Consider the following 53,019-nt stretch of genomic DNA (forward strand, 5'->3'; position numbering starts at 1 on the left):
ACCAGGTCGAGGATGCGCTGGTATTCGTCGGGCTTCAGCCCATGCGAGGCAATGAGTTCCGGGGTGATCGGCACGGAATTGGAAATGGTCATGGGCGGCGATTTGTGTCCATGGGAGCGGGGATTTTGAGTCCCCTCTTATCGCAAGCTTCCGCGCGATACACCCCATCGATTGACGAAAAACGCCGGAAAACCACAGGGCGGCGCGCATGCTTGCCCGACTTTATGGGTCGAAATCAGGAAAAGCTGTCATAGCCGGCGCGGCCTTCATCCAGCAGCCGCCGGATGACCGCGACGCCGCCGGCGACATCCTTGCTTTGCCGCGGCTGCGAAACGCCGAAACGGACGCCGTGAAAGACCTGTTCGGAGCGGCCGGCCTTGAATTCGTCCTCGTCGTCGATGAGCACGCCATGTTCGAGGCAGGCATTCTTGAAGGTGCCGGAGAGCCAGGGATCGGGCAAGGTAAGCCAGACGAAAGGCACGCTGTCCTTGGCCTTGAATTCGAAACCGGAGAGCGTCTCGCGCACGATGGCGATGCGCTCGCCGATTTCGGCGATGCAGCGCTTGCGGATCTCGCCGGCCTGGCCTGACAGCACCAGCCGCGAGCCGACCTCGGCCAGCAGGAAGGGGAGGCCGCCGGTCATCATCTTGTGGGCGACGCGGATGCGATGGCGGTAGGCGGGCGGACAGGCGAGCCAGCCGCCGCGAACGCCAGCCGCGACCGATTTAGAAAGGCCACCGGCCACGATGGTTCTTTCGGGCGCATATTCCGCCAGCAGCGGCGTCGGGTCGTCGGTGAGGTCGCCATAGAGATCGTCCTCGATCAGCACGACATTGTACTGGCGGGCGATGCGCGCGATCGCCTGCCGGCGATCTGCCGACAACGTCACCAGCGTCGGGTTCTTGGCCGTCGGCATCAAGAACATCATCTTCGGGTGCTTTTGCGCGCAGACGCGCTCAAAATCGTCGGGATCGATGCCGCCCTCGTCGGATGACACCAGCGCGGTCCTGCGGCCGATCAGGCCGGCGCTGCGCGAGATCTGCGAATAGGTGAGGTGCTCGAAGGCGACATAGTCGCCGGGCGTGGTGAGTGCTGCAATCGCGGCCATCACCGCCGCATGCGTGCCGAGTGTCGGCACGATGGCGTCGGCGGTCGGCCGGAACGAATTCCGCGACAGCCAGCGGGCGCCGGCCTCGTACCAGCGCGCCGGGAAATCCCGCGTGTAGCTCGAAATGTCGTGCGGGTGTTCCTGCGCTGTGCGCGCCAGCACCTCGGCGATGATGGCGCCCTGGCCGATGTCGGGCGCGGCCGTACTGTCGAAGCGCAGCTTGCCGCTCGGCGCGTCGATAAAGCGCGTGCCTTGCGCATCGGGTGGCGGGAAATCGGGCTTCGCTTCAGACTGTTGGGCAAGCACATAGGTGCCGCGGCCGACCTCGCCGCTGACCAGCCCGCGCTCGCGCAGCAGCTGATAGGCCCTGCCGACCGTGCCGACGGTGGTGCCAATGTCATAGGCAAGATCGCGCTGCGGCGGCAGTTTTGCGCCGGCGTCGATGACGCCGCGGTCGATATCTGACTCAATGCTGTCAGCGAGGCGCTGGTACAGAGGGCCGGAGCCGGCAGTGAGATCGGGAAGCCAATTTGTCATGGTGACAATTTTCTATATTGCACCGAACAATGAGTCAATCCATATCGACGGTGCGTAGAAATAGGTACAATTGCAACACTTGGTAGAATGACAATGAATACAATCGAGACAATCCGCACTGAATGGATCGGGCAGGCGCAACGCCCGTCGGCACGGCCGACCCATGGCCGCCGTCTCATGCATATGGTCCGCTCGCTCACCACGTGGATCGCCGGGTTGCTGGAGCGCCGGCGCAGCCGGCTGGCCTTGCTGGAAATGACCGACGAGCAGCTCAAGGACATCGGCGTCTCGCGCTGCGATGCCCATCGCGAAGGTCTGAGGCCGTTCTGGGATTGAGCCCAGCAGGGCTCGCACCGTCCGCGCAAGTCTAGCGGGTCTTTGAACCCCTGGCGTGCGCGACGGCGTGGTCGGCAAGGACGGCGATGATGCACAGCACCAGAAAAAGTCCGGTAACGGCCAGCGCCGAAACAGTGACGCTGGCCGCGCCATTCTTGGCGACGTCGAGGAACGGGTAGGGCACTTCGCCTGCAATCGGCGCCCGCGCCAGCGCATAGATCAGGTAGGCGATCGGATAAACCATCCACCAGGAAATGTCGCTCCAGCGTGTCGTGCCGTCGGCGCCGGCGATCAGCCACCACAGCACAAACAGCACCGGCGTCACATAATGCAGCAGGACGTCGCAGAGCAGGAACAGCCCCTGCGGCTGCCAGAGCTGCGCCAGAACCGTTGCGTAGATGATGAAGACCAGTGCGATGGCGACCGCCACGCCTGCCCGTACCCGCGGCCCGGCAAAGGCCGGCAGCCAGGCGTAGCCGGTCGACGACAGCAGGGAGGTGTGGACGAGCACGGCGCCGATATTGGTCAGGATGGTGAAGAAGCTGAACAGGAAGACGACGGAGCCGAGCAGGCTGCGGCCGGCTTGCATCGACGCCGGGATGGTGATGCAGAACTGCAGGACAAGCCCGACCAGACCTATGACCAGCCCCGCGATCTGCAGGAAGCGGCCCATTGGCCTATGCGGCCGCCGCACAGGAGGAATTACCCGTCTGCCAACGGGCGATGTCGGAGCCGATGCGGGCGCCGAGCGGGTCGGCCATCAGCGGACCGAACACATCGATGCGGCTGGAATTGCCTTGCGCCTGCACCACCAGCAGCGGCTTGCCGCCATAGTGCTTGGCCGGGACCAGCAGGAAACGCGGCGTGCCGCTGAACGAGTTCAACTCGTTGGCCATCTGATAGGGTTTGAAGGCCGGATCCTTGCTGGCGATCCAGCATTTGTGGGCGGCGATCGCCACCTGTTCCATGGCAAGCAGCGACGCGCTCTTGCCTGACGGGACCGGCGCGCTCTTCGGGCTCGACTGGCAGGAGGCCAGCGCAAGACCAGTGGCGGCCAAGAGAGCAAGGCGAGCAATCGTCAGTCTCATGGTCAGGCCGCCCTGTCTCACGTTCAGAAGGGATTCTTCAGGTGGAAAAAAATCAGGCGGCGATGCCGAGGGCGCCTTCGAACAGCGCACGGCCGTCGCTGCCGCCATGCGCCGCCTCGATCAGGTTTTCGGGATGCGGCATCAGGCCGAGCACATTGCCCTTGTCGTTGATGATGCCGGCAATGTCGTTGATCGAGCCGTTGGGATTGGTGCCTTCGGCGTAGCGGAACACCACCTGTCCTTCGCCTTCGACGCGGGCCAGCGTTTCGGCATCGGCGAAGTAATTGCCGTCATGATGCGCCACCGGCGAACGGATGATCTGGCCCGGCTGGTAGCGGCGGGTGAACATGGTGTTGGCGTTGTCGATCTTGAGTTTCACCTGCCGGCAGACGAATTTCAGCGACGAATTGCGCATCAGCGCGCCCGGCAGCATTCCGGCCTCGACCAGGATCTGGAAGCCGTTGCAAACGCCGATGACCATGACGCCCTTGGCCGCCTTTTCGGCCACCGCCCGCATGACCGGCATGCGCGCGGCAATCGCGCCGCAGCGTAGATAGTCGCCGAAGGAAAAGCCGCCCGGAATGGCAATCAGGTCGACATCGGGAATGTCGGTGTCGGTCTGCCAGACGGTGGCCGGCGCTTTGCCGGAAATCTTGGTCAGCGCCGCGATCATGTCGCGGTCGCGGTTGAGGCCAGGCAGGAGGACGACGGCTGATTTCATTTCGGTTCGTAGGGCCTTTGGGCTTCGGCGAGTTCGCGCAGGTCTAAACGGCGTTCGATATGTTCGAGGCGGTCATCCTGGCGAGCCAGTACGCCGTAGATGTTTTTCACGTCGCCTTCGGTGGCAATCAGGTGGCCGCGTATGGAGCCGAGCTCGGACTTAACCTCGCCGAGTGTCAAATCCATTCTGTCCAACCGTGTTTGAATGGCCTTAAGGACTTCAAATATCAGGCTTCCGTCAATTTCCGGCATAATGCCTCCGGCACAACCTCAGGTAAGCGTCACACTATAGTTCTCAATCACAGTGTTCGCCAGAAGCTTGTCGCACATGGCCTTGAGATCGGCCTCGGCCTTGGCCGTGTCGGTCTCGGTAAGCTCGACGTCGAAGACCTTGCCCTGGCGCACCTGGCCAACGCCGTCAAAACCCAGCCCGGACAGCGCATGTTCGATCGCCTTGCCTTGCGGGTCGAGCACGCCGTTCTTGAGGGTGACGGTGATACGCGCTTTCATCGATGCTCCTGAGAAATCAATACGATCTGCGCCGGGCTCGCCGTCACCGGCAAGCCCGGTTTGGTAATTAGTGCTTCATGCCTTTGGGCGGCTCGCTGGACGCGACCAACACCGGCCCGGTCGGGCGCGGCGGCTCGTTCTCGTTCATGATACCGAGGCGGCGGGCGACTTCCTGATAGGCTTCGACCAGACCGCCCATGTCGCGGCGGAAGCGGTCCTTGTCGAGCTTGTCCTGGGTTGCGACGTCCCACAGCCGGCAGGAATCCGGCGAGATCTCGTCGGCGACGACGATGCGCATCATGTCGCCCTCGAACAGGCGGCCGCACTCGATCTTGAAGTCGACGAGCTGGATGCCGACGCCCATGAACAGGCCGGAAAGGAAGTCGTTGACGCGGATGGCCAGCGCCATGACGTCGTCGATCTCCTGCGGGCTTGCCCAGCCGAAGGCGGTGATGTGCTCTTCCGACACCATCGGGTCGTCGAGCGCATCGGCTTTGTAATAGAATTCGATGATCGAGCGCGGCAGCACGGTGCCTTCCTCGATGCCGAGGCGCTTGGCCAGCGACCCGGCGGCGACGTTGCGCACGACCACTTCGAGCGGAATGATCTCGACTTCCTTGATCAGCTGCTCGCGCATGTTGAGCCGGCGGATGAAGTGGGTCGGGATGCCCATCCGGTTGAGGTGGTTGAAGATGTGCTCGGAAATGCGGTTGTTGAGCACGCCCTTGCCGTCGACGACCTCGTGTTTCTTCTTGTTGAAGGCGGTGGCATCGTCCTTGAAGAACTGGATCAGCGTCCCCGGCTCAGGGCCCTCATAGAGGATCTTGGCCTTGCCTTCATAAATGCGGCGGCGATTTTTCATCTGATTTTTTCTCTGGATTTCCGGGCAGGCGGCAAGCGACCAGTTCCTCTCCGTCTGCCTAAATTAGTGTACAGACGGCGGTGTTCAATGCCGGTGTCTATCCCAATCGCACTGTTTGCTCAATCGGCAAATCCTTTCAATCAACCAGTTTCGGGATCGAAATGCCGCAGCGCAGCAAATGATGTAGCATATTGACCGGCCCGCGGCCTTTTGGTTTGTGCTTCGGCAACACACATATTCACCGCCAACGAATCGGATTTGACCCGGAGGGACGCCATGAGCAGCATGAAAGACCGCGAAGAGGGCTTCGAGCGCAAATTCGCCTTCGATGAGGAACTCCGCTTCAAGGCTTCGGCCCGCCGCAACAAAGCACTTGGCCTGTGGGCAGCCGAGAAGCTCGGCAAGTCGGGCGCCGATGCCGAAACCTATGCCAAGGAGGTGGTCGTGGCCGACATCGAGGAAGCCGGCGATCACGACGTTTTCCGCAAGATCCGTGCGGATTTCGATGCGGCCGGCGTCGCCCAGTCCGATCATCAGATCCGCCGCACAATGGATGAGCTGATGGCGCAGGCGATCGAGCAGATCAAGAACACCTAGAGCATTATCCCGAAAAGTGGAGGCCGGTTTTCGGAAAAGATCATGCTCCGATAGAGCCTTATCTGGACCAATCGACCGCCCGGCCCAGCCGGGCGGTTTTTCTTTGCCTTTGCCGCCGTTTCGGGCTGAAACTGCGATTGTTAACAAGGAAAGATTAGATGTCCCTGAAGTCACGCCTCGCGGCCGATGAAACGCTGTTCACCGCATGGTCCGGAGTGCCGGATGCGCTCACGGTGGAAATCGTCGCCAAACAGGGCTTTGACGCCGTCACGCTCGACATGCAGCATGGCGGCCATCACGAGGACAGCGTCCTGCGCGGCCTGGTGCCGGTGCTCGCCGCCAACAAGCCGGCGCTGGTGCGCATTCCGGTCGGCCGTTTCGACATGGCGAGCCGCGCGCTTGATTTCGGCGCCGAGGCAGTGATCGCGCCGATGGTGAATTCTGTCGCCGACGCCAGGCTTTTTGCTGCCGCCATGAAATATCCGCCAATGGGCGAGCGCTCCTGGGGGCCGACCTACGCCTTTCCGCGCCACGGCAAGGGCGATCATGCCGAATGGCTGCGCGACACCAACCAGCGCACGATGGCCTTTGCGATGGTCGAAACGCGCGCCGCCTTCGAGGCGCTCGATGGCATCCTCGACACACCAGGCATCGACGGCATCTTCGTCGGTCCGTCGGATTTCTCGATCGCCTGGTCGAACGGCGCCACCGTCAATTCGACGCTGGAAAGCATGATGGAGACGGTCGCCTCGATCGCCGAGCGCACGCGCAAGGCCGGCAAGCATGCGGCGATCTACGTCATCGAGCCGGCTGTCGCCGGCCGTGTCGTAGCGATGGGCTACCGGCTGCTGGCCATGGGCTCGGACCACGCGCTGATCGCGCTCGGCGCCAAGACCCTGCTGAAGAGCATGCGGGATTCGATCGGCAACTGACAGCGCGGCGCGATCCCGCTGTTTGGCTCAAGGCTCTTTGAGGTCCGTCAGGAATTTGGCGAACGTCATCGAGCCCTCCGGCCAAGGGCCGAAGCCGGAATCCGCGTTGAGATGGCCGGCATCGCCGGCGTCGATGAACAATGAGCCCCAGGCTCCGGCAATGTCCTCGGCGACGTCGAAGGCGCAGAACGGGTCGTTGCGGCTGGCGATCACCACCGAAGGAAAGGTCAGCGGCTCGCGCGGGTAGGGGCCGAAGGTCATCAGGTGCCTCGGCCTGATATCGGGGTTGGCGACGTCGGGCGGCGCCACGAAGAAAGCGCCGGCCACCGGCCTTTGGAACCGCGGAATGGCCTGCACCGCCGTCGCGACGCCCAGCGAATGCGCGACGATGACGACAGGCCGCTCGGCCTCGTTGACCGCCTTGGCGACATTCGTCGTCCAGTCCTCGCGCACCGGCTTCGACCATTCCGCCTGCTCGACCCGGCGCGCCGTCGATAGTTTCGACTGCCAGCGGCTCTGCCAATGGTCGGGGCCGGAATTGGTGTAACCCGGCACGATGAGAATATCTGCGTCCTTGACTTTCATGGCGCGCATGTAGCGAGCGCGGTTGCTTCGTGCAACCGTGTCGGGCGGGCTCTTTGATCACAATAGTGAACACCTTGTTCGCTTCTTGCCATCTTGTGTGAACGATCGCGATCGACGATCTGACACGGGACAACAAACAGCCGTGAAGGACCGGTATTTTGGCACTGACACGACGTACAATCATCGGTGGCGCCGGACTCCTGGCTTTGGGAGCTTCGTCGAGCGCCGCCCGAACGGAGACAATGATGAGCGAACTGCCTTTTGCCGCCACCACTCCGGTGAGCGTTTCCCGTGTCGGGTTGAGGGGGCGCGACGCCGAAAGCCTGGCTGCCTACTATCGCCAGGTCGTCGGCCTGCAGGAGTTGAGCCGCGCCGATGGTGCGATCACGCTCGGTGCCGCCAATCGCCCATTGCTCGTCATCGAGCCGGACGCAGCGGCAAAGCCCGACGATCCGCGCAGCGCCGGTCTTTTCCACACTGCCTTCCTGCTGCCCAGCCGCGCGGACCTTGGCCGCTGGATCAACCATGCCATCGCCAACAAGATCGCCATCGAGGGCGCGTCCGACCATCTGGTCAGTGAGGCGCTGTACCTGACCGACCCCGAGGGCAACGGCATCGAGATCTATGCCGACCGCCGGCCGCAGGATTGGAAGTGGAATGGCGACAAGATCGCCATGGCGACCGAGCGGCTGAACATTCCGTCGGTTGTCGCAGACGTTCCGGCCGGCGACGCCGGCTGGCAGGGCGCGCCGGAAAACAGCATTGTCGGCCATGTGCATCTGCGCGTCGGCAGGCCGGAGGAGGCCGAGGCCTGGTGGAACCAGGAGTTCGGCTTCGATACCGTCGCCAAATATGGCGGCCAGGCAGTGTTCCTGTCGTCAGGTGGCTATCACCACCATATCGGCGCCAATGCCTGGCAAAGTTCCGGCGCCGGCCGTCGCGATCCCGCCCGCTCGGGCTTGGCCTGGGTCGAGATGCGCTCGGACAATGTGCCCGGCGAAACGACCCGCGAAGATCCGTGGGGCACGGTGATCCGGACCGTTCCCGGCAAAGCCTGACCATCGCCTCATCGACGATCGAACAAAAAGGCCCGCCCGACAGAGTCAGGCGGGCCTTTTTGTTGGATATCCGCTCGAACGCTCAGGCCGTGCCGAACACGCGCTTGAAGATCGTGTCGACATGCTTGGTGTGGTAGCCAAGGTCGAACTTTTCGCGGATCTCGGCTTCGGGGAGTGCTGCGGTCACCTCCTTGTCGGCCAGGAGTTCCTCAAGGAAATCAGCGCCTTGTTCCCACACCTTCATGGCGTTGCGCTGCACCAGCCGGTAGGCGTCCTCGCGGCTGATGCCGGCCTGGGTCAGCGCCAGCAGCACGCGCTGCGAATGCACCAGGCCGCGGAACTTGTTCATGTTCTTCAGCATGTTGTCGGGGTAGACGAGCAGCTTTTCGACGACGCCGGTCAGCCGCGACAGCGCGAAATCGAGCGTCACTGTCGCGTCCGGCCCGATCATGCGCTCGACCGAGGAATGCGAAATGTCACGCTCGTGCCAGAGCGCCACGTTCTCCATCGCCGGCAGCGCAAAGGCGCGGACCATGCGGGCCAGGCCGGTGAGGTTTTCGGTCAGCACCGGGTTGCGCTTGTGCGGCATCGCCGACGAGCCCTTCTGTCCCGGCGAGAAATACTCCTCCGCCTCCAGCACCTCGGTGCGCTGCAGATGGCGGATCTCGATCGCCAGCCGCTCGATCGACGAGGCGATGACGCCGAGCGTGGCGAAGAACATGGCGTGGCGGTCGCGCGGGATGACCTGCGTCGACACCGGCTCCGGCTTCAGCCCGAGCTTTTTCGCCACATGCTCTTCGACATAGGGGTCGATGTTGGCGAAGGTGCCGACCGCGCCGGAGATGGCACAGGTGGCGATGTCTTCGCGCGCGTGCACCAGCCGTTCGCGGCAGCGTGAGAATTCGGCATAGGCCTGCGCCAGCTTGACGCCGAAGGTGGTCGGCTCGGCATGGATGCCGTGGCTGCGGCCGATGGTGACCGTGTCCTTGTGTTCGAAGGCACGGCGCTTGAGCGCGGCAAGCAGCCCGTCGATGTCGGCGAGCAGGATGTCGCTGGCGCGGGTCAGCTGCACGGCAAAGCAGGTGTCGAGCACGTCCGACGAGGTCATGCCCTGGTGGATGAAGCGGGCGTCCGGTCCGACGAATTCGCCGAGATGGGTGAGGAAGGCGATGACGTCATGCTTGGTGACGCGTTCGATCTCGTCGATCGCCTCGACGTCGAATTTTGCGGCACTGCCCTTTTCCCAGATGGTTTTCGCGGCTTCCTTCGGAATGACGCCGAGCTCGGCCAGCGCGTCGCAGGCATAGGCCTCGATCTCGAACCAGATGCGGAAGCGGGTTTCGGGCGACCAGATGGCGACCATTTCCGGCCGGGAATAGCGAGGGATCATCGGTCAGTCCTGACATGCGAGGGATTCGCCCGCGTCCTAACAGAGGCTGGCCAAATGCTCAACGCCGCTGGCGCGCAAACCAGACGCTGGCGACGGCGAGTGCCGCGAAACCGAGCGGAAAATAGAGCCGGATGCCAAGGACAACGAACTGGTAAAGCGCGGTCAACCCCGTGAACACGAGCTCGAATGCCCAGGTGATGGTGAAGGCCGGCGCATGCCATTCGGCATAGTAGGAACGGTACTGCAGGGCAAACAGCCCACCGGTGAAAGCGATCGTCGCGGCGAGCAGGCAAACGAAGGCAGCGGCAAAGGCGACCTCCCAGTGCCGGCCGCGTGAGACGAGCCGCGCCAGGAACAGGCCAACGGGAAACGCCAGCGCACCGCCGGCGGCGTAAAGCAGTGACACGAAACGGATCTTCTCAGGCGTCTCCCAATCGTCCATGAGGAGATTGATCAATGCGCTGGCGCCCATCGTCGCGCCCCACAATAAGGCGCCGAAAACGGCGGCGCGCGCCGATGGCAAGGCGCTTCGCAGACGGCCCGGTGTGCGAGTGCGCATGGCGGGTTGAGGAAGCGGTGTCACAGGCGGCCGGTTACCGCGATCCAGCGGAAGTCCGGCCCTTCGAAGCCGTATTGCCGCACGGCGATCAGCACGGCATAGGCGCTGATACTGTCGAGCGAGAATGTCTGTACCGCACCGATCTGGTAGCCGTTCGGGCAGCCGCGGCTTTGGGGAATCGATTTGTCCTCATGCAACAGATGTGTCTGGCCACCATCTTTCGCCTCGATGCGCAGCAGGCGAAAGCCGTTGATCTCGCCCAGGCTCTGGCAGCGCTCGGTGTCGTTCATGCCGATCTCGTCGAGCCGGAATTCGAGCGCAGGTCGACCGGCGAAAAGATCGGCCGTGGATTGACCACCATGCGGAACGGATCGGCCGAGAGTTCGGTCACCGGGTTGAAGCCGGCGGTGATGCCGCGATTGGCGGTGAGCTCCGCTTGGCTGACGATCGCTTCGCTTTTCTGGCGGGCCTGCAGGCGCGCCGCCTCGAGCGTGGCGTTCTCGTCGTCGAGCCGAACCTTGATCGGCGTGCCCTTCAGGAAAGTGTCGTCATTGATGTCGATGTAGTAGCGATTGGCATAGGGGAAACCCGATCCGTCCTGGACGCCATATTCCTCGAAGGCGAAGACGTCGCCATCCTTGGTGAAGCCGAGGATTTCAAGCTCGGCGACGTCACCTGCCTGCACGGCGACCAGGGTCGCAAGCTGGGCCAGCAGGCAAACGGCAAACAGGACAAGGGCTCGCATTGGCTCTCCATTCGCACAGCCGGGCACGTTTTCTTCCCTATCACGAGACAATCAAAACGTCGTGCTACCTGAAGGCCATGCATCCAATCTCGACGTCGATTGTCGTTGTCGGCAGTTTCAAGGGAGAACCATCATGACCGACGCCAGCAAAATTCGCGGCGTTTCTACCAAAGGTTGAGGCACTCTAACGCGACGACCAGACCGGAAACAGATCGCCCTCGGCCGGCGTCGCTGCATGCACACCGCGGCTGATGGCGCGCGCCATGGCGGCGCCGGCCGCCGCGTAGAGGTCGATGGCGTCGTTGGCTGAAAGGGTTATGCCGCTCCTGCCAGTCGCCAGCGCGAACACCAGATCGCCATCGGCCGGGGTGTGCGTCGGCCAGATGGCGCGGACGAACCCGTCATGCGCCGATATCGCCAGACGCTTGGCGGCGGCCTTTGTGAGGACGGCGTCGGTGGCGATCACTGCGATGGTGGTGTTGCCGCCGATGTCCTCTTGCGTGTCCGTACCCTTGCCGGTGAACTTCCGGTCGCGGAACTTCAGCAGGATCTTTCTTGCGTCCTCCGGCATCGGCGAGGGATAGCCAAGCCCGCCGAACTCGTCGCCGATCTCGAAAGGTGCGGCCCAGAAGTGGCGGCTTTGCCCGACCGTCACCGAGCCGGTCGGGTTGACGGCGGCAAGCGCGCCGATGGTGACGCCGCTTTCCAGCACCAGTGAAGCCGAACCGAGTCCGCCCTTGAGGCCCGACGTCAGCGCGCCGGTGCCGGCGCCCGCAGTGCCGAGGGCAAAGTCGGCCGCAGCGGCCTGGGCGGCTTCGTAGCCAAGGTCGCGATAGGGCGGATAGCGGCCCCAGTCCTTGTCGCCGCCATTGCGCAGGTCGAACAGGATCGCCGCCGGCACGATCGGCACGCGAAAGCCGCCGACCTCGACGCCGATGTTCCTTTCTCGCAAGACCGCCTGTACGCCTGAGGCGGCATCGAGGCCGAAGGCCGAACCGCCCGAGAGCACGACGGCATGGATCGCCTCGATGGAGTTCTGCGGCTCGAGCAAGTCGGTCTCGCGCGTGCCGGGTGCGCCGCCCAGCACCTGCACGCCGGCCACCGCCGGTTCGTCGCAGAGGATCGCCGTCACGCCCGACTTCAGCCTGGCGTCGGCGGCGTTGCCGACGCTGAGGCCGGCGACATCGGTGATCAGATTGCGCGGTCCGGTGCGAAACATCACTGCGTCTCGAAAGGCACGAAACGCGTTCCGTCGAAACGGAAGGCGCGGTAGGGGTTCTGGCTGAGGTCGCCCTTTTCGTCGAAACGGACCGGCCCGATCGCAGTGGTGAAGTCATGCGCGGTGAGCAGATCCGGCAACGGCTTGCCGGAGGTCTCGGCCGCCGCCGCGGCCGCCCTGGCGATCTCGACCGCCGCATAGGCGGGCAGCGTGTAGCCCTCCGGAATGATGCTCTTGGCGGCAAATGCCGCGAGCACCTTGGGGTCGGCGACATCGGCCCATTCGGGCGGTGCGATCATCAGCGTACCCGCTGTATAGGGCACGTCGCCCGGCGGCGTGCGCATATTCTCGCCCCCAGCAAAGGTCATGCCGGCATCGAGCTGGCCGGCATCGCGGCCCATGATGGCGATGTCGTCGCCGTCGCCGCCGGCGAAGACATGCGTCGCGCCGGATTTCTTCAGCCGGCCGATCAGCCCGATCTGGTTGTCGAGCTGCGGCCGGAAGGTGTCGACGAACACCGGTTTCAGCCTCGCCTGCTCGGCTGCTGCCCTTAGCGTCTCGGCGATCTCGCGGCCGTAGATGGTCCCGTCGTCGACGATGGCGAAAAGCTCTTTCTGCCACAGACGGGTGAGGATCGTGGCGACGGCATTGCGCTCGTCGTCGCCGCGCGGCCCGAGCCGATAGACCGGCCAGCCGGTCTTGACGCGCCGATCGGTCAGGCTTTCGGTGCGCACGCCGACGGTGATGACTGGTATGCCGGCGTCCTTCAGGATCGGCAGCGCCGCCTCGATCGCTTCGGTGCAGAGAAAACCGACGACCACGCTGACTTTCGCGGCGGCGAAGTCGCGTGCGGCGGCAGCGCCGCCATCGGCCGTGCAAGCTTCGTCGACCGTCTTGACTTCGACGCCGTTTGCCTCGGCCGCCAGGCTGGCTCCGGCCTCGATCTGCTTGCCGAGGATCGCCGACGGCCCGGACAGCGGCGCAGCAATGCCGACTAGCAGTGTCTGGGCGCTGACGCCTGCAGGGAGCAGCCAGAGCAGTGCCGCTATTGTCGCTGTCCGGGGTCGCATTCTGACGAAGAATTCCTCCGTGCCGGATGCATGCTCCCGGCGCCTCTTCCCGCCAAGACCTAAAGGCTGCTCGTCCCGGGTGCAACACGCGAATTTCAGGATGTGGGTCAAGCACTTCGCTTGTGGCATGCCGTATGCCGCCATATATAACGATCGGGTTTCGACTTGTGGAAAATCATCAGTGCTGAAGAAGAACGACATCGGGCCGCAGGCCTATCGCGACGCGATGGCCCATTTTGCCGGCCACGTCCATGTGGTGACCACCGACGGCCCTGCTGGCAGGCGCGGCGCGACGGTCATCGCGGCCTGTTCGGTGTCGGACACGCCGCCAACGGTCCTGGTGTGCCTCAACAGCGAAAATCCCAAGAATGAGCCATTCGTGATCAACGGCAAATTCGCCCTGAACACGCTGGCTTCGCACCAGGAGCCGCTGTCGATCGGTTTCTCGGGCATCACCGGCCTGCCGGTCGAGGAGCGGTTCGCGCTCGGCGAGTGGGATGTCATCTCGACCGGCGCGCCGACCTTGAAGGGTGCGCTCGCCGTGTTCGACTGCGAGCTGTTCGACACCAAGGATCTGGCCACCCACCGTGTGCTTTTTGGCAAGGTGACAGGCCTGCGCATCGGCGATAATTTGCGGCCGCTGATCTATCACGACCGCGGCTACCACGCGCTCTAGGGGCTCTGGATGGCCGCACCCACGGAGACAGGATGACCGAGCTGAAACCGCGCCCGGCGCCGCGGACGATCGACGAGACGCTCGATCTCCTGACCGGTGCGGACTATGTCGCGGATCGCTCGCTGGCGACGGTGCTGTTTTTATCGCTGCGCATGAAGCGGCCGCTGTTCCTCGAAGGCGAGGCCGGTGTCGGCAAGACCGAAATCGCCAAGGTGCTGGCGCAGGCGCTCGGCCGCCGGCTGATCCGCCTGCAATGCTATGAAGGGCTCGATGTCTCCTCCGCCGTCTACGAGTGGAACTATGCCGCTCAGATGATCGAGATCCGCATGGAGGAGGCGGCCGGCAAGGTCGTGCGCTCCGACATGGAGCGCAATGTATTCTCCGAAAAATACCTGATCCGCCGCCCGGTGCTCGACGCGCTGACCGGCAAGGCGGGTGCGGCCCCTGTATTCCTGATCGACGAACTCGACCGCACCGACGAGGCCTTCGAGGCGTTCCTGCTCGAGATCCTCTCCGATTTCCAGGTGACGGTGCCCGAACTCGGCACGATCAAGGCGGAAGAGCCGCCGATCGTCATCATCACCACCAACCGCACCCGCGAAATCCACGACGCGCTGAAGCGGCGCTGCCTCTACCACTGGGTCGACTACCCCAACGCCGAGCGCGAGCTCGAGATCGTGCACAGGAAGGTGCCGCAGGCCAACAGCCGGCTCTCGGCCGAGGTGGTGTCCTTCATCCAGAAGCTGCGCCAGGTCGAGCTGTTCAAGGCGCCGGGCGTTGCCGAGACCATCGACTGGGCCGGCGCGCTGACCGAGCTCGACAAGGTGGCGCTTGATCCTGAAACCGTGTCCGACACGATCGGCGTGCTGTTGAAATACCAGGACGACATTGCCCGCATCGGCGCGGGCGAGGGCCGGCGCATCCTCGACGAGGTCAGGGCCGAGCTCGCGGCGGCGGAGTAAGGCAATGAAGGCGCCGCGTCCCGACCCCGGAGAGGCAGAGGTGGACGGGCGCATCGCCGACAACATCGTCTATTTCGCCCGCACCTTGCGCAAGGCCGGCATGCGGGTCGGACCGGCCTCGGTCAAGGATGCGATCGAGGCGGTGCTCGCCGCCGGCATCGGGTCGCGCGACGATTTCTACTGGACGCTGCATGCCGTTCTGGTCTCCAGGCACGAGGATCATCCGACCTTCGATGAAGCCTTCCGGCTGTTCTGGAAATCGCGCGACCTGATCGAAAAGATGCTGGCGATGTTTTCGCCCGTAGCGCCCGACAACAAAGAGAAGCAAAAGCCCCGCGCGGCGGAAAACCGCGTCAGCCAGGCGATGTTCGAGGGCCATCAGAAGAACCAGCCCGTGCAGGAAATACCGGAGGTCGAGGTCGACGCCCGTTTCACCTTCTCCGGCAACGAGGTGCTGCGCGGCAAGGACTTCGCCCAGATGGATGCCGCCGAGATGGCCGACGCCAAGAAGGCGATCGCTCAGTTGCGGTTGCCCTTCGACATGGTCAGGACACGGCGCTTCAAGGCCGATGCGCATGGCCGCCGTGTCGATCCGCGCGCCATGATGCGTTCGGCCGCGCGCACCGGCGGCGAACTGATCCTGCCGAAATTCCGCTCCGCCCGCGAGGTCCATCCGCCGCTGGTGGTTCTGGCCGATATTTCCGGCTCGATGAGCCAATACACGCGCATCTTCCTGCACTTCCTGCATGCGCTGACGGAAAAGCGCCGGCGCGTGCATGCCTTCGTGTTCGGCACCAGGCTGACCAACCTGACGCGGCAGATGCGCCATCGCGATCCGGATGCCGCCCTGGCCGACTGTTCGGCGGCGGTGAAGGACTGGTCGGGCGGCACTCGCATCGGCGACACGCTGGCCGAGTTCAACCGTCTGTGGTCACGCCGCGTGCTGGGGCAGGGCGCGGTGGTGCTTTTGATCACCGACGGGCTGGAACGGGACGATGTCGCCGGCCTGTCGGAGGAGATGGAGCGCCTACACAAATCCTGCCGGCGGCTGATCTGGCTGAACCCGCTGCTGCGCTTCGACGGCTTCGAGGCGCGGGCCCGCGGCGTCAAGGCGATGTTGCCGCATGTCGACGAGTTCCGTTCGGTGCACAATCTCGACGCGCTGGCCGATCTCTGCGCCTCGCTGGACAAGAAGTCGGCCGGCTCGGTCGATCCGCGCCGCTGGATCGTCGATGGCGCGCGGCGAGCCGCATGACCATATGTTTGTGAAAACAGACTCCCGGAAAAACAGACTCCCAGAGAAAAACAGATTTCAAGAGAAGCGATCATGGAAAACAGCATCTATCTCGATGAGGCCCGCGACCCGCTGATCATCGCGGAAGGCTGGATGAAGGACGGCAAGGATGTTGCCATTGCTACCGTGGTCGAGACCTGGGGTTCGGCGCCGCGCCCGGTGGGCAGCCATCTGGTCATCGACGCGGATGGCAATTTCCATGGCTCGGTCTCGGGCGGCTGTGTGGAGGGCGCGGTGGTGACCGAGGCGATCGACGTCATCGGCTCTGGCAAGGCCAAGATGCTCGAGTTCGGCGTCGCCGACGAAACCGCCTGGCAGGTTGGCCTGTCCTGTGGCGGCCGCATCAAGGTCTATGTCGAGCGGCTTGGCTAGGACACACAATGGATCCGTACGCGCTCAAGACGCTCAACGCTGAACGCCGCGCCCGACGCGCGGCAATCCTGGTCACCGACCTTGGTGACGGCCGCGATCGCATCGTGCGCGAAGGCGACCAAGTCGCAGGTGACCTGGGAGCGGCGATCGCCAGGGCGTTTCGCACCGGCAATTCCGGCTCGGTCGAGGCGGAAGGGCGGACCTTCTTTCTCAATGCGCATCTGCCGCGTCCGCGCCTGGTGGTGATCGGCGCCGTACATATCAGCCAGGCCCTGGCGCCGATGGCGAAGATCGCCGGCTATCCGGTCGAGATCGTCGATCCGCGCACGGCCTTTGCCACGCCGGACCGCTTTCCCGACGTCGCGCTCTACGCCGAGTGGCCTGAGGATGTGCTGACGCGCCAGCCGCTCGACAGCTACACGGCGCTCGCCGCCGTCACCCATGATCCCAAGATCGACGATTTCGCGCTAAAGGCAGCACTTGACGCCAATTGCTTCTATGTCGGAGCGCTTGGTAGCCGCAAGACGCACGCCAAGCGCGTCGAGCGCTTGCTGGCACTGGGTGCGAGTGCCGACCAGATCGCCCGCATCCACGCGCCGATCGGTCTCGACATCGGGGCTGCGAGCCCGGCCGAGATCGCCGTCGCCGTGCTGGCGCAAGCGATCCACGCCTTTCGCTCGCGCGGCCTCGAAAGCAAAGGCGCGGTGGCGTGAAATTTGGTCCGGTTCCGATCGATCAGGCCGAAGGTGCGGTGCTGGCGCACGCCACCACGGCCGGCGAGCGGCGTTTTCGCAAGGCGCACCGGCTGAGCGCCGACGATGTGTCAGCGCTCAAGGCCGCCGGGATAAACGAGGTCGTTGCGGCCGTACTGGCCGCCGATGATCTCGGCGAAGATGCGGCGGCCGAGAAGATCGCCGCCAGCATGAGCCATCGCAACATCGAAGCGAAGCCCGCCGCGACCGGCCGGGTCAACCTCCACGCCGAGACGGCCGGTGTCTTCACGGTCGATGCCGCGATGATCAATGCCATCAACGCAGTCGACCCGACCATCACCATCGCCACGCTGGCGCAGCACGCGCCGGTCGAGAAGGACCAGATGGTGGCGACGGTGAAGATCATTCCCTTCGCCGTTGCCGCCGCCCTTGTCGATAGGGTGGCAAAAATCTGTGCCGGCGGCGAGATCTTCGCCGTCAACGCCTACCAGCCGGTGCGCGTCGGCGTCATCCAGACGGTGCTGCCCGGCGTCAAGCCGAGCGTGCTGGACAAGACGCTCCGCGTCACCGAGGCGCGGCTGGCGCGCTCCGGCGGTCGTCTGACGGCGGAACGCCGCACGCCGCATGAGATTGCGCCGGTGGCGGAGGCCGCGGCCTCGCTGGCGCGCGACAACGATATCGTGGTGATCTTCGGTGCTTCGGCGATGAGCGATTTCGCCGATGTGGTTCCGGCGGCGATCGAACGCGCAGGGGGGGCCGTCATCCGCGCGGGCATGCCGGTCGATCCCGGCAATCTGCTGGTGCTCGGCACGCTTGATGGCAAGCGCGTCATTGGCGCGCCCGGCTGTGCCCGCAGCCCCAAGGAAAACGGCTTCGACTGGGTTCTCGACCGGCTGATCGCCGGGCTCGACGTGACGGCCGGCGACATCGCCGGCATGGGAGTCGGCGGGCTGCTGATGGAAATCCCGACCAGGCCGCAGCCGCGCGAGCCGCTGCCGGCAAGATCCGAGTTGAAGGTCGATATCGTGCTTCTGGCCGCCGGCCGCTCCAGCCGTATGGGTGGACCCAACAAGCTCCTGGCGCTGTTCGACGGCAAGCCGCTGGTGCGCCGCGCCGCTGAGCGTGCGCTGGGCTCGAGGGCCGCGAACACAATCGTCGTCACCGGCCACCAGCATGAGCGGGTGCGCGCGACCTTGTCCGGCCTCGATGTCACGCTGGCCGACAATCCGGATTTCGCCGATGGCCTGTCTTCTTCGTTGAAGGCCGGTATCGCGCGGGTTGCGGCCGATGCCGCCGGCGCCATGATCGTTCTCGGCGACATGCCCGGCGTCTCGTCGGCCGACCTCGACAGGCTGATCGATGCCTTCCGCAAATCCGGCGGCCGCTCGGTGGTGCGCGCCGCACATGATGGCAGGCGCGGCAATCCCGTGCTGCTGCCGCGTTCACTGTTTCCGGCCATCGCGCATCTCGAAGGCGACACCGGCGCCCGACATCTGGTCGAGGCCGAGGGGCTCGATGTCGTCGATGTCGAGATCGGCGAAGGGGCTGCGGTCGATGTCGACACCCGCGAGGCGCTGGAAGGCGCCGGCGGCGTGCTGCAGGATTGACAAACCGAAGCCGAAAAACGCATGGCTCAGGTATGGCTATTCGTTTGCAGTTTCTCCGACTCTTTCTGGCCGCGATGTTTTTTGCCGCGTCTGGCGCTTACGCCGACGCTCTCGAACTAAAACCCTTCAAGGACGATCTCTTCGCCTATCCGACGACGCTGTCGTCCGCCGAGAACGGCGCCTATACCGTCATCGACTACCGCGAAATGCGCGATATCAATGCTCGCGACGAGGTGCCGGAGCGGCGGGTGCATGCCGAGTACACCGACACCGGCGTGCGCAAGGTGCAGCGGGACCTGATGCTGAAGACCGACGCCGGCGATGTCAGGCATATCGCCGTCGGCAAGACCGAAGGCGCCGGCATCATCGTGCTCTACCTGCACGGGCAGGGCGGCAGCCGCAAGCAGGGCGTCGACGACTTCACCTTCGGCGGCAATTTCAATCGCCTCAAGAACCTGATGGCCGGCAATGGCGGCCTTTATCTCAGCCCGGATTTTTCCGATTTCGGCGACACGGGTGCTGCCCAGGTGGCGGCGCTCATCGACCACTATGCCGAAGCCTCGCCGGCAGCAAAAATCTTCGTCGCCTGCGGCTCGATGGGCGGCTCGCTGTGCTGGAAGCTTGCCGCCCGTGACGACACCGGCCGGCGCATCGACGGGCTGCTGCTGCTCGGCTCGCTATGGGACGAGAGCTTCTTGTCGAGCCCCGCTTTCAGGCGCCATGTGCCGGTCTTCTTCGGTCAGGGCAGCAAGGATCCGGTATTTCCCGTGGAGAAGCAGGAAGCCTTCTTCCGCTCCATCATCGCCAGATCAAAGGCCTATCCCTATCCGACCCGCTTCGTCCGCTTCGAGACCGGCACCCATGGTACGCCGATCCGCATGACCGACTGGCGCGGCACGCTCAACTGGATGCTCGCCAAGGCGCCTTGATCGAAGTCGGTACGACCCTAAGGCGCCGTGTTGTAATCCAGAATGGTCTGCGGGTTGCTCTCGCCGTCATAGGATGCGTCGACATCATATTGCACCAGCGAGAAATTGCCGTTGCGGAACAGATAGGTGCCGGTCGACGAGGCGTCGCCGACACCGCGCCATTTGTTCATCGACGTGATCGTCCCCGTCGTGTCGTCATAATCGGAATTGACCAGCTGGTCGTCGGTCTGGAAGCCGACGATTTGGATCGCCTCGACCTTGCCTTCGCTGTTGTTGTTTTCATAGCGGATGTCGAGCTCCGGCGAGGCGAACTGCAACTGCCTGACGCCCATGATGTCATCGGCGACATAATAGACCGCGCTTTCATTGTAGGCAGCCATCGAGCAGAAGAAGCGGAACAGCCGCGTCTCGCGCTCGGGTTCGTCGGCGCCGGCATTCGCATCCTTGTAGTGCAGGCTGTATGCATCCGGCTCGGTTGTCAGCGTGCCGTCCGGGGTCTGCTTGTCGCACTGGTCGCCATAGGTGGCGACGAAGGCCTTCCTGGCCTGTTCCAGCGCCGTGTCCTGCTTCGGCGGCGGCGGGCCGTCGCCGCAGCTTGCCGGCACGGCGTCCTCGAAATTGGCCGTGGAGGGCTTCAGCGCACCCTTGTCGATGAGGATCGGCCGGAACGGCGGCTCCTGGGCCTGGGCGTTGACCTGGCGCAGCGTGTAGCAGCCGGCGAAGACCTTTGCTTCGCCGTTCTTGTCCGTGGCCTGGATGGCCACCGGAACATTGTAGAAAATGCTGCCGGCAGCGCCGTCACTGGAGGCGGCGCCGGTTTTGACATCGACCGTGCCGGTGCCGTCATAACCCTTGACGAATGTATCAAAATCCTTTGCCGGCTTTGTATCACCGTAATAGTCCCAGGCGCGGGCGAATTCATGCCGGTTGATGGCGCTGTAGAGCGAGCGGATGACCGCAGCGGCGTCCGACCGGTCGTCGACATAGGGTGCGTCTTCGGCGAATGCGGTTTGGCTGATGGCGGCAAGGGAGAAGAAAGCGGTCGCTGCAAAAAAGGCGCTTCTCATCGGGAATCTCCAGTCGATGGGGAAATTCTAGCATGCCGATTGCGGCGACGCGGTGACGCTTGAAAAGTCATACGCGAAGGCGCTACGTGCCGCCGTCGGTGTTCATGCCGGATAGGAGAATTCAAGTGACAATATCGATGTACGAAGCGTCCGTGGCGGTGTTTTCGGCCCGGCTGAAGGCGCTGTCCAATGTGCTGTCGACGGCGGAGCAGAATGCAGTTGATCGCAAGATCGACCCACAGGTGTTTTTGGCATCGAGGCTGGCGCCGGACATGTTCGCGCTGACGAGACAGGTGCAGATCGCCACCGACCATGCCAAGGGTGCGCCGTCTCGACTGGCCGGCCGCGAGGTGCCGAAATACGAGGACAATGAGGCGAGCTTCGCCGACCTTCAGGCGCGCATCGCCAAGACAACAGACCATCTGGCGACGTTCTCGGCCGCCGATCTGGAGGGTTCGGATGAGAGGGTGGTCGAACTGAGGCTTGGGGGACGTGAGATCTCGATGCCCGGCCTGCAATACCTTCTGCACGCCGCCATGCCCAATTTCTATTTTCACGTGACCACCGCCTACGACATCCTGCGCCACAATGGGGTGCCGCTGGGCAAGGCGATGTTCCTCGGAAATCGTTGAGCGATCAGGCTTTTGAGGTTTCCCGGAGCGACCGGGAAACCTCATGCTTGGACGTATTCAGCGCATGGACATTTCGCGCGCGATGCGCGGGAAGTCGGCCGGCTTGATGCCGATATCGGCGCGGTCTGCATTGCTCATCGCATTCAGCAGCGCCAGTGCCGTGCGGTAACGCTGGTGATCCTGCGGCCGCGGACGGGCGAACATTTCAGTGAAGAACCCCATGAATCAGGCCCCTTGTTGATCCTCCACAATCGCTAATATAGGGAAATTATGAAGATTGTGCAGTGCAGCATTTGCATGGCAGCCATGTCGCTTCGATTCTTTTTCGTGATAATCGATATTTTCGTGAAACTTCTCGGTCTTTACGACCGTACGCTTCGTCGCCGGTACATGGCCGGCTTTTCCTCGCCACTCCTGGCGAACTTCCGGACTGCATGAAAATGCAGTCCGGCTTTTCATTTCGGGCCGTCTGAATTGGAAGCATGTTCGCATGGTCAGCCTGGCGAACGCCTAAACTCGTTAAGATCGAAGGCATTCATTTTTAACGAGCCGGTTCTAAGGTGCGACTGTCTCAATTGCATGCGCATGCTCAACACGGAGGGAGGCTGACATCGGCGCCAAGCGGGATTTCGCTTCGTTGCTCGACGACCTCTTCGTCGCCTCGGACAAGGACGAAACGGGCGAGGAGGCTGGTGCACGGCCGTCCATCCCGTTCGATTACCTGTCGGTGGCGGACGAGCTTCATTCCGGCCGCATCAAGGTTTCCGGCGACACGTTCGCCGCGGAGTATCGCGAAGCAGGTGCCGACCTGGCCGCCGAATTCGCCGCCTTGCTCGACCAGGCAAAGCTCGCGCTCGCCGGCGAGGCAGCGAGGCCTGAGGAAAAGCTGTCGCCGATCGATCCTGAAGCGATTGCCGCCGAACTTGGCCTCGATCAGCCCGCAAAGGGTGCCGATTTCGGCCGCATGCGCCGCAGCTTTGCCTTCGCCAACCATCCCGATCGTGTCGCGCCGCATCTGCGCCAGCGCGCGATGATCCGCATGCAGGTGGCCAACATGCTGATCGACGAGGCCAAGCGGCGCGCCCTGGCCGGCGCAAGGCGCTGATACGCTTCAGTTTCACGCAAGAGTTCGGCCTCGCCTGACCGCAAGAGCTTGGAGAACGGCGCTCCTTTGCTCTATGCTGGGCGTCTCCCCCGCGCCGCCGCGCGCAAAGCTTCCCGTCGGAGAAAACATTCCATGCACAAACGCCGTCTCGGTCGGACCGATCTTCTTGTGTCGCAAATCTGCCTTGGGTCGATGACCTGGGGTCAGCAGAACACGGAGGCGGAAGGTCATGCCCAGATGGACCTCGCCTTTTCGCGCGGCGTGAATTTCATCGACACCGCCGAGCTCTACCCGATCCCGCCCAAGGCGGAGACGCAAGGCCGTACCGAGAAGATCATCGGCAGCTGGATGAAGGCCAAGGGCAATCGCGACAAGGTGATCCTTGCCTCAAAAGTGGTCGGCCGCACCGCCAACACATGGTTTCGCGGCGACCGGCCGTCGAAGCTGGTGCGCGCCGATATTTTCGACGCGGTTGAAAAATCGCTGACCAAGCTCGGCACCGACTATATCGATCTCTACCAGATCCACTGGCCGGAGCGCGATGTGCCGTGGGGCGCCAATCCGAACCGCATTGGCGCGGTGGCGCGGCGTGCCGATTCTTTCGGTGCCCCGACAGGGGAGACGCCGATCGCCGAGACGCTCGCCGTCTTCGACGAACTGGTGAAGGCGGGCAGCATCCGCCATTTCGGCCTGTCGAACGAAAGCTCCTGGGGCGTCATGCGCTTTATCGCCGAGGCCGACAAGGGGATCGGTCCGCGCGTCGCCTCGGTGCAGAACGCCTACAATCTCGTCAACCGCACCTTCGAGGTGAACCTTGCCGAAGTCTGCGAGCGCGAGCAGGTTTCGCTGCTCCCGTACTCGCCACTGGCGCAAGGCTATCTGACCGGCAAATACGACCACGGCGCGCGGCCTCAGGGCTCGCGCTCGCAGCTTTTCAATCGTGGTCAGCGCTACGAGACGCCGAATGCCGCGGAGGCTCAGCTCGAATACAACGAGCTGGCGCGTTCGTTCGGTCTGGAGCCGGCGCTGTTTGCCAATGCCTATGTTTCGAGCCGGCCTTTCGTCACCTCCAACATCATCGGCGCCACCGCCATCTGGCAACTGGAAATGGCGCTGTCTTCGGTCGACGTGACCTGGACCGGGGAGATGCAGAAGGCAGTCGACGCCATCCACCAGCGCGTCGGCAACCCGTGCCCGTAGGCAGGGCGCTTTCAGGAATTATCAAACAATAACAAAGGGAAGGGGACGGCGATGAATTTTCCGATCGAGGCCGTGCGGAAAAGATTTCCAGCACTGTCCCTGACCGACGGAGGCCGCCGGCGCGTCTATCTCGACAACCCGGCCGGCACCCAGGTGCCGCAGGCGGTGGCCGACGCAGTGTCGCGCTGCCTTTTGACCACTAATGCCAATCTCGGCGGCTTCTTCGAAACGACTGTCGCGGCGCAAAAGGTGGTCGACGATGCGCATGCGGCGATGGCCGATTTCCTGGGTGCCGCAAGCGCGGAAGAAATCATCATCGGCGCCAACATGACGACGCTGACCTACCACATGTCGCGTACGCTCGGCCGCGCGATGAAGCCGGGCGACGAAATCATCCTCACCCGCATGGATCACGAGGGCAACGTCTCGCCCTGGCTGCAACTGGCCGAGGATCTCGGCCTCGTCGTGCGCTGGCTGGCTTTCGATGAGCGAAGCTGGCAGGTCGAGGAGGCGGCGCTCAAGTCGCTGCTCTCGGAAAGGACGCGGCTCGTCGCGCTGAACTACGCCTCGAACCTCACCGGTTCAATCAACCGGGTGAAGGCGCTGACCGCGATCGCCAAGCAGGCCGGTGCGCTGGTCTATGTCGACGCCGTGCAGTTCGCGCCGCACGGACTTGTCGACGTGCAAAATCTCGGCTGCGATTTCCTGGCCTGCTCGGCCTATAAATTCTTCGGCCCGCATATGGGCATACTTTGGGGGCGGCGCGACGTCATCGATGCGCTGAAACCCTACAAATGCCGCTGCTCGTCCAACGGCCTGCCCGAGCGCTTCGAACTCGGCTCGCCGCAGATCGAGTTGATGGCCGGCCTCACGGCCGCCGTCGACTATTTTGCCGATCTCGGCGCTGCGGCCGGGGGAAGCGGCTCACGCCGCGCCAAGGTTGCGAAGGCGTTTGAAGTCTCGATCGCCTATGAGAACGTTCTGGCGCAGAGGCTGATCGACGGGCTGTCGGATATCGAGGGCCTGACCATCCACGGCATCATCGATCCCGCGCGCGCTGGCGAACGCGTGCCGACGGTCTCCTTCACGGTCGCGGGCATGGTGCCGGAGACGATCGTGCGGCAGATGAATGCCGAGAACATCTTCCTCTGGTCCGGGCACAACTATGCCTGGGAGATCGTCCATCAACTCGGCATTCCGGCGGAGGAGGGCGTGGTGCGCATCGGCATCGCCCACTACAACACGGCGGCCGAAATCGACGAGACACTGGAGAGCGTGCATCGGGTCATCGCTATGTTGAGACAAGAGTGGTCGTAAGCCGGCGTCCGACTAGCGCGGTTCAGCGATTGATAGAATCGCAGATCCGCTCTAACTCTTTGTTTTTACGTAATTCCGAACGGAAAGCCGCTACGCACTTTTCCTGGAATTGCTCTATCGCTTCTTGCCGCCGCCAAATCCGGTCAGGAACGCGGTGAGATTGTCGCCGAGTTCCTCGCAGAGATAGCCGCCTTCCTGGACGATGACTGTCGGCAGGCCTAGCCCGGCAATGGCCTCGCCGACGAGCGAGAATCCAGGCGTCGTCACCGACAGTCCGCCGAAAGGATCGCCTTCAAAGGCGTCGAGCCCGAGTGCCACCACCAGCGCGTCGGGCGAAAAGGCGCGGATGCGCTGGAAGGCGGTGGCTAAAGCTTCGAGGAATGGCGCGTCGCCGGATTTGCGCGGTAAAGGCAGGTTCAGATTATAGCCGAGGCCAGGCCCTTCGCCGCGTTCGTCGGCATGGCCCCAGAAGAACGGATAGAAGCGCACCGGGTCGGCGTGCAACGACACAGTCAGCACGTCTGGCCGCGCATAGAAGATGCCTTGCGTGCCGTTGCCGTGATGCAGGTCGACATCGAGGATCGCCACCCGCGCAGCCTGTTTACGCAGAACCTGAGCCGCAACCGCCGAATTGTTGATGAAGCAGAAGCCGCCGGCGACATCGACAAAGGCATGATGGCCGGGCGGGCGGCAAAGCGCATAGGCTACCGGCGCGCCCGTCATCACTGCCTCGGCGGCCTCGACAGCGCTCCACGCGCTCCACAGCGCGCTGTTCCAGGTTTCGCCGGAGATTGGGCAAGCGGTATCTGCCATATGGTAGCCGGCCTGGCCGACCGCCGAGGCCGGATAAGAGCCGGTCCGTGTGATCGGATGGATGTTGGGGATCACTTCCGCCGAGGCGCCCTCGATACGCTGCCAGCGGGCGAAGATATGCTCAAGAAAGTCGAGATATTCGGGCGTATGCACCGCGGCAATCGGTCCAAGTCCATGATTCCGTGGTCGCTCGATCGTCAAGCCGGCAGCTTTTGCGCCGGCTAACAAGCGCTCGACGCGCTCCGGCTTTTCCGGATTGGGCAGCGGCGCACCGCTGGAGAGGAACGCCTTGGGGTCGTGGCGCTTTTGCTCCTCGGCGTAAAAAGCCTTCATCGTTCGTCCTCCGGCGCATCGGCAAAGGCGAAGAACGCCTCGCCGACGATCTTCTGCACCTGTTCGTAGCTCGACCAGGCAATACCTAACCTTTCATAAAAGGCCTTGGCGGTCTCGTTGTCGGTGTCGACGGACAGCCTGAGATAGACGCCGCCGTCCTTTCGACATTCTCGTGCGACACGGCGCAAAAGGCGCTCGCCGATGCGCCGCCCGCGAAAGCGGTCCTCGACATAAAGATCCTGCACATAGACGCCGGGACGACCCATCCAGGTCGAGAAGATCGGGAAATGCAGGCAGAGGCCGGCGAATTCGCCACCGACTTCGGCGATCAGGGTCGAGAAGGCGGGTTTTTCGCCGAAGCCGTAACGGCGCAGGTCGTCAGGCGTGGAGGTGATCTCCTGATGCGCGCCGATATGGGTGCCGAGGCGCAGAAGCGCGACGAGGATAGTGTCGACGTCGTCGATGGTGCCGGGGCGGATGAGCACATCTGCGGCCATCAAAACGCCACCCTGTCCCCACCCTTCAGCGCCAGCATCGCGCGCGCTTCCGCCGGTGTTGCGACCTCCAGCGACAGCCCATCGAGCACCGAGCGAATCCGCCGCACCTGGTCGGCATTCGACTTCGCCAGTTGCCTCCCATCGTAGAGGCTGTCTTCCAGCCCGACCCGGACATTGCCCCCCATTGCCGCGGCGATCGAGATCAACGGCATCTGGTGGCGGCCAGCAGCGAGCACCGAGAACTGGTAGCTGTCGCCGAACAGTTTGTCGGCGATGCGCTTCATATGCACGAGATTTTCGGGATCGGCGCCGATGCCGCCCAATATGCCGAGCACGAACTGGATGAACAGCGGTCCCGACACCAGGCCGCGATCGCGAAAATGCGCCAGCGAATAGAGGTGGCCGACATCGTAGCATTCGAACTCGAAGCGCGTGCCGCATCCCTTGCCGAGCTTTTCGAGCACGCCCTCCATATCGGCGAAAGTGTTCTTGAAGATCGTGTCGCGGGTCGCTTCCAACAGCTTCGGCTCCCACTCGTGCTGCCACTCCCTCGGCTTGTCGAGCATCGGGAACAGCGCGAAATTCATCGAGCCCATATTGAGCGAGCACATTTCGGGCTCGGCCCTGAGCGGGGCTGCCAGCCGCTGGTCGAGCGTCATCAGCGACGAACCGCCGGTGGTGATGTTGATCACCGCATCGGTTGCCTGCTTGATACGCGGCAGGAACTGCATGAACACATCCGGATCGGCGGTCGGCCGCCCGTCTCGGGGATCGCGGGCATGCAGATGCAGGATCGAGGCGCCGGCTTCGGCGGCGGCGATGGCGTCCGTCGCGATCTGGTCCGGCGTCACCGGCAGGTAGGGCGATCTGGTCCGGCGTCACCGGCAGGTAGGGCGACATGGACGGCGTGTGCACCGAGCCGGTGACGGCGCAAGTGATGATGACCTTTCTCGGGGCCATTTTTTCTCCTCAGCCTTTGACCGGCAGGTCGAGTTCGGTGGCCAGCGCCTGCAGAGAATCGCCAAGGATAGCGATAATCTCGCTGATCTGATCGCTGGTCACAATCAGCGGCGGGCAGACCATGAAATTGTCGCTCACTGGCCCGCCACGCACGCGCCGCGAATAGATGATCAAACCGCGCTCGAAGGCCAGATCGATGAGCCGCAAATTGGCGTTGAGAGCCTGCGGCAGCGGCTCCTTGGTCAGCGGGTCCGCGTACATTTCGGCTCCCATGAATAGCCCCTTGCCTCGCACGTCGGCAATGAACGGAAAGCGTCGAGTCAGGGTCTCGAGTTCACCCCTCAGCAACTCGCCCATGGCGGCCGAATTCTCGACCAGGCCAAGGCGGTCGACCTCGCCAAGCACCGCGACGCCCGCCGCACAAGCGACGGGGTTGCCGCCATATGTGTGGCCATGCAGGAAGCCACCCATCTCAAGAATCGGTCCGACAATCCTCTGTGTCGCGGCAAGTGCGCCAAGCGGCGCATAGCCGGATGAGAGACCCTTGGACAGCGCGACTATATCCGGCCGGCAGGACCAATGGTCGCCGCCGAGAAATTTTCCCGTGCGGCCGATGCCGGTCATCACTTCGTCGTGGATGAGCAGGATGCCGTGTCTGTCGCAGATTTCGCGGATGCGGCCAAAATAGCTGTCGGGCGGGACCAGCGCTGCGGTGGCGGCGCCGCCGATCGGCTCCATGATGAAGGCGAGCACGCTTTCCGGCCCTTCCTCCAGGATCTTTTCCTCCAGCATATCCGCATAGCGGATGCCCCGCTGTTCGATCGACAGATTGTCTTGATCGCGGTGGACAAGCGGCGCCGGCACCAATGGCATTGGGCGGCCGATCGCGTCGAAAGTCTTGGTGAGGATGTCATCGCCAGTGACCGCAAGCGTGCCGATGGTGACGCCATGATAGGAGGGCATGCGTCCGATGATTTTCCAGCGCTTGTCCTGCCCTGTCGCCACCGCCCATTGCCGCGCGAGCTTGAGGCAGGCCTCGATCGCCTCTGAGCCGCCCGACACGAAATAGATGCGGTCGAGTGCATTCGGCAGCCGCTCGGACAGCGCACGCGCGAGCTCGACGGCCTGTTCGTTCTCGAATTGAAAGATGTAGGCGAAGCTGACGCGGTCCAATTGCCGCTTCATCGCGTCGATGACATTGCGGTTGCCATGACCTACGTTGACGTTGACTGCACCACTCGATCCATCGATGTAGCGGCGGCCGGTCTTGTCCCACAGGTAGATCCCATCTGCGTGGTCCACCATTGGTCGTGACAGCCGGGTGAAGTGGAACAGATTCGGTCGCCGGTCGGCTTCAGCGGACTGCGCAGGGGTCATTCAAGGCCTCTTATTCTCTTATTCTCGGCTAAGATAACGATCGAGGACATTCCTGGTCACGCGTTCGACCATCGCGTCCTGCCTTAGCAGGCCGGCGACCCATTCGCAGCTTCCGGCATGGAAGACCTCGCCCTTGCCACGCGGGAAATTGACGATCATGCCATTGCCGCGCTTGACTTTTTCCAGATTGGCGTCGCTTGCCTCGCCGAACAGCGTTTCGGCTGAGAAGCGGCCGTCCTCGTCGCCCAGGAACTGGTCCTTGAGCGGGATGTCGGCGCTTTCCTCGACCTGGCTTGCCATGCCGACCGCCAGCACCTGCAGGCCATCCGGCGCGCCGCTGCTGGCCGTCGGGTAGGGCAGGCCGCCGCGGATCTCGAAATCGAGCCCGTCGACCTCATACCCATAGACATGGCTGTCAGCGCCAAGCAGATCGCCATAATAGATGCCGGTGCCGGCGAAGGCCCAATGTTCTGGACGGTAGACCGGAAAACCCCGCACGCCGCGCGGCGCACAGCCGCCCCAGCCCGCATAGACGCCCCTGGTCGCGTTGAGGCCGAAGGTCGCCGCACCCGGCCGGCCGATCTCCGGCGCTTCCCAGGAATTGGTGGCGCGCGTGACGTCGGCGCCGCGATAGGCCGGATCTTCGGCTCGGGCCTTGTACTTGTAGCAGACCTGCCGGCGGCCCTCGTCTTCCAGCCTTGTCTGCCACATGAAATTGCCGGCGAAGCGCGCCGCGTGGCCGCCACGTGTCACATAGGCGTCGACCGCGTCGCGCATTTCCCAGGTCCAGTATTCGTCATGGCCAACGAAGACGACGCAATCGTAGCCGTCGAGGATCTCGGGCGAGAAATGCAAATCGTGCTGGCTGGCGAGATCGACGGTGTAGCCGGCGCGCTCGGCAAAGCGGAAGAAATGGCTGTCGTAGCTCGCCCAGCCGGAAGAGGCGTATTTCTTCGAATGTCCCGTGGCGAAAGCCCATTCCATGTGCGGGTAGCGCGGCACGGTCTTCGGCGGCACCGCCACTCTCAGCGGGACGCGCGGCGCATCTTTCGGCAGCACGACGAAGCCGCGGCACCAGGGCCGCTGCGTCGAGACCATGCGCGCATACTGGTCGCGGTTCGCCCCGGTGATGCCTTCATAGTGATTGGAGCCGCCCCAGGTGTTGTAGGCGAGCCAGGTTCCTGTCGCCGCCACCTGCAGCACGCGGCCGGGTTTCTTGCCAAACTTCGGGGCGACGATGAACAGATGATGGCAGCGTATCGGCTTGCCATCGCGGCCGTCCGCTTCAAGCGTGACGCGATAGGCGCCGGACGGCCAGTCGTCCTCGATGCGGAATTCGAACGAGACCTCCCAGCCGCAGCCTTCGACCGAGCACTGGTCCGGCGTATCCTGCCAGCGCGCCGCGATGCCGGCTTTCCCGAACACCTTTGTCTCGGTGCCGCCGTCGCGGACGATCGTGATGCCGAATGTAGCGGCCGTCGCGCTGACATGCAGCGCCACCGTCTCGCCCGGGCGATAGGAAAACCGGTCGCTGTAGCACCAGATCTCGCGGCGCTCGCCGTCCATCCCCGGACGTTCGTAATAATGCGTGCGCACCGCCTGCCGGCGCTGCTCCGGCGTCAGTCCGAAATCGGGAAATTCGGTCGGCAGATGGGTCATGAACACCGCAAAGGGCTCGAACGCCGCCATTTCGGCGATCTCCCGGCCAAGCGTCAAATGGAAACGATCGGGCCAGCAATCGCCAGGGCCACCCTTGGCCGCTCTCGCCAAACCGACTATCTCAAACAAGGCGGTGTTTTCCGCACCGGGGAGGCGCGCATGCTGAGAGTCCAGAAGGTCAAGGTCGACGACATCTACGTGCCGACCGCGCGCAAGAAGACGCTGCATCCCGAGACCGTCCGCCATCTGGCGGAAGACATTCTGGAAAACGGCATGAAGATGCCGATCCAGGTGCGCCACGACGGCAAGCGCCACATTCTCGTTGAAGGCCTGCACCGGCTGGAAGCGGCCAAATGGCTGGGCGAAACCGAGATCGACGCCTATCTGGTCCAGGCCAAGCGCCACTAGCTCCCCGTTTGATCCGCCGGCCGACGGCGGCCGTTCCTGTCACCCTCCTGTGAATTTTTTCGCGAACCATGTCGGCCCGCGCTGCGCTCACCCGTCTTTGAAGCGGAACCGCAATTCAAACACACCGAGGAGACCCCATGACCACCAAGCTCGACATCGCCCCCGCCAATGACCGCGAACTGGTGCTCGCTCGCATCATCGATGCGCCGCGCGAGGCCGTCTATCGCTGTTGGACCGACACCAGGCTGGTCACCCAGTGGTTCGCGCCAAAGCCGTGGACGACGCCGCGCGCCGAGATGGACGTGCGCACCGGCGGCTCCAGCCTGGTCGTCATGGCCGGCCCTGACGGCAATGAATTTCCCAATCCCGGTGTCTTTCTCGAAGTCGTTCCGGGCGAGAAGATCGTCTTCACCGACGCCTATACCAGCGCTTGGGAGCCGTCCGAAAAACCGTTCATGACCGGCGTGCTGACCTTCGAGGACGAAGGCAACGGCAAGACCCGCTACATCGCGCGGGTCAGGCACTGGAGCGTCGCCGACCGCGAGCAGCACGAGAAGATGGGTTTTCATGAGGGCTGGGGCCAGTGCACCGAGCAGCTCGAAGAACTCGCCAAGACACTTTGACAGCGGCAAGACCGGAGGAGACCAGCATGTCCAGATCGATATTTTTCGCCATTCTTGCCTCAGTCGCGGCCCTGTTCGCCGCTCCGTGCCAAGCCAACGCAGAGGAGACCAAGCCCGCCATGACCACCGAGACCAAAGCACTGCCGAAGCCGGAAGAATCCAGTCTGCTGCCGATCGACGGCCTGAACTATTATTACGCCATCTATGGCAAGGGCGAGCCGCTGCTTCTGCTGCACGGCGGCCTCGGCACCACCGACATGTTCGCACCGATCCTGCCCAAGCTTGCCGAAAACCGCACCGTCATCGCCGTCGACCTGCAGGGTCATGGCCGCACCGCGCTCGGCGACCGGCCTTTTGGCCTGGAGGCGATGGGCGACGACATGGCGGCGATCGTCAAGGCGCTCGGTTATGACAAGGTCGATGTCCTAGGTTATTCGCTGGGCGGCGGCGTCGCCTTCCGCATGGCCGTCCAGCACCCCGAAACGGTACGCCGGCTCGTCCTGGTTTCGGCCGGCTATGCCGCCGATGGCTTCTATGCCGAGATGCGCGGCCAGCAGGCGCAGGTCAGTGCCGCGGCGGCCGAATTCATGAAGGACACGCCGATGTACAAATCCTACGTCGCGGTGGCGCCGCGTCCGCAGGATTTCCCAAAACTGCTCGACACGCTCGGCACCTTTATGCGCAAGGACTACGACTATTCCGCCGATGTGGCCAAGCTGAAGATGCCGGTCATGCTGGTCTTTGGCGACAGCGACATGTACCGGCCCGAGCACGAGATCAAGTTCTACCAGATGCTCGGCGGCGGGTTGAAGGATGCCGGTTGGATGCGAGAGAACCTGTCGCAGAACCGTCTGGCCATCCTGCCCAACCGCACCCACTACGACGTCTTCTTCGCCCCGGAACTGACAGCCGCCGCGCTGCCCTTCCTCAATGGCGAGACCAAGGTGAAGAGCTGGGACGAAGTCGTCAGCGAAACGAAGTAATTGCCCGACTGCGGCCGTCTCTCCTAGGGCGGCCGCACCGTTCTTATGAAGCCTTGGCCCGGCGCGGCTCTCTCAGATTCTTGATGCCGCTCATCTCGACGAAATTCGTCGCCGTTTCCCAGAGATAGTCGCCATAGAGAAATGGCTCGAAGGGGGTTGCGCCGGCAAGCGGGAACGGCGCGATCTCGGCGTTGACGCGCGGCTCATAGAAGAACGGGATCGAGTAGCGCGCCGTTTTAGGCGCGATCACCCGGTGCCGCGTCGCCCGGACGCGCCCGCCGGTCCATCGCTCAAGCAATTGGCCGAAATTGACCGCCAGCGTGCCGTCGGCGGGCGGCACGTCGATCCATTCGCCGGCGAGGTTCTTCGCCTGCAGGCCCTCAACGCCGTCCTGTGCGAGCAGCGTGACGAACCCGGAATCGGCATGTTCGCGTCCGATGACGGTGCGGGTCTCGCCCCTGTGGACGACCGAAAACTCCGGGCCGCTGGTGTCGACGCCGCTGTTCGGGTCACGCAAGGGGTAGCGGATCAGTCGCAGCGTCGAGATGCCGCCTTCGAAATCGGCGTCGAAGATCGTTTCCGGCAGGTTGAGCCCGCGCGCGATCGAGCGCATCAGCGCATTGCCCACCGCTTCCATTGCCAGGTAGTAGCTGGCAGTGGCCGCGCGCCAGCCCGGCAGCGCCTGCTCGGCGGGCAAGGGCGTAGGTTCGCAAAGCGGATCGTCGGAACTGGTCGTCGGCACATGCGCAAGGTCCGGCCCCATGTCGATGCCTTCCTTGTAGGAGACGGCGCTCGGCTGCAGCGGGAACCAGCCGCGATAGACGTTCTTCCTGGTCCGGTCGAAATTCCAGCGCAGCAGTTTTTGTTTCTCGGCCTGGGGCAGGGAGAATATCTCGAGCAGGCGCGCCCGTTTCTGCGGCGTCAGCCAGTCATCGCCAGGGAAATCCCGCACCGCCATGAAGCCGATGCCCGAAGCGACTGCCATGATCCTGGCATCGACGCGCTCGCGCATGGGCGAGGGCGGTCCGAACAAGGCGGCAATTTCGATGGTTTCGATGTCCTGCGCCATGGCTTGCCTCCCGTGCTGCCGGCCGCAGCAGGCGCGGGGCCCGCCATTCTGTCAATCCTATGCCGGCACCCGTCATTAGGCCAATGGCGGGGACCGCAACACCACCCCCACACAACATCACCGCAACAGATGATGTCCTATCAAAGCTTTTGAATTGACGCTGCAATCCGCGCCGCTACCGTGCCGCCAAATCCCTTGAAGGCATGGAGCGTGGCGATGGCAAGATATGATGGCGGGTGCCTGTGCGGCGCGGTCCGCTACCACGCGGAGGCGGCGCCGATCAACGAGCGCGTCTGCCACTGCCGGCTCTGCCAGAAGGTGATCGGCGCCGCCTTCAACGCGCGCGTGCTGTTCCGCATCGACGACGTGACCGTCGACGGGCCGGTGGCGACGGTCCACACCTCGCCGGACCTCAAGCGCGGCTTCTGCCCGGCCTGCGGCACGACAATGTTTTCGCGGCGCGAGTCCGCCGGCATCATCGGCATCACGACCGGCTCGCTCGACGACCCGTCCGTGTTCAAGCCGCAAATGCACATCTGGACGGCCTCGAAACAGCCCTGGGTGCAACTCGACGACGGCCTGCCGCACTATGAAGGCGCGCCGCCTCCGAACTAGGCTTTGCCTTCTCCCGCTGTGGGACAAGGGTGGGCGCTGGCGTTAACAGAATTTAATCCGAAACCACGAGATAGCCGGCAAAGCGTCATTGGCGAGCCATCATTGCCTGCCTATCTATCGGCTGCGGGTCGGTATTCGAGGAGGCGACGGATGAGCGACAGCATCAACACCCTGGACGAGCTTTTGAATGACCCGATGGTCCGGCTCGTGATGGAACGTGACCGCGTGCAGCCGTCGGAGCTTCGCATGTTGCTCGAAAGGGCCCGCGGCCGCACCGCCGAAGACGCATCCGCCGATCAGCCGGTCGTGCCGCCAGCGCATGTCGTGGCTAGGACCTGCCTGCAGCAATGGTTGCTCGGATAGGTCACCCGGAATTGGCCGGCAAATAGCTGTAATGGCTGCGGAAATAGGCGAGCTTGAAGCCGAGACGCGCATAGTTGCGATAGGCCGGTCCGTCGCGGTCGGGGTGCGGCGCCTCGATGTCGGCGACGAACAGTTTCGCTCCGGCGGCAATGCCGTCGCGAACCATCGCTTCGCCAAGCAGCGCGTCGAGAGCGAAGCTCGGCGCCATGATACCCGGCACCGGCGCGTCGATGCCGCTCCAGGCCATGCCGTCGGCGCCGACAAACAGCGAACGCACCGCCACCACCGCGCCGTCCCGCTTCAGCATGTAATGATGCCAGCCCGGCCGGCCGGCCAGCGCCAGCAGCCAGGGCGAGGTCGGCAGCCGGTACCGGCTGTCGATGAAACCAGCCCATTCTCCCGCGGTTGCCGGCGTGACCCGTTCGACTGAATGCCCATCGGTCGGGAACAGCGGCTCGGACGCCAGCGGCGTCGCGTCGCGAAAAATCCGCTCCCAGCCGCTCTGGCGCTGCAGGCCGCGCGCCTCCAGCCAGCATCTGAGTGCCGAAGGCTCGGCATGCGGATTGGCATAGAACCACGGCCTGGCAATGCCGGCGGCGCGGTAATGCGCCAAGAGCGCGTCAAGCTGGCTTTCGGTGGCCGGGCGTTCGACGCCAAGGTTCTTCACGCAGTTGAAATGGATGAACGGGATCGTCGTGCAGGTGGTCCAGACGAGATCGCCTTCCGCGGCGAGCGACAGGCCCTGGCGTGCGGAGAAATCGGCAGGCGCCGCGGCGTAGAGGTCGCGCCAGGCATTGACCTCGGCGCGTTCGATGGCGCGGCTGAAGTCGAGCGAGACATCCTCCATTGCAATGGCGGGATGGTGCGGTTCGGACAGGACAACGGGTTCCAGTTCGGACAGCGCGGCGGTCGACATGGTTTTCCTCCCAACTGACACCTTACATTGTAAGGTTAGCGAAGAGTAATATTAACACGAAACTTGTCAAGCCGGTTCGGGCGCACCTAGCAAATCCGCAAATTGGATTCCCCGGATCGCGAAGCTATGCCGCAGCCGGGATAAGCGGGAAGCGGCCCTTCGTCGTCTATCGCGGCGTGCTCGGCGTCGTGTTGCTGGTGGCGATGGGGTGGCTCAAGCTGTGTTGCGCGGGCATCACGTCTGCGTCGCAAACCGCCAAGTGCCATCGATCGTCACGCGCATGCATTGACTCGCCCCGGAATTCCCCCTTAGCTTTTTGTTAACAAACAACAGACGTGGGGCCGCAATGGCATCCTCTACGGGTTGGCATTGCGCGGCGCGGCTTGCAATAGCTTTGACGGTTTTCGCCTCTGTGCCGGGTCTGGCAAGCGCCGCCGGCCTGTCCATGATGGTAGGCGGTCCGACGTCCCAGCCGGTCGGCCACTATGATTTCTGCAAGATCCACCCCGCCGAATGCTCGGTCCGCTCGCCCAACAACACGCCGGAGCATATGACCGGCAGGCTGTTGCGCGAGATCACCGCCGTCGATGCCTCGGTCAACACGCGCGTCAAGCCGATGAGCGACATGGACAATTACGGCAAGGAGGAATGGTGGGCCTATCCAGACAATGGCTTCGGTGATTGCGAGGACTATGCGCTGGAAAAGCAGCGCGAGCTCATGAGAGACGGCGTTGCCGTATCCAACCTTCTCATGACCGTGGTTCGCAAGCCGGATGGTGAAGGCCATGCGGTGCTCACCGTGCGCACGGACAAGGGCGACTTCATCCTCGACAACCTCAGCGACAAGGTTCGCCTGTGGAGCGAGACCGGCTATCGCTACCTGAAGCGGCAGGCGAGCGACAACTCCGGGCACTGGGTCTCCATCCTCAGCGGCGACGAGACTTTGGTCAGCTCGGTCAAATAGTCATCGGTTTCCCCCGCAGACAAGGGCAGGGCAGAGCCACGCTCGCTCACCCATTTCGCTAACAATTGATTCAAACTTTGTTGGTAATTTCTCGTTAGGGAATTGCCAGTTGTCCGGCGGCGGTTGGTTGCCTTCGGTCTGTTGTGTTTTGCGTACAGGTCCAGATGCGGTTACCAGGCGTCGTCATTTTCTCGTTCGCGTCCCTGTGGCTTGCCGGCTGTTCATCTATGGCGGGCGTCGATGCCTTGCAAATGCCGTCGAACGAGACGACCAGCTCCGTCGTGCGGCCAAGCGTGCCCGTCGCGGCGGCCCCGGACACACCCGTTCTTGCGCCCATGTCGGATGAGACCGTGGCCGACAATGCGCCGCCCTTTTCCCTGGCAGAGGAAGAAGAGACGGTCGCCATGGACACGCCGTTGCCGGAGGAGGCCATCGAGCCACCAGTCGAGCCGGTTGCCCTGGTGTCGCAGCCGAAGCGGCTGACGCGCGCAGCACCCCCGATGCTGGCCGGGCCGGTGATGCGCTACGGTTTTCGCGATGCCAAGCCGATCAATTTCGGCCGGGGGGCCTCGCCCCGGCACCTTGCCGTGCACGGCGTCGACGTCTCGCGCTGGCAGGGCAATATGAACTGGGGCAAGCTGCGCGCCCAGGGCGCCAACTTCGCCTACATCAAGGCGACCGATGGCGGCGACCATCTCGACCCGATGTTCAGGACCAACTGGCGCAATGCCGATGCCGCCGGGCTGAAACGCGGCGCCTATCATTTCTTCTACTGGTGCCGCACCGCCGGAGAGCAGGCCGACTGGTTCATCCGCAACGTGCCGCGGGTCGAGGGCGCGCTGCCGCCGGTGATCGATGTCGAGTGGAACGGCGAGTCTTCCTGCAAGCGGCGGCCGTCGCGCGCGACGGTGCTGGAGAAGATGCAGGTGTTCATGGACAAGCTGGAGCGACACTACGGCCAGCGACCCATCATCTACACCAGCCCCGATTTCTATCGCGACAATTTGCGCGGCGCCTTCCTCGACTACCCGTTCTGGCTGCGCGCGGTGGCGCGGCATCCATCAAAAGTCTATCCCGGCCGCAAATGGCTGTTCTGGCAATATTCCGGCTCCGGCCTGTCGCACGGGGTGAGGGGTCGCATCGACCTCAATGTCTTCCATGGCGACGAGAGGCAGTGGCGTGCCTGGGCCGGCGGCAGCCGCCAGATGATGGCCGACGCTGACTAGAGGCGAAGCCCGCGTCTTGAGGTTTTGGCGGCAAATTTCAGCGTTTTTCTAACGATCCGCTCACCCTGTTCCTTAGCGGTCCCGCAACGCCCGATTGGTAACATCCGCGTGATCGTGCATGTCGCCCAAAGGGCATGCCCTTAGGCCTGACCTGAAGGGCGCGCTTTGAACGGCGACATGCTTCAAAACAATGGCGTGAGGGGTCGATGCGCAATCCGGTTCTGGCAGTCGCTTTTGTGGCCGCGCTTGGCTACGGATTTTTCAACACGCTCAGCCATATGCCGAGCAACAAGCCGGTCGCCATCCCGGAGGCAGCACCGGGCGCCTCGCTGACGGCGCCGCGCCCAATCAAGGAAAACGTCGTCGCCTACAACACGGGCGACGACGCGATGCAGGCCGCTAAGACCAAAGGCCGTTCGACGCTGCCGCGGTTCCACAAACTGATAGCCGCCGGCACGCCCGGTACTTATACGGTGAAATTCCCGCTGACGCAGAACGGCGCAACCGAGCATATCTGGCTGCAGCTGCTCGGCTACAGCGACGGCACGTTCGTCGGCCTGCTTGCCGACGAACCGGTCAATGGCAACAAATACAAGATCGGCGACAGGATGAAGGTGGCCGAAGCCGACGTCGAGGACTGGATGATCAGGAACGGCGGCGAAGTCTACGGCGGCTACACCACGCGCCAGGCGTTCGCCGACATGCCCAAGGAACAGGCCGCAAAGTACGGCATCACGTTCAAGGATTGAGGGCCCGTGACCGCTGCCTGAAAGCCTATCGGGCCTCGCGCCTTTCGCGCTCGCGTATCTCCGCCGTCTGCGCCAGCACCCAGTCCCGGAACACCTTGATCTTGGGTGTATTGCGGCGGCTTTCCAGGTGCACCAGCCAATAGCCGTCACCATCAGATCCAAGGACTTCAAACGGCTGTATCAACTGGCCCTTTGCCAGCAGGGCGCTGTAGATGTTGCGGGTGAGGATCGCAGCGCCCTGATCGGTCAGCGCCGCCATTGCATCGTAAGCCTGCGAACCCAGCGTCGGGCCCGCGATGACGCGATCGGGCTCGAAGGGTACGCCGGCCGCCTCGAACCAGATTTTCCACCAGGGATCGTCGGCACAGCATAGCGCCACCTTGTAAAGATCCTCGGGACGGTGGATGCCGCCCACGCTCTCGGCCAGTTTCGGGCTGAGCATTGGCGTATAGTCTGCCTTGAACAGATAGTGAGCCGTCAGGCCGGGCCATTTTCCGGTGCCGGTGCGAATCCCGATATCCATGTCTTCGCGCGTGAAATCGACCAGCCGGGACGATGTGTTCACCTTCACGGCAAGATCGGGATGCATCAGCTGGAATGTTCCGAGCCAGACGGCCAGCCAGTTCGAGGCAAATGTTTCCATGGTCGTCACGGACAGCACGCCGGTCGCTCCACCCTTCGTGGCGACCCACGCATCCGCCAGGGCCGAGAATGCGCCTGTTGCGTGCGGTGCCAACTGCTGTCCGGCCTCGGTCAGGGCGATCTGCCTTGTTTTTCTTATGAAAAGCGGCGTTCCGGCGCGTTCTTCCAGCACCTTGATCTGATAGCTGGCCGCTGACTGGGTCATGCCGAGTTCTTCGGCCGCCTTGGTGAAGCTGCCCAGCCGCGCTGCGGCTTCAAAGACACGAATGGCCCCTAACGGCGGTAGCTCCCAACTCATGACGCATCAATCCTCCTGATGCATGGTACTTGACGTTCGATTGGAAACCAAGGCCGGAAAACGGCATGCTTTGTCCATCAGATCGAACCCGAAAGGACACGGCAATGACCACCCTCTACAACACGCTTCGTCGTCCGATGCTCGACCTCTTCACCGCGCCGTTCCGGCCCCGCAAGCGCGGCCTGCTCGACCACCGTTCGCTGTCGGACCATTTCCTGCGCGATATCGGCATGCTCGACGGACGTGTCCCTCCCGGAACCATTCGCTGAGGAAGCTCTTTGACCGACATGGATGCAAGGGAGGGAAGGATGGATGTGTTACCGGAGGCTCTGGCGAAGAGCCGTCGAACGATCAGTGCTTATGAGGACTATGCGGAACGCTACGATGCAATCGTGAGGCATGTTCCCAACCCGGGAGAGCAGGCATCGCTGAAGCGCCTTGTGGCGATCGCCGGAACAGGCGGCCAGATTCTGGAAGTCGGGTCCGGACCGGGATACGATGCCGACTTTCTCGAGACTCTGGGCGTCAAGGTTCGGCGCACCGACGCGACAAAGCGGTTTCTTGAGCTGCGGGCCGCGCGCGGCACGGTGAGCTTCTCGATCTCATCACCGATGACCTCGGCGGTCCCTACGACGCCGTCCTGGCCCTGTGTGTCCTGATCCATGTGCCGCGCGACCAGACCGACCAGGTCCTTGCCAAGATAGCCGGGTCGCTGCGGCCAGGCGGCGCCTTCCTCGTATCGATGCGCAATGGCGATGGCGAGACGGGCGGCAAATATCATACGGTCTACTGGCGCAGGGACGACTTCGCGGCCCGGATCGAAAGCGCCGGGCTGGTCCTTATCAGGGACGATTTCAACGTCGGCCGCGATCGCGAAGAATGGAACACGTTCCTGGCTGTGAGGCCGTCATGACGTGGCGGTGGGTCGGCGCGCAGCGCTGAGACGGCTGAGGGTGTTGGAAGGAATGAGGCGTTGGGAACTGGCGCACTCGCAGCCAGTCGAGCCGCGTCAGGACGAAGGTTTCCGCCAAGCTGGAACACCCCTCATCCGACCGAGCTTCGCTCGGCCACCTTCTCCCACAACAAGCGGAGAAGGGAAAACCACGCTCACATCACGCCTCGTTGATAATCGCCTCGATGTTGTAGCCATCGGGATCAAGCACAAAGCAGGCATAGTAGTTCGCGCCATAGTCCGGACGCGGGCCGGGTGCGCCATTGTCCGCGCCGCCGGCATCGAGAGCAGCCCGATAAAACGCGTCGACCTCTGCCTTGCTGTTCACCCGGAAGGCGACATGCACACGTGTCAGCGGTGGTTCGCTGTCCGGTCGCTGGATCTCGAACAGGCAGCCATTGCCGACATCGAATGCCCAGAACACGCTCTCCTTGCCGAAAGAGAGGCGATAGCCCAAAGGGGCAAGGGCTCTTTCGTAGAAGAGTTTGCTTCTCTGCAGATCGCCGACTGCGACGGTTATGTGATCGATCATACTGCACCATCGCAGGGCTCTGGCGCTCGGTGCGCAACGCCGTTGCAGTGTTGCAGCACTGCCGGGGCTCTATGCCTCTACATACTCCGCCAGGCTGACGCCTTTGGGCACTTCCAGGCCGTCGGCGCGCAAGCCTTCGATATGAAAGCGGATTGCGTCGCGAATTTCGGCTTCCACTTCCGGCACGGTGGCAGCGGTCGCGATGCAGCCGGGCAAGTCCGGCACATAAGCAGAAAAGTTGTTGCCGGCTTTTTCAATCACCACCGCGTACCGCATGTCATCGCTCCTTTAAGCCGGACTGCTTGAGGATGCTGTTCAGTGTTCCTGGCGCAACCTCTTCAGACGGCTTGCCGGCCACGGTGACGCGGCCGGCCTTGATTTCATGCCTATATTGGCGATGGCTGCCCTTGTTTGCAACCAGATACCAGCCGTCGGTCTCCAGCAAGCGAACAACTTCGCGGACCGTAAGCCGAGGCGGCATCAGTTCTCAGCTGCACCCGCTCGTAGCACCGCACGTGTCGCACTTCTCACAAGTCCCATTCCGCACCATGGTGAAATTCTGGCACTCGGAGCAGGAATTGCCGGTGTAGCCCTGCAGCAGCGATTTGGCGCGGCGGTCGGCGGCGAGTTTCTTCGCCTCGGCTGCCTCAGTCGCCGCTGCGTCGGTGAACAGCCCTGCGGTGGTGTCGGCGGCACCGGAAGCCGCGTCCACCGCCTCTTCGAAGGCGATGTCCTCGGCCAGTTCCTTCGCCCGCTCCTCATAGTCGCGCTTGTAGCCGGTAGCCTGGTCGGTCTTCAGCGCCGTTGCCGTAGCCGACGACAGTGCCAGCACGTTGGAGCCCGAGAAGGCCGACGGTGCCGAGCGGGCAGGGGTGGTAGCGGGAGAGGGACTTGAACCCCCGAACCCTTTCGGCTCGTTGCCGATCGCCCGCGACACCAGCTTCACCGGCGAGCCGCGGGTCAGGCCCTTGGAGACAGCGTCGGTCTTGCCTTCGCTGATGCCGCGGCCAAGCGCGGTGTTGGAAAAGTCCGACTGGTCGACATGGGCGAGGTCGTTGCGGCCGAGATAGGAAATCGCCAGCTCGCGGAACACGTAGTCGAGGATCGACGTCGCGCTCTTGATGGCGTCGTTGCCCTGCACCATGCCGGCCGGCTCGAACTTGGTGAAGGTGAAGGCGTGCACATATTCGTCGAGCGGCACGCCGTACTGCAGGCCGAGCGAGATGGCGATGGCGAAGTTGTTGAGAAGGCCGCGCAGCGTGGCACCTTCCTTGTTCATGTCGATGAAGATCTCGCCGAGACGGCCGTCATCATATTCGCCGGTGCGCAGAAAGATGGTGTTGCCGCCGATCTTGGCCTTCTGGGTGTAGCCCTTGCGGCGGCCGGGCAGCTTTTCCTGCTCGCGCGAGACGCGCTCGATGATGCGCTCGACGATCCGCTCGGTGATCTGCGCCGCACGCGCCGCAGCCGGTGCCTGGATCAGTTGCTCGACCGCATCGTCCTCATCCTCCTCGCCATCGGCGAGCAACGAGGAGTTGAGCGGCTGCGACAGTTTCGAGCCGTCGCGATAGAGCGCGTTGGCCTTCAGCGCCAGCTTCCACGACAGCATGTAGGCGCCCTTGGCGTCTTCCACCGTCGCTTCGTTCGGCATGTTGATTGTCTTGGAGATGGCGCCGGAGATGAAGGGCTGCGCCGCCGCCATCATCAGGATGTGGCTGTTGATCGACAGCGAGCGCTTGCCGATCTTGCCGCACGGGCTGGCACAGTCGAACACCGCCAGGTGCTCGGCCTTCAGGAACGGCGCGCCTTCCAGCGTCATCGCCCCGCAGACATGGATGTTGGCGGCTTCGATGTCCTTCTTGGCGAAGCCAAGCGCCGGCAGGATCTCGAACGAGAAGTCGTTGAGCTGCTCGTCGGTGAAACCGAACGTCTCCTTCACCCAGTCGGCGCCGAGCGTCCACTGGTTGAAGACGAACTTGATGTCGAAGGCCGACTTCAGCGCGGCGTTGAGCGCCGCGATCTTGTCGTCCGAAAAACCCTTGGCCTTGAGCGAGCCGGGGTTGATCCCGGGCGCCTGGTTGAGGTTGCCGTGGCCGACCGCATAGGCCTCGATCTCGGCGATCTGGCTCTCGGAGTAGCCCAGCGTCCGCAGCGCTTCCGGCACGGCGCGGTTGATGATCTTGAAGTAGCCGCCGCCGGCGAGCTTCTTGAACTTCACCAGCGCGAAGTCGGGCTCGATGCCGGTGGTGTCGCAATCCATGACCAGGCCGATCGTGCCGGTCGGCGCGATCACCGTTGCCTGCGCATTGCGGTAGCCATGCTCCTCGCCGAGCTCGATGGCGCGGTCCCAGGCGGCCTTGGCGTGCTCGGCAAGCGCCTGCTGCTTGAGGTCGGAGGCGACCAGCGGCACCGGGTTGACCGCCAGCTTCTCGTAGCCGTCTTTGTCTCCGTAAGCAGCACGGCGATGGTTGCGCATGACGCGCAGCATGTTCTGCGCGTTGCGGTCATAGTCGGGGAAGGCGCCAAGCTCGGCCGCCATCTCGGCCGAGGTGGCATAGGCCGTACCGGTCATGATCGCGGTGAGTGCGGCGCAGATGGCGCGGCCCTCGTCGGAATCATAGGGAATGCCCGACGTCATCAGCAGGCCGCCAATATTGGCGTAGCCGAGGCCCAGCGTGCGGTATTCGTAGGAAAGATTGGCGATCTCCTTCGACGGGAACTGCGCCATCATGACGGAGATTTCCAGCACGATGGTCCACAGCCGCACCGTGTGCTCGTAGGCGGCGATGTCGATCGTGCCGTCGGCGTTGCGGTAGGGCAGCAGGTTGATCGAGGCGAGGTTGCAGGCCGTGTCGTCGAGGAACATGTATTCCGAGCACGGGTTGGAGGCCCGGATCGCACCGGCCGAGGCGCAGGTGTGCCAGTCGTTCATCGTCGTGTTGAAGTGCAGGCCGGGATCGGCCGACGCCCAGGCGGCATAGCCGATCTTTTCCCAGAGATCCCTGGCCTTCAGCGTCTTCAGCACCTTGCCGTCCTTGCGGGCGGTGAGATGCCAGTCGCCATCCTGCTCGACGGCGCGCAGGAAATTATCCTTCAGCGACACCGAATTGTTGGAGTTCTGGCCGGAGACCGTGAGGTAGGCATCCGAATCCCAGTCGGTGTCGTAGGTCTTGAACGACATCGAGGTGTAGCCCTGCTTGGCGAACTGGATGACCCGGTAGATGTAGTTCTCCGGCACCGCGTCCTTCTTGGCCAGCTTGATCTCGCGCTTCAGCGCCGTGTTGATCGCCGGGTCGAAGCAGTCGTCGTCATGGCCTTCGCAGTTGACGCAGGCCTTCATGATCGCTTCGAGATGCTTCTTGACGATCTTGGAGCCGGTCACCAGCGAGGCGACCTTCTGCTCCTCGTTGACCTTCCAGTCGATGAATTCCTCGATATCGGGGTGGTCGGCGTCGACGATGACCATCTTGGCGGCGCGGCGCGTCGTGCCGCCCGACTTGATGGCGCCCGCCGCGCGGTCGCCGATCTTGAGGAAGCTCATCAGGCCGGACGAGCGGCCGCCGCCGGACAGTTTTTCGCCTTCGCCGCGCAGGAACGAGAAGTTGGAGCCGGTGCCCGAACCGTATTTGAACAGGCGCGCTTCACGCACCCACAGGTCCATGATGCCGCCTTCGTTGACGAGATCGTCCTGCACGCCCTGGATGAAGCAGGCATGCGGCTGCGGATGCTCGTAGGAGGACTTCGACTTGGTCAGCTTGCCGGTGAACGGGTCGACGTAGAAATGGCCCTGGCTCGGGCCGTCGATGCCATAGGCCCAGTGCAGGCCGGTGTTGAACCATTGCGGCGAATTCGGCGCCACGCGCTGGGTGGCCAGCATATAGGCAAGCTCGTCGCGGAAGGTGCGGGCGTCTTCCTCGGACTTGAAGTAGCCGCCCTTCCAGCCCCAATAGGTCCAGGTGCCGGCCAACCGGTCGAAGACCTGGCGGGCGTCGATCTCGGAACCGTGCCGTTCGGCCTCGGGCAGCTTGGCCAGTTCCGCCTCGTCGGCGACGGAGCGCCACAGGAAGGAGGGAACGTCGTTCTCCTCGACCTTCTTCAGGCGCGCAGGCACCCCGGCCTTGCGGAAATACTTCTGCGCCAGGATGTCGGCGGCGACCTGGGAAAACTGCGCCGGAACATCGATGTTGTCCAAGCGGAACACCACCGAGCCATCCGGATTCTTGATCTCGGAAAGCGCCTTGCGGAATTCGATCTCCGCATAGGCAGCCCCCTCTTGACCTGCTTGTCCTGGCTTGGTGAAGCGACGCTCGATGCGCATTGGTCCTATCCCTTTTGTCTATATATAGCGCTTTTCCCCAGGGATTTCTGCCCCCAAAGCGAAACGCGCAGTCCGCCGTTGGCCGACGTCTTGACAACGCCGGCATCTCCTTTCGCAGCTTCCGCCCGTCTTGCTGGCCAGTCTCCTTGCGAAGCGTCTGTCCAACCCGCTGGCGAACCCCTGCGGGTCCTCAAATCTGAAACTTTTTGCTCGATTCCCCCGATCGAGGAATTTCACATTATCTAGCGTCGAACCTGCCTGCAAACACTAAATATAGTGTTAACAGAGTATTTTTTCCAGTCCGACAATTCTCCCTTTTCGCCACCCCTGGCCCCATCAACCCCAACGCTTCCGCCGGCCTCGTAACGGGCGGAAATGCGGGCAAAACGCACAAATTCCGGGAAAAAAGACCGGGCTCAGAACATTCCGGTCGCGCTCTCAACAGGAGCGCATGGCCTATAAAAGGCGACTCGTTTTGCGCCGTCAAGGATTCGTTTGCGTAGCTTTTATGACCCCAATATCTTGTGTGTCACACATGTGGATAACGGGGACAGATATGCGCCGCTGAAACCCCGGTGTGCCCGGCCTTTGCGATCATGGTGCCTCGCTTCGGCAGCCGCGCGCGAGGCTGCGGTGCCGACGCCTTTTCATTTAGCAATCTATGTTCTATGTCTGCCCGTCGCGCGGGGGCGCGTCTTGTCAACCGGAAAAGCATCCGCTACGCCCCGCTCATGACAGTTACCGTCCGTTTTGCCCCATCGCCGACCGGCCGCATCCATATCGGCAACGCGCGCACCGCGCTGTTCAACTGGCTGTTCGCCTTGAACAACAAGGGCCGCTTCATCCAGCGCTTCGACGACACCGATATCTCCCGCTCGACGCAGGAGTTCGCCGACTCCATCCTTTACGACCTGCACTGGCTGGGGATCTTCCCCGATGTCACCGAGTACCAGTCGCGGCGCGTCGAGATCTACGATGCGGCGGTGGAGAGGCTGAAGGCGGCGCGTGTGCTTTATGCCTGCTACGAAACGCCGGAAGAGCTCGATCTCCGCCGCAAGGTGCGCCGCACGCGCGGCCTGCCGCCGGTCTATGGCCGAGAGGCGCTGACGCTGACGCCGGAACAGGTGGCCGAATACCAGTCGGACGGCCGCAAGCCGCACTGGCGCTTCCTCCTGCCGAATTTCACCAGCGATCCGCTGCAGCCCGAGCGCACCGAAATCCACTGGAACGATCTGGTGCGCGGCGAGGAAACCGTTGACCTTGCGTCGCTGTCCGATCCGGTACTGATGCGCGAGGACGGCACCTATCTCTATACGTTGCCTTCCGTGGTCGACGACATCGAGATGGGCGTCACCCACGTCATCCGCGGCGACGACCATGTCACCAACACCGGCGTGCAGATCGCCCTGTTCCGGGCGCTGGAGGCCGTGCCGCCGGTTTTCGGCCACCACAATCTCCTGACCACGGCGTCGGGCGAGGGGCTGTCGAAGCGCACCGGCGCCCTGTCGATCGAAAGCCTGCGCGAGGACGGCGTCGAGCCGATGGCCGTCGCCTCGCTGGCCGTGCTGGTCGGCACCTCCGAAAATGTCGCCACCATGCCTGACCTGACCGAGCTTGCAGGGCATTTCGATCCAGCCGCAACCTCGAAATCAGCAGCCAAGTTCGATCCGGACGAGCTTTTCGTGCTCAATCGGGCGCTGATACACCATATGCCGTTCTCCGAGGCGCGCGACCGGCTGATCGTGCTCGGCATTTCCGGCGACAAGGCCGAGCCGTTCTGGCTGGCCGTGCGCGACAATCTCGACAGGCTGGCCGATGCGGTTCAATGGTGGCGCATCCTCGGCGACGGGCCGCAGGAGCCGCCGGAGCTTTCTGGCGAGGACCGCGATTTCCTTCGTGAGGCGTTCGACCTGTTGCCGGAAGAGCCGTGGAACGGCACCGTCTGGAAGGACTGGACCGGCAAGATCAGGGAAGCGACGGGCCGCAAGGGCAAGGCGCTGTTCATGCCGCTCAGGCTCGCCCTTACTGGACAGCCTTCCGGGCCGGAGCTTGCAGATCTATTGCCCCTGCTGGGTCGGGAAGGAACGCTGGCCCGACGACCCTGACCTTGCGCTGATCCGGCGGCAGTGCCGACACCGGCGAGGTGGCGGGCTTTTCGGCCATACGCTTGATGGTGTCGCGGTCCAGCCCGCCTTCGGCATTGGCAAGCGTCTCGGGATCGGTGCCCGGATCCGGCTTGGCGCCCGGCATCGGAACGAATGGCGTGGTCGCCGCATCGGGAGCGGACTGTTCCGGGCTCGGCGGATTGCCGGCGATGATCTCGAAATTTCCGGCCTGCGCGTTGCAGCCGCAGGCCGGCTGCCGCGATATGTTGGACTTATAGAGATAGGCCGTCGGCAATTCGCTATAGGGCCTGCCAGTCGCCGACGATGTCATCGCTCCTGAATCGTCGTCCATGCCGCGCGTGTAGAAAACCTGCATCTCGGTGCCTGGGCAGCTCGACTCACAGTTCTTCTGGTCGCGCTCGAAGTCGCCGAGCGAGGCGGCATTCGACATCGGGAAGAAATAGCCGTCGCAGGTGCGCACGCACATGGTGCGGAACTCGCCGCTCAGCCGCGGCAGGTCCATGCCGTCGGGCTGGTTGATCACCCGGCTTATCGCACGCTCTTCGTCCGGATAGTCGGGCTGCTCGAGCGCGTCGAGATGGCCGCTGCCGCCGAAAAGCTGGTCGAACAGGTTTCCGTTGCCGCTTTCGCGGGCCGCTTCCTGGACCGGGGCGCGGCGTGGCGCGATCTTGTCCTCACGACAGCCATTGGCGTCGAGCGCCGCCAGGATGCTGCTGCGGTCGCGTCGCGTTCCGCCGCCGGCAAGCCGCTCTCGCTTTGACTGCAAGGCGTCGAGATTGGCATTCATGCGATCGATGGTGGCGTTGAGTGCGGCGCATTCGCTGACGTTGCGGGAAAACAGCGAGAAGCCGCAGCCGGCATTGCTCGCCTGTCGGCGCGCCTTGGCCAGTTGCTGGCGCTGGCGGGTGATGGCGTCGTCATATTTGCGGATCAGGCCCGGCTTGCCGCCGCCACCATTCGATGCGGCCGCAAGCTGTGCTTCGAGCTGGCGGCAGGCGCGCGAGGCAGCTTGCGGCGACGTGACGGCAATGACCGAGGCCGCGAGCGCGCCAAGCAGCGCGGCAAGGTGCGTCAGCCTCAACCCTGCGCCCGCCATGTGCCCCAAAAACTCCGCTTGCCTGTTCGCCACGAAACTAACGCGTCCGCGGTTAACCGCGCCTTAGTCTGCAACCAAACGCAATCGAATCTGCAACCAAACGTAACGGCAGCTTACCGCGAAATGCGGCCTTAGCCCAGATTGACGACGGCCTGCGCCTTGTGCGCCGCCTCGACCACGGCGAGCGCGGTCATGTTGACGACGCCGCGCGAGGTTACCGAAGGCGTCAATATGTGCGCCGGCTTGTCCGTGCCGAGCAGGATCGGTCCGACATGCAGCGCATCCATCATGGCGCGCAGCGCCGTCAGCGTGATGTTGGCCGAATCGAGGTTCGGAAACACCAGCAGATTGGCTTCGCCCTTGAGCCGCGAATGCGGATAGACGCGCTGGCGCAGATTCTCCGAAAGTGCCGAATCGGCATGCATCTCGCCGTCGCACTGGAGCTCCGGCGCGATGCGCGCCAGGATCGCCGCCGCCTGGCGCATCTTCAGCGCGCTCGGCGAATCGCGCGAACCGAAATCCGAATGCGACAGCAGCGCTGCCTTGGGCTCGATGCCGAAGCGCTGGATTTCCTCCGCCGCAAGCACCGTCATCTCGGCGATCTCTTCCGCCGTCGGGTCGACGGAGACATGTGTGTCGGTGAGGAAGATGATGCCGCGCTGCGAGATCAGCATGGAAAGCGTCGAGAGATCGCGGTCCTTGATGCCCGCGCGGGGCCCAATGATCAGCGTCACATTGCGCAGATGCCGCTCGAAACGGCCTTCGAGACCGCAGACCATGGCATCGGCATCGCCGCGCTTCAACGCGAGCGCCGCGATCACCGTGTTGTCGGTGCGCACCATGGTGCGAGCGGCCTCCGTCGTCACGCCGCGCCGGCCGGCGAGCTCGATCAAAAGGTCGACATAGTGGCGGTAGCGCGGATCGTCCTCGGGGTTGATCAGGCCGAAATCGACGCCCGGCTTGATGCGCAGCCCATAGCGCTTCAGCCTGACCTCGATGACATGCGGTCGGCCGATCAGGATCGGCTCGGCAATGCCTTCCTCGAGCACCACCTGGGCGGCGCGCAGCACGCGCTCATCCTCGCCCTCGGCATAGATGACGCGCTTGGCGCTTGAGGCCTTGGCGGACGAGAACACCGGCTTCATCACCAGGCCGGAGCGGAAGACGAAGCGGTTGAGCTTGTCGATGTAGGCGGCGAAGTCGGTGATCGGCCTGGTCGCCACGCCGGTGTCGCAGGCTGCCTTGGCGACGGCTGGCGCAATGCGCAGGATCAGCCTGGGATCGAAGGGCGAGGGGATCAGGAAATCGGGCCCGAAGATCGGCGTCTCGCCGGAGTAGGCGCGCGCGGCGACGTCGGATGGTTCCTCGCGGGCGAGTGCCGCGATCGCCCGCACCGCCGCCATCTTCATCTCCTCATTGATGGCGCTGGCGCCGCAGTCCAGCGCGCCACGGAAGATGTAAGGAAAACACAGTACATTGTTGACCTGATTGGGAAAATCGGAACGGCCGGTGCAGATCATCGCGTCCGGTCGCGCCGCCCGTGCCGCCTCCGGCATGATCTCCGGATTGGGGTTGGCCAGCGCCAGGATCAGCGGCTTCGGCGCCATATGCTGCAGCAGTTCGGGCTTCAGCACGCCGGCAGCCGACAGGCCGAGAAAGACATCCGCGCCCGGGATCACATCGGCCAGCGTCCGCGCTGCCGTATCCTTGACATAGGGGTCTTTCCAGCGGTCCATCTCGTCCGTGCGGCCCTTGTAGGCGACGCCGAAACGGTCGGTGACCCAGATGTTCTCCACCTTGGCGCCGAGCGAGACCAGAAGATTGAGGCATGCAAGGGCGGCGGCACCGGCGCCCGAGGTGACGATCTTGATGTCGGAAATGGTCTTGCCGGCAAATTCCAGCCCGTTGAGCACCGCGGCGGCGACGATGATCGCCGTGCCGTGCTGGTCGTCATGGAATACCGGTATGCCCATGCGGGCCTTTAGCTGCTCCTCGACCTCGAAGCACTCGGGCGCCTTGATGTCCTCGAGGTTGATGCCGCCGAAGGTCGGCTCCAGCGCCGAGATCGTCTCGACCATGCGCTCGATCCCGGGCGCGTCGATCTCGATGTCGAACACGTCGATGCCGGCGAATTTCTTGAACAGCACCGCCTTGCCTTCCATGACCGGCTTGGAGGCGAGCGGACCGATATTGCCGAGGCCGAGCACCGCCGAGCCGTTGGAAACGACGCCAACCAGATTGGCGCGCGCCGTATAGTCGGCGGCGGTTGCTGGATTGTCGCGGATTTCGAGGCAAGGGGCGGCGACCCCTGGCGAATAGGCAAGTGCCAGATCGCGCTGGTTGCCGAGCGGCTTGGTCGCCTGGATTTCGAGCTTTCCGGGGGTCGGATGCTTGTGGAAGTAGAGCGCGGCCTCGTCGAGGTCCGATCGGGCCGTCTTCTTGTTCTCGCCTTCCATGCCGGCCCTCCCTGCGCTGCTGCCTCGCTGCCTTTTAGCATGCGGCGTCGGCTTTTCGCGACGCCAAATGACGCAAGCGCGACAGAAAGGGTCAAGGTCGAAAAGATAGAGCTATTTCAATTCTTTGTGTCGATATCCTGCGAATCTTTGTGTCGATATCCTGCGAAAGTGTCGAGCGGCGCCGTCAGAATGCGCTGACGTAGAGGCCGCCGTCGACCGGTATGTTCCGCCCGGTGAGATAGCCGGCATGCACGGAGCACAGGAAGGCGCAGATCTGGCCGAACTCCTCTGGCGTGCCAAGCCGCTTGGCGGGCACGTCGGCGCTGATGCGGGCCTTGCGCGCGGCAGCCGCTGCCGGGTCTTCCGGCGTGCCGGCTTCATGCGGGCCGCGCAACCGGTCGGTGTCGAGCTTGCCGGGCAGCATGCTGTTGATGGTCACGTTACGGTCAATCACCGTGCGAGCCACGCCGGCCAGGAACGAGGTCAGCCCGGCGCGCGCGCCGGACGACAGATCGAGGCCGGGGATCGGCACGTAGACCGACAGCGAGGTGATGTTGACGATGCGGCCGAAGCCGCGCGCCGCCATGCCGTCGATCACCGCCTGGATCAGCTCGATCGGCGTCACCATGTTCTGCGTGACGCCTTCCAGGATCTTTTCGCGGTCGAGCGTGCGGAAATCGCGCAGCGGCGGACCGCCATTGTTGTTGACGAGGATGTCGGGATCGGGGCAGGCCGCCAGCATCGCCTTTTGCACCTCGGGCTTCGAGACGTCGCCGAGGATCTCGGTCACCTTGACGCCGTAGCGGTCACGGATGTCCTGGGCGGTCCTGGCCAGCAACTCGGCATTGCGGCCGTTGACCACCAGATCGCAGCCGGCCTCGGCCAGCGCCATGGCGCAGCCGCGCCCAAGCCCTTTGCTCGATGCACAGACGATCGCCTTCTTGCCGCGAATGCCGAGATCCATGGTGATTTTCTCCTCTGATCAAGCACGGCACGCTAGCTCTTCGGCTGGACCAATCGCAACCGTCATACGGTTGTTGCATGAATCGGGGCATAGCCTGCGCGAAAGCAACGGTGACAATCTGATGTCTGGCCCAGAGCCCCGCACTTTCCGCAGCATGTTCATCTCCGACGTCCATCTCGGCTCGAAGGCGGCCAAGGCCGACTTCCTGATCGATTTCCTGCGCCATCACGACGCCGATATCATCTATCTGGTTGGTGATATCGTCGATGGCTGGCGCCTGAGGCGCAGCTGGCACTGGCCGCAGAGCCACAACGACGTCGTGCAGAAATTGCTGCGCAAGGCGCGCAAGGGCGCCAACATCACCTACATTGCCGGCAATCACGACGAGTTCGCCCGCCAGTTCCAGGGCGTGCATTTCGGCGGTATCGTCGTCGCCGACCGTGCCATCCACGAGACCGCCGACGGCAGGCGCCTGCTGGTCATCCATGGCGACCAGTTCGACACCGTCGTCCACAATGCGCGCTGGCTCGCCTATCTTGGCGATTACGCCTATGACGCAGCCATGCTCGTCAACAGGGTGGTGACGCGGCTTCGCCAGTTGCTTGGCCTGCCTTACTGGTCGTTTTCGTCCTGGGCCAAGGTCAACGTCAAGAAGGCGGTGAACTTCATCGGCTCATTCCAGACCATGCTGACCGAGGAAGCGCGCCGCTCGCATGTCGACGGCGTGATCTGCGGCCACATCCACCATGCCGCGATCGAGAACTACGAAGACGTGCAGTACATCAACACCGGCGACTGGGTGGAAAGCTGCACGGCGGTGGTCGAGCATTTCGACGGCCGGATGGAAATCCTGCACTGGGCGAAGGTGTTGCCTGAGGCTCCAGACGAAC

55 protein-coding genes and 3 pseudogenes (2 of these 58 only partly in view) are annotated in these 53,019 nt (G+C 63.5%); 27 read left to right on the top strand and 31 right to left on the bottom strand.

Annotated elements, in window-relative coordinates; translation table 11 throughout:
* Together purL and ACSQ3Z_RS29330 are read right to left on the bottom strand one after the other, a co-directional pair.
* Window positions 1–92, bottom strand: the 5' portion of a protein-coding gene (gene purL / locus ACSQ3Z_RS29325; protein ID WP_436174734.1) for a phosphoribosylformylglycinamidine synthase subunit PurL. 2,137 nt of this gene lie to the left of the window's left edge; the window shows 92 of its 2,229 coding nt (coding positions 1–92); its start codon is at window positions 90–92; its stop codon lies beyond the left edge, outside the window.
* A gap of 143 nt (window positions 93–235) precedes the next feature.
* Window positions 236–1,645 (bottom strand): PLP-dependent aminotransferase family protein, encoded by a 1,410-nt coding sequence (locus ACSQ3Z_RS29330; protein WP_436174735.1) that lies wholly within the window; start codon window positions 1,643–1,645, stop codon window positions 236–238.
* Between the two features lie 93 nt (window positions 1,646–1,738).
* On the opposite strand from ACSQ3Z_RS29330, the gene ACSQ3Z_RS29335 reads away from it, so the two are divergent.
* On the top strand, window positions 1,739–1,981 hold the full coding sequence (locus tag ACSQ3Z_RS29335) for a DUF1127 domain-containing protein (protein ID WP_436174736.1): 243 nt from the start codon (window positions 1,739–1,741) through the stop codon (window positions 1,979–1,981).
* 31 nt (window positions 1,982–2,012) lie between these two features.
* Here ACSQ3Z_RS29335 and ACSQ3Z_RS29340 read toward each other — a convergent pair whose 3' ends face one another.
* The 6 genes from ACSQ3Z_RS29340 to purC all read right to left on the bottom strand — a co-directional run bounded on the left by ACSQ3Z_RS29340 (window position 2,013) and on the right by purC (window position 5,161).
* A complete protein-coding gene (locus ACSQ3Z_RS29340; protein WP_436174737.1) occupies window positions 2,013–2,654 on the bottom strand; it encodes a Pr6Pr family membrane protein in 642 nt (213 codons plus the stop codon).
* Between the two features lie 4 nt (window positions 2,655–2,658).
* A complete protein-coding gene (locus ACSQ3Z_RS29345; protein WP_436174738.1) occupies window positions 2,659–3,069 on the bottom strand; it encodes a hypothetical protein in 411 nt (136 codons plus the stop codon).
* Between the two features lie 52 nt (window positions 3,070–3,121).
* Complete coding sequence (gene purQ, locus ACSQ3Z_RS29350; protein ID WP_436174739.1) at window positions 3,122–3,790, bottom strand: phosphoribosylformylglycinamidine synthase subunit PurQ; 669 nt, start codon at window positions 3,788–3,790, stop codon at window positions 3,122–3,124.
* Window positions 3,787–4,041: a hypothetical protein gene (locus tag ACSQ3Z_RS29355; protein WP_436174740.1), complete on the bottom strand. Its 255-nt coding sequence runs from the start codon at window positions 4,039–4,041 to the stop codon at window positions 3,787–3,789. The genes purQ and ACSQ3Z_RS29355 overlap by 4 nt, the downstream gene beginning before the upstream one ends.
* 18 nt (window positions 4,042–4,059) lie before the next feature.
* On the bottom strand, window positions 4,060–4,299 hold the full coding sequence (purS, locus tag ACSQ3Z_RS29360; protein ID WP_436174741.1) for a phosphoribosylformylglycinamidine synthase subunit PurS: 240 nt from the start codon (window positions 4,297–4,299) through the stop codon (window positions 4,060–4,062).
* A 67-nt stretch (window positions 4,300–4,366) separates the two neighbouring features.
* Window positions 4,367–5,161: a phosphoribosylaminoimidazolesuccinocarboxamide synthase gene (gene purC, locus ACSQ3Z_RS29365; RefSeq protein ID WP_008875498.1), complete on the bottom strand. Its 795-nt coding sequence runs from the start codon at window positions 5,159–5,161 to the stop codon at window positions 4,367–4,369.
* 276 nt (window positions 5,162–5,437) lie between these two features.
* On the opposite strand from purC, the gene ACSQ3Z_RS29370 reads away from it, so the two are divergent.
* Window positions 5,438–5,758 carry a DUF1476 domain-containing protein gene (locus tag ACSQ3Z_RS29370; protein WP_006206037.1) on the top strand — a complete coding sequence of 107 codons (321 nt, stop codon included), beginning with the start codon at window positions 5,438–5,440 and terminating at the stop codon, window positions 5,756–5,758.
* Window positions 5,759–5,916: 158 nt separating this feature from the next.
* On the top strand, window positions 5,917–6,690 hold the full coding sequence (locus tag ACSQ3Z_RS29375) for an HpcH/HpaI aldolase family protein (protein ID WP_436174742.1): 774 nt from the start codon (window positions 5,917–5,919) through the stop codon (window positions 6,688–6,690).
* A gap of 27 nt (window positions 6,691–6,717) precedes the next feature.
* On the opposite strand, the gene ACSQ3Z_RS29380 is transcribed toward ACSQ3Z_RS29375, so the two are convergent.
* Complete coding sequence (locus ACSQ3Z_RS29380; protein ID WP_436175184.1) at window positions 6,718–7,275, bottom strand: RBBP9/YdeN family alpha/beta hydrolase; 558 nt, start codon at window positions 7,273–7,275, stop codon at window positions 6,718–6,720.
* Between the two features lie 245 nt (window positions 7,276–7,520).
* Between ACSQ3Z_RS29380 and ACSQ3Z_RS29385 the strand changes: the two genes are divergently transcribed.
* Entirely contained in the window at window positions 7,521–8,333 is an 813-nt protein-coding gene (locus tag ACSQ3Z_RS29385; RefSeq protein ID WP_436174743.1) for a VOC family protein, read from the top strand.
* 82 nt (window positions 8,334–8,415) lie between these two features.
* On the opposite strand, the gene purB is transcribed toward ACSQ3Z_RS29385, so the two are convergent.
* The 5 genes and pseudogenes from purB to ACSQ3Z_RS29410 form a co-directional block, all read right to left on the bottom strand.
* A complete protein-coding gene (purB, locus tag ACSQ3Z_RS29390) occupies window positions 8,416–9,723 on the bottom strand; it encodes an adenylosuccinate lyase (RefSeq protein ID WP_436174744.1) in 1,308 nt (435 codons plus the stop codon).
* Window positions 9,724–9,781: 58 nt separating this feature from the next.
* Window positions 9,782–10,282 carry a hypothetical protein gene (locus ACSQ3Z_RS29395; RefSeq protein ID WP_436174745.1) on the bottom strand — a complete coding sequence of 167 codons (501 nt, stop codon included), beginning with the start codon at window positions 10,280–10,282 and terminating at the stop codon, window positions 9,782–9,784.
* 20 nt (window positions 10,283–10,302) lie between these two features.
* Window positions 10,303–11,027: pseudogene (locus tag ACSQ3Z_RS29400) on the bottom strand (DUF2259 domain-containing protein).
* Window positions 11,028–11,211: 184 nt separating this feature from the next.
* Entirely contained in the window at window positions 11,212–12,246 is a 1,035-nt protein-coding gene (locus ACSQ3Z_RS29405; protein WP_436174746.1) for a P1 family peptidase, read from the bottom strand.
* Window positions 12,246–13,316 (bottom strand): ABC transporter substrate-binding protein, encoded by a 1,071-nt coding sequence (locus ACSQ3Z_RS29410; protein ID WP_436174747.1) that lies wholly within the window; start codon window positions 13,314–13,316, stop codon window positions 12,246–12,248. Before ACSQ3Z_RS29410 ends, ACSQ3Z_RS29405 begins: the two co-directional genes overlap by 1 nt.
* Before the next feature lie 181 nt (window positions 13,317–13,497).
* On the opposite strand from ACSQ3Z_RS29410, the gene ACSQ3Z_RS29415 reads away from it, so the two are divergent.
* The 7 genes from ACSQ3Z_RS29415 to ACSQ3Z_RS29445 all read left to right on the top strand — a co-directional run bounded on the left by ACSQ3Z_RS29415 (window position 13,498) and on the right by ACSQ3Z_RS29445 (window position 19,869).
* Window positions 13,498–13,992, top strand: a complete 495-nt coding sequence (locus tag ACSQ3Z_RS29415) for a flavin reductase (RefSeq protein WP_436174748.1) — start codon at window positions 13,498–13,500, stop codon at window positions 13,990–13,992.
* Window positions 13,993–14,024: 32 nt separating this feature from the next.
* Window positions 14,025–14,954 carry an AAA family ATPase gene (locus ACSQ3Z_RS29420; RefSeq protein ID WP_436174749.1) on the top strand — a complete coding sequence of 310 codons (930 nt, stop codon included), beginning with the start codon at window positions 14,025–14,027 and terminating at the stop codon, window positions 14,952–14,954.
* A gap of 4 nt (window positions 14,955–14,958) precedes the next feature.
* Complete coding sequence (locus tag ACSQ3Z_RS29425; protein WP_436174750.1) at window positions 14,959–16,209, top strand: vWA domain-containing protein; 1,251 nt, start codon at window positions 14,959–14,961, stop codon at window positions 16,207–16,209.
* A 72-nt stretch (window positions 16,210–16,281) separates the two neighbouring features.
* Window positions 16,282–16,620, top strand: a complete 339-nt coding sequence (locus ACSQ3Z_RS29430) for an XdhC family protein (RefSeq protein WP_006206050.1) — start codon at window positions 16,282–16,284, stop codon at window positions 16,618–16,620.
* An 8-nt stretch (window positions 16,621–16,628) separates the two neighbouring features.
* Complete coding sequence (locus ACSQ3Z_RS29435; protein ID WP_436174751.1) at window positions 16,629–17,333, top strand: XdhC family protein; 705 nt, start codon at window positions 16,629–16,631, stop codon at window positions 17,331–17,333.
* Window positions 17,330–18,940: an NTP transferase domain-containing protein gene (locus ACSQ3Z_RS29440; RefSeq protein WP_436174752.1), complete on the top strand. Its 1,611-nt coding sequence runs from the start codon at window positions 17,330–17,332 to the stop codon at window positions 18,938–18,940. Before ACSQ3Z_RS29435 ends, ACSQ3Z_RS29440 begins: the two co-directional genes overlap by 4 nt.
* A gap of 32 nt (window positions 18,941–18,972) precedes the next feature.
* The gene (locus tag ACSQ3Z_RS29445) at window positions 18,973–19,869 is read left to right on the top strand and encodes an alpha/beta hydrolase (RefSeq protein ID WP_436174753.1); all 897 of its coding nucleotides are present in this window, start codon (window positions 18,973–18,975) and stop codon (window positions 19,867–19,869) included.
* Between the two features lie 17 nt (window positions 19,870–19,886).
* Here ACSQ3Z_RS29445 and ACSQ3Z_RS29450 read toward each other — a convergent pair whose 3' ends face one another.
* Complete coding sequence (locus ACSQ3Z_RS29450; protein ID WP_436174754.1) at window positions 19,887–20,936, bottom strand: DUF1176 domain-containing protein; 1,050 nt, start codon at window positions 20,934–20,936, stop codon at window positions 19,887–19,889.
* Window positions 20,937–21,061: 125 nt separating this feature from the next.
* Between ACSQ3Z_RS29450 and ACSQ3Z_RS29455 the strand changes: the two genes are divergently transcribed.
* Window positions 21,062–21,568, top strand: coding sequence for a DUF1993 domain-containing protein (locus ACSQ3Z_RS29455; protein WP_436174755.1), 507 nt, complete (start codon window positions 21,062–21,064; stop codon window positions 21,566–21,568).
* Between the two features lie 57 nt (window positions 21,569–21,625).
* On the opposite strand, the gene ACSQ3Z_RS29460 is transcribed toward ACSQ3Z_RS29455, so the two are convergent.
* Window positions 21,626–21,790, bottom strand: coding sequence for a DUF1127 domain-containing protein (locus tag ACSQ3Z_RS29460; RefSeq protein WP_436174756.1), 165 nt, complete (start codon window positions 21,788–21,790; stop codon window positions 21,626–21,628).
* A gap of 415 nt (window positions 21,791–22,205) precedes the next feature.
* Here ACSQ3Z_RS29460 and ACSQ3Z_RS29465 point away from each other — a divergent pair, with 415 nt between their 5' ends.
* The 3 genes from ACSQ3Z_RS29465 to ACSQ3Z_RS29475 all read left to right on the top strand — a co-directional run bounded on the left by ACSQ3Z_RS29465 (window position 22,206) and on the right by ACSQ3Z_RS29475 (window position 25,190).
* Window positions 22,206–22,673, top strand: coding sequence for a hypothetical protein (locus ACSQ3Z_RS29465; RefSeq protein WP_436174757.1), 468 nt, complete (start codon window positions 22,206–22,208; stop codon window positions 22,671–22,673).
* Window positions 22,674–22,805: 132 nt separating this feature from the next.
* Entirely contained in the window at window positions 22,806–23,873 is a 1,068-nt protein-coding gene (locus tag ACSQ3Z_RS29470; protein ID WP_436174758.1) for an aldo/keto reductase, read from the top strand.
* Between the two features lie 51 nt (window positions 23,874–23,924).
* A complete protein-coding gene (locus ACSQ3Z_RS29475; protein WP_436174759.1) occupies window positions 23,925–25,190 on the top strand; it encodes a cysteine desulfurase-like protein in 1,266 nt (421 codons plus the stop codon).
* Between the two features lie 114 nt (window positions 25,191–25,304).
* On the opposite strand, the gene ACSQ3Z_RS29480 is transcribed toward ACSQ3Z_RS29475, so the two are convergent.
* The 5 genes and pseudogenes from ACSQ3Z_RS29480 to ACSQ3Z_RS29500 form a co-directional block, all read right to left on the bottom strand.
* Window positions 25,305–26,336, bottom strand: a complete 1,032-nt coding sequence (locus tag ACSQ3Z_RS29480; protein WP_436174760.1) for a histone deacetylase family protein — start codon at window positions 26,334–26,336, stop codon at window positions 25,305–25,307.
* Window positions 26,333–26,833 carry an N-acetyltransferase family protein gene (locus tag ACSQ3Z_RS29485; protein WP_436174761.1) on the bottom strand — a complete coding sequence of 167 codons (501 nt, stop codon included), beginning with the start codon at window positions 26,831–26,833 and terminating at the stop codon, window positions 26,333–26,335. Before ACSQ3Z_RS29485 ends, ACSQ3Z_RS29480 begins: the two co-directional genes overlap by 4 nt.
* Window positions 26,833–27,793, bottom strand: a pseudogene (locus tag ACSQ3Z_RS29490) (3-keto-5-aminohexanoate cleavage protein). The gene ACSQ3Z_RS29485 and the pseudogene ACSQ3Z_RS29490 overlap by 1 nt, the downstream one beginning before the upstream one ends.
* Before the next feature lie 9 nt (window positions 27,794–27,802).
* Window positions 27,803–29,170 carry an aminotransferase family protein gene (locus ACSQ3Z_RS29495; RefSeq protein ID WP_436174762.1) on the bottom strand — a complete coding sequence of 456 codons (1,368 nt, stop codon included), beginning with the start codon at window positions 29,168–29,170 and terminating at the stop codon, window positions 27,803–27,805.
* An 18-nt stretch (window positions 29,171–29,188) separates the two neighbouring features.
* A complete protein-coding gene (locus ACSQ3Z_RS29500) occupies window positions 29,189–30,829 on the bottom strand; it encodes a N,N-dimethylformamidase beta subunit family domain-containing protein (protein ID WP_436175185.1) in 1,641 nt (546 codons plus the stop codon).
* A 159-nt stretch (window positions 30,830–30,988) separates the two neighbouring features.
* Here ACSQ3Z_RS29500 and ACSQ3Z_RS29505 point away from each other — a divergent pair, with 159 nt between their 5' ends.
* The 3 genes from ACSQ3Z_RS29505 to ACSQ3Z_RS29515 all read left to right on the top strand — a co-directional run bounded on the left by ACSQ3Z_RS29505 (window position 30,989) and on the right by ACSQ3Z_RS29515 (window position 32,843).
* Complete coding sequence (locus ACSQ3Z_RS29505) at window positions 30,989–31,237, top strand: ParB N-terminal domain-containing protein (RefSeq protein ID WP_006206067.1); 249 nt, start codon at window positions 30,989–30,991, stop codon at window positions 31,235–31,237.
* A gap of 137 nt (window positions 31,238–31,374) precedes the next feature.
* Window positions 31,375–31,860, top strand: a complete 486-nt coding sequence (locus ACSQ3Z_RS29510; RefSeq protein ID WP_436174763.1) for an SRPBCC family protein — start codon at window positions 31,375–31,377, stop codon at window positions 31,858–31,860.
* 26 nt (window positions 31,861–31,886) lie between these two features.
* The gene (locus ACSQ3Z_RS29515) at window positions 31,887–32,843 is read left to right on the top strand and encodes an alpha/beta fold hydrolase (protein ID WP_436174764.1); all 957 of its coding nucleotides are present in this window, start codon (window positions 31,887–31,889) and stop codon (window positions 32,841–32,843) included.
* 43 nt (window positions 32,844–32,886) lie between these two features.
* On the opposite strand, the gene ACSQ3Z_RS29520 is transcribed toward ACSQ3Z_RS29515, so the two are convergent.
* On the bottom strand, window positions 32,887–33,912 hold the full coding sequence (locus ACSQ3Z_RS29520; protein ID WP_436174765.1) for an isopenicillin N synthase family dioxygenase: 1,026 nt from the start codon (window positions 33,910–33,912) through the stop codon (window positions 32,887–32,889).
* Between the two features lie 216 nt (window positions 33,913–34,128).
* Between ACSQ3Z_RS29520 and ACSQ3Z_RS29525 the strand changes: the two genes are divergently transcribed.
* Both ACSQ3Z_RS29525 and ACSQ3Z_RS29530 read left to right on the top strand, forming a co-directional pair.
* The gene (locus ACSQ3Z_RS29525) at window positions 34,129–34,527 is read left to right on the top strand and encodes a GFA family protein (protein WP_436174766.1); all 399 of its coding nucleotides are present in this window, start codon (window positions 34,129–34,131) and stop codon (window positions 34,525–34,527) included.
* 150 nt (window positions 34,528–34,677) lie between these two features.
* Complete coding sequence (locus ACSQ3Z_RS29530; RefSeq protein ID WP_436174767.1) at window positions 34,678–34,890, top strand: hypothetical protein; 213 nt, start codon at window positions 34,678–34,680, stop codon at window positions 34,888–34,890.
* 1 nt (window position 34,891) lies between these two features.
* On the opposite strand, the gene ACSQ3Z_RS29535 is transcribed toward ACSQ3Z_RS29530, so the two are convergent.
* Complete coding sequence (locus ACSQ3Z_RS29535) at window positions 34,892–35,806, bottom strand: hypothetical protein (protein ID WP_436174768.1); 915 nt, start codon at window positions 35,804–35,806, stop codon at window positions 34,892–34,894.
* Between the two features lie 346 nt (window positions 35,807–36,152).
* Here ACSQ3Z_RS29535 and ACSQ3Z_RS29540 point away from each other — a divergent pair, with 346 nt between their 5' ends.
* The 3 genes from ACSQ3Z_RS29540 to ACSQ3Z_RS29550 all read left to right on the top strand — a co-directional run bounded on the left by ACSQ3Z_RS29540 (window position 36,153) and on the right by ACSQ3Z_RS29550 (window position 38,745).
* Window positions 36,153–36,770, top strand: coding sequence for a transglutaminase-like cysteine peptidase (locus ACSQ3Z_RS29540; RefSeq protein ID WP_436174769.1), 618 nt, complete (start codon window positions 36,153–36,155; stop codon window positions 36,768–36,770).
* 164 nt (window positions 36,771–36,934) lie between these two features.
* A complete protein-coding gene (locus ACSQ3Z_RS29545) occupies window positions 36,935–37,996 on the top strand; it encodes a glycoside hydrolase family 25 protein (protein ID WP_436174770.1) in 1,062 nt (353 codons plus the stop codon).
* A gap of 206 nt (window positions 37,997–38,202) precedes the next feature.
* On the top strand, window positions 38,203–38,745 hold the full coding sequence (locus ACSQ3Z_RS29550; protein ID WP_436174771.1) for a DUF2314 domain-containing protein: 543 nt from the start codon (window positions 38,203–38,205) through the stop codon (window positions 38,743–38,745).
* A 25-nt stretch (window positions 38,746–38,770) separates the two neighbouring features.
* On the opposite strand, the gene ACSQ3Z_RS29555 is transcribed toward ACSQ3Z_RS29550, so the two are convergent.
* Window positions 38,771–39,685, bottom strand: coding sequence for a LysR family transcriptional regulator (locus tag ACSQ3Z_RS29555; protein WP_436174772.1), 915 nt, complete (start codon window positions 39,683–39,685; stop codon window positions 38,771–38,773).
* A gap of 104 nt (window positions 39,686–39,789) precedes the next feature.
* Between ACSQ3Z_RS29555 and ACSQ3Z_RS29560 the strand changes: the two genes are divergently transcribed.
* Window positions 39,790–39,954 carry a hypothetical protein gene (locus tag ACSQ3Z_RS29560; RefSeq protein ID WP_167480738.1) on the top strand — a complete coding sequence of 55 codons (165 nt, stop codon included), beginning with the start codon at window positions 39,790–39,792 and terminating at the stop codon, window positions 39,952–39,954.
* A gap of 39 nt (window positions 39,955–39,993) precedes the next feature.
* Window positions 39,994–40,598: pseudogene (locus tag ACSQ3Z_RS29565) on the top strand (class I SAM-dependent DNA methyltransferase).
* Window positions 40,599–40,797: 199 nt separating this feature from the next.
* On the opposite strand, the gene ACSQ3Z_RS29570 reads toward ACSQ3Z_RS29565, so the two are convergent.
* The 4 genes from ACSQ3Z_RS29570 to ACSQ3Z_RS29585 all read right to left on the bottom strand — a co-directional run bounded on the left by ACSQ3Z_RS29570 (window position 40,798) and on the right by ACSQ3Z_RS29585 (window position 45,487).
* Entirely contained in the window at window positions 40,798–41,169 is a 372-nt protein-coding gene (locus ACSQ3Z_RS29570) for a VOC family protein (RefSeq protein ID WP_436174773.1), read from the bottom strand.
* A 69-nt stretch (window positions 41,170–41,238) separates the two neighbouring features.
* Window positions 41,239–41,445, bottom strand: coding sequence for a type II toxin-antitoxin system HicB family antitoxin (locus tag ACSQ3Z_RS29575; RefSeq protein WP_436174774.1), 207 nt, complete (start codon window positions 41,443–41,445; stop codon window positions 41,239–41,241).
* A gap of 1 nt (window position 41,446) precedes the next feature.
* Window positions 41,447–41,650 carry a type II toxin-antitoxin system HicA family toxin gene (locus tag ACSQ3Z_RS29580; RefSeq protein WP_436174775.1) on the bottom strand — a complete coding sequence of 68 codons (204 nt, stop codon included), beginning with the start codon at window positions 41,648–41,650 and terminating at the stop codon, window positions 41,447–41,449.
* 6 nt (window positions 41,651–41,656) lie between these two features.
* Complete coding sequence (locus ACSQ3Z_RS29585; protein WP_436174776.1) at window positions 41,657–45,487, bottom strand: vitamin B12-dependent ribonucleotide reductase; 3,831 nt, start codon at window positions 45,485–45,487, stop codon at window positions 41,657–41,659.
* A gap of 731 nt (window positions 45,488–46,218) precedes the next feature.
* On the opposite strand from ACSQ3Z_RS29585, the gene ACSQ3Z_RS29590 reads away from it, so the two are divergent.
* Window positions 46,219–47,592, top strand: a complete 1,374-nt coding sequence (locus ACSQ3Z_RS29590; protein WP_436174777.1) for a glutamate--tRNA ligase — start codon at window positions 46,219–46,221, stop codon at window positions 47,590–47,592.
* On the opposite strand, the gene ACSQ3Z_RS29595 is transcribed toward ACSQ3Z_RS29590, so the two are convergent.
* The 3 genes from ACSQ3Z_RS29595 to ACSQ3Z_RS29605 all read right to left on the bottom strand — a co-directional run bounded on the left by ACSQ3Z_RS29595 (window position 47,510) and on the right by ACSQ3Z_RS29605 (window position 52,129).
* The gene (locus tag ACSQ3Z_RS29595) at window positions 47,510–48,709 is read right to left on the bottom strand and encodes a DUF2865 domain-containing protein (RefSeq protein WP_436174778.1); all 1,200 of its coding nucleotides are present in this window, start codon (window positions 48,707–48,709) and stop codon (window positions 47,510–47,512) included. The two genes, ACSQ3Z_RS29590 and ACSQ3Z_RS29595, sit on opposite strands and share 83 nt — an antisense overlap.
* A gap of 131 nt (window positions 48,710–48,840) precedes the next feature.
* Window positions 48,841–51,165, bottom strand: coding sequence for an NADP-dependent malic enzyme (locus ACSQ3Z_RS29600; protein WP_436174779.1), 2,325 nt, complete (start codon window positions 51,163–51,165; stop codon window positions 48,841–48,843).
* 184 nt (window positions 51,166–51,349) lie between these two features.
* Window positions 51,350–52,129, bottom strand: a complete 780-nt coding sequence (locus ACSQ3Z_RS29605; protein ID WP_436174780.1) for an SDR family oxidoreductase — start codon at window positions 52,127–52,129, stop codon at window positions 51,350–51,352.
* Window positions 52,130–52,250: 121 nt separating this feature from the next.
* Here ACSQ3Z_RS29605 and ACSQ3Z_RS29610 point away from each other — a divergent pair, with 121 nt between their 5' ends.
* Window positions 52,251–53,019: the 5' portion of a UDP-2,3-diacylglucosamine diphosphatase gene (locus ACSQ3Z_RS29610; protein WP_081482303.1), read on the top strand. It continues 47 nt past the right edge of the window; only the first 769 of its 816 coding nucleotides appear in the window; it begins with the start codon at window positions 52,251–52,253; its stop codon lies off the right edge, out of view.

This window comes from Mesorhizobium sp. LjNodule214, from assembly GCF_964252735.1.
Lineage (GTDB): Bacteria > Pseudomonadota > Alphaproteobacteria > Rhizobiales > Rhizobiaceae > Mesorhizobium.

What these genes read in the sequence shown, in the direction of transcription:
- ACSQ3Z_RS29585 (WP_436174776.1), bottom strand. Translation starts at nt 45,487, where the DNA reads ATGCGCATCGAGCGTCGCTTCACCAAGCCAGGACAAGCAGGTCAAGAG.
- ACSQ3Z_RS29500 (WP_436175185.1), bottom strand. Translation starts at nt 30,829, where the DNA reads ATGACCCATCTGCCGACCGAATTTCCCGATTTCGGACTGACGCCGGAG.
- ACSQ3Z_RS29340 (WP_436174737.1), bottom strand. Translation starts at nt 2,654, where the DNA reads ATGGGCCGCTTCCTGCAGATCGCGGGGCTGGTCATAGGTCTGGTCGGG.
- purB (WP_436174744.1), bottom strand. Translation starts at nt 9,723, where the DNA reads ATGATCCCTCGCTATTCCCGGCCGGAAATGGTCGCCATCTGGTCGCCC.
- ACSQ3Z_RS29515 (WP_436174764.1), top strand. Translation starts at nt 31,887, where the DNA reads ATGTCCAGATCGATATTTTTCGCCATTCTTGCCTCAGTCGCGGCCCTG.
- ACSQ3Z_RS29430 (WP_006206050.1), top strand. Translation starts at nt 16,282, where the DNA reads ATGGAAAACAGCATCTATCTCGATGAGGCCCGCGACCCGCTGATCATC.
- ACSQ3Z_RS29450 (WP_436174754.1), bottom strand. Translation starts at nt 20,936, where the DNA reads ATGAGAAGCGCCTTTTTTGCAGCGACCGCTTTCTTCTCCCTTGCCGCC.
- ACSQ3Z_RS29405 (WP_436174746.1), bottom strand. Translation starts at nt 12,246, where the DNA reads ATGTTTCGCACCGGACCGCGCAATCTGATCACCGATGTCGCCGGCCTC.
- ACSQ3Z_RS29535 (WP_436174768.1), bottom strand. Translation starts at nt 35,806, where the DNA reads ATGTCGACCGCCGCGCTGTCCGAACTGGAACCCGTTGTCCTGTCCGAA.
- ACSQ3Z_RS29550 (WP_436174771.1), top strand. Translation starts at nt 38,203, where the DNA reads ATGCGCAATCCGGTTCTGGCAGTCGCTTTTGTGGCCGCGCTTGGCTAC.
- ACSQ3Z_RS29530 (WP_436174767.1), top strand. Translation starts at nt 34,678, where the DNA reads ATGAGCGACAGCATCAACACCCTGGACGAGCTTTTGAATGACCCGATG.
- ACSQ3Z_RS29385 (WP_436174743.1), top strand. Translation starts at nt 7,521, where the DNA reads ATGAGCGAACTGCCTTTTGCCGCCACCACTCCGGTGAGCGTTTCCCGT.
- ACSQ3Z_RS29335 (WP_436174736.1), top strand. Translation starts at nt 1,739, where the DNA reads ATGAATACAATCGAGACAATCCGCACTGAATGGATCGGGCAGGCGCAA.
- ACSQ3Z_RS29495 (WP_436174762.1), bottom strand. Translation starts at nt 29,170, where the DNA reads ATGACCCCTGCGCAGTCCGCTGAAGCCGACCGGCGACCGAATCTGTTC.
- ACSQ3Z_RS29505 (WP_006206067.1), top strand. Translation starts at nt 30,989, where the DNA reads ATGCTGAGAGTCCAGAAGGTCAAGGTCGACGACATCTACGTGCCGACC.
- ACSQ3Z_RS29545 (WP_436174770.1), top strand. Translation starts at nt 36,935, where the DNA reads ATGCGGTTACCAGGCGTCGTCATTTTCTCGTTCGCGTCCCTGTGGCTT.
- ACSQ3Z_RS29485 (WP_436174761.1), bottom strand. Translation starts at nt 26,833, where the DNA reads ATGGCCGCAGATGTGCTCATCCGCCCCGGCACCATCGACGACGTCGAC.
- purQ (WP_436174739.1), bottom strand. Translation starts at nt 3,790, where the DNA reads ATGAAATCAGCCGTCGTCCTCCTGCCTGGCCTCAACCGCGACCGCGAC.
- ACSQ3Z_RS29380 (WP_436175184.1), bottom strand. Translation starts at nt 7,275, where the DNA reads ATGAAAGTCAAGGACGCAGATATTCTCATCGTGCCGGGTTACACCAAT.
- ACSQ3Z_RS29560 (WP_167480738.1), top strand. Translation starts at nt 39,790, where the DNA reads ATGACCACCCTCTACAACACGCTTCGTCGTCCGATGCTCGACCTCTTC.
- ACSQ3Z_RS29425 (WP_436174750.1), top strand. Translation starts at nt 14,959, where the DNA reads ATGAAGGCGCCGCGTCCCGACCCCGGAGAGGCAGAGGTGGACGGGCGC.
- ACSQ3Z_RS29345 (WP_436174738.1), bottom strand. Translation starts at nt 3,069, where the DNA reads ATGAGACTGACGATTGCTCGCCTTGCTCTCTTGGCCGCCACTGGTCTT.
- ACSQ3Z_RS29540 (WP_436174769.1), top strand. Translation starts at nt 36,153, where the DNA reads ATGGCATCCTCTACGGGTTGGCATTGCGCGGCGCGGCTTGCAATAGCT.
- ACSQ3Z_RS29605 (WP_436174780.1), bottom strand. Translation starts at nt 52,129, where the DNA reads ATGGATCTCGGCATTCGCGGCAAGAAGGCGATCGTCTGTGCATCGAGC.
- ACSQ3Z_RS29330 (WP_436174735.1), bottom strand. Translation starts at nt 1,645, where the DNA reads ATGACAAATTGGCTTCCCGATCTCACTGCCGGCTCCGGCCCTCTGTAC.
- ACSQ3Z_RS29595 (WP_436174778.1), bottom strand. Translation starts at nt 48,709, where the DNA reads ATGGCGGGCGCAGGGTTGAGGCTGACGCACCTTGCCGCGCTGCTTGGC.
- ACSQ3Z_RS29525 (WP_436174766.1), top strand. Translation starts at nt 34,129, where the DNA reads ATGGCAAGATATGATGGCGGGTGCCTGTGCGGCGCGGTCCGCTACCAC.
- ACSQ3Z_RS29410 (WP_436174747.1), bottom strand. Translation starts at nt 13,316, where the DNA reads ATGCGACCCCGGACAGCGACAATAGCGGCACTGCTCTGGCTGCTCCCT.
- ACSQ3Z_RS29575 (WP_436174774.1), bottom strand. Translation starts at nt 41,445, where the DNA reads ATGCGGTACGCGGTGGTGATTGAAAAAGCCGGCAACAACTTTTCTGCT.
- ACSQ3Z_RS29600 (WP_436174779.1), bottom strand. Translation starts at nt 51,165, where the DNA reads ATGGAAGGCGAGAACAAGAAGACGGCCCGATCGGACCTCGACGAGGCC.
- ACSQ3Z_RS29590 (WP_436174777.1), top strand. Translation starts at nt 46,219, where the DNA reads ATGACAGTTACCGTCCGTTTTGCCCCATCGCCGACCGGCCGCATCCAT.
- ACSQ3Z_RS29580 (WP_436174775.1), bottom strand. Translation starts at nt 41,650, where the DNA reads ATGCCGCCTCGGCTTACGGTCCGCGAAGTTGTTCGCTTGCTGGAGACC.
- ACSQ3Z_RS29375 (WP_436174742.1), top strand. Translation starts at nt 5,917, where the DNA reads ATGTCCCTGAAGTCACGCCTCGCGGCCGATGAAACGCTGTTCACCGCA.
- ACSQ3Z_RS29395 (WP_436174745.1), bottom strand. Translation starts at nt 10,282, where the DNA reads ATGCGCACTCGCACACCGGGCCGTCTGCGAAGCGCCTTGCCATCGGCG.
- ACSQ3Z_RS29470 (WP_436174758.1), top strand. Translation starts at nt 22,806, where the DNA reads ATGCACAAACGCCGTCTCGGTCGGACCGATCTTCTTGTGTCGCAAATC.
- purC (WP_008875498.1), bottom strand. Translation starts at nt 5,161, where the DNA reads ATGAAAAATCGCCGCCGCATTTATGAAGGCAAGGCCAAGATCCTCTAT.
- ACSQ3Z_RS29555 (WP_436174772.1), bottom strand. Translation starts at nt 39,685, where the DNA reads ATGAGTTGGGAGCTACCGCCGTTAGGGGCCATTCGTGTCTTTGAAGCC.
- ACSQ3Z_RS29445 (WP_436174753.1), top strand. Translation starts at nt 18,973, where the DNA reads ATGGCTATTCGTTTGCAGTTTCTCCGACTCTTTCTGGCCGCGATGTTT.
- ACSQ3Z_RS29420 (WP_436174749.1), top strand. Translation starts at nt 14,025, where the DNA reads ATGACCGAGCTGAAACCGCGCCCGGCGCCGCGGACGATCGACGAGACG.
- ACSQ3Z_RS29520 (WP_436174765.1), bottom strand. Translation starts at nt 33,912, where the DNA reads ATGGCGCAGGACATCGAAACCATCGAAATTGCCGCCTTGTTCGGACCG.
- ACSQ3Z_RS29435 (WP_436174751.1), top strand. Translation starts at nt 16,629, where the DNA reads ATGGATCCGTACGCGCTCAAGACGCTCAACGCTGAACGCCGCGCCCGA.
- ACSQ3Z_RS29510 (WP_436174763.1), top strand. Translation starts at nt 31,375, where the DNA reads ATGACCACCAAGCTCGACATCGCCCCCGCCAATGACCGCGAACTGGTG.
- purS (WP_436174741.1), bottom strand. Translation starts at nt 4,299, where the DNA reads ATGAAAGCGCGTATCACCGTCACCCTCAAGAACGGCGTGCTCGACCCG.
- ACSQ3Z_RS29570 (WP_436174773.1), bottom strand. Translation starts at nt 41,169, where the DNA reads ATGATCGATCACATAACCGTCGCAGTCGGCGATCTGCAGAGAAGCAAA.
- ACSQ3Z_RS29370 (WP_006206037.1), top strand. Translation starts at nt 5,438, where the DNA reads ATGAGCAGCATGAAAGACCGCGAAGAGGGCTTCGAGCGCAAATTCGCC.
- ACSQ3Z_RS29480 (WP_436174760.1), bottom strand. Translation starts at nt 26,336, where the DNA reads ATGAAGGCTTTTTACGCCGAGGAGCAAAAGCGCCACGACCCCAAGGCG.
- ACSQ3Z_RS29460 (WP_436174756.1), bottom strand. Translation starts at nt 21,790, where the DNA reads ATGGGGTTCTTCACTGAAATGTTCGCCCGTCCGCGGCCGCAGGATCAC.
- ACSQ3Z_RS29475 (WP_436174759.1), top strand. Translation starts at nt 23,925, where the DNA reads ATGAATTTTCCGATCGAGGCCGTGCGGAAAAGATTTCCAGCACTGTCC.
- ACSQ3Z_RS29355 (WP_436174740.1), bottom strand. Translation starts at nt 4,041, where the DNA reads ATGCCGGAAATTGACGGAAGCCTGATATTTGAAGTCCTTAAGGCCATT.